The organism is Streptomyces solitudinis, assembly GCF_036323765.1.
Taxonomy (GTDB): domain Bacteria; phylum Actinomycetota; class Actinomycetes; order Streptomycetales; family Streptomycetaceae; genus Streptomyces.
In genome coordinates, this window is sequence record NZ_JAZDCW010000003.1 from 513,440 (window position 1) to 568,551 (window position 55,112).

Consider the following 55,112-nt stretch of genomic DNA (forward strand, 5'->3'; position numbering starts at 1 on the left):
GTTCACGGGGAACGCGGTGCGCTCGGTCACCTCCACGGCCGCACGGCCGGGGCCGCCGCCGGTGACGCGCAGCCCCATGCCGCACTGGAGCGAGCAGTACGGGCAGTGGGTGTCCACGGGCTGCGGGGCGGCGGGTGCGGGCGTGGCGTTCATGCCGGTCAGTGTGCGTGGGCCGTGTTAAAGGGGGCACCCGCGCGTGTTACGGGGCGGGGAAGCGGCCCTCCGCCGCCGCGCCGCGCGGGCGTGAGGCGCCCGCAACCCGCGGTGACCCGGGCGCAACGGCCCGGCAACCGGCACCGGCCAGACTCGCCCCATGACGGCGCCCCCCGACCTGCTCCCGCCCCACGGCGCCCACGGCGCCCCCGCCACCGGACCCCGGACACGTCCCATGCCCCCACCCGCCGCACCGCCCACCCTGATCGCCGTGGCCCACGGCTCCCGGGACCCGGCGGCCCCGCACACGGTGCGCGCCCTGCTGGAACGGGTACGGGCCCTGCGGCCGCAGCTGCGCGTCGAACTGGCCCACATCGAACTGAACGCCCCGCTGCTGACCGGCACCCTGGCCGCCCACCGTCCGGGCGCCGCCGTCCTCGTGCCGCTGCTGTTCGGGCGCGGCCACCACGTGCGGCACGACCTGCCGGAGGCCGCCCGCGCCGCCGGGCACCTGCGGCTGTCCCAGGCGGCGCCGCTCGGCCCGCACCCACTGCTCGCCGAGGCCCTGTACGACCGGCTCGCCGAGGCCCTGCGCACGTGGCCGGGCCGCACCGGGCCGCACCGGGACGGCCACCCCCGCCCCGACGGCGTCGTGCTGGCGGCGGCCGGTTCGCGCGACCCCCGGTCCGCCACCGACGCCGAGCGCACCGCCGCCCTGCTCTCCCGCAGGCTCGGCGGCGTCCCCGTCCTGCCCGGCTACGCCTCGGCCGCCGCCCCGACCGTGCCGCGGGCCGTCGCCGCCCTGCGCGCGGACGGATGCCGCCGCGTCGCCCTGGCCTCCTACTTCACCGCCCCCGGCCTGTTCGCCGCCCGCTGCGCCCGCGACGCCGGGCCCGGCGTGCCCGCCGCCGCACCGCTGGGCGACCACCCGGCGCTCGCCCGGCTCGTCCTGCACCGCTACGACGAGGCCCTGGCCCGCGCGGCACGCGGGCCGGGCACGGCGTGCGGAAGCACGACGCGGCGCGCCGCCTGACACAGGCGCCGGTTACCGTCGGCGTATGCACGCTGGATGGGACCCCGGCCCGACGTACGCCCCCCGCGACACCGCACGCTGGGAGGCGGAGCCCGACAAACGCCCGGGACGCACCGCCTTCCAGCGGGACCGCGCCCGGGTCCTGCACTCCGCGGCGCTGCGCCGCCTCGCGGGCAAGACGCAGGTCGTCACCCCCGGGTCCAGCCCGCACGCCTGGGACGCCACACCGCGCACCCGCCTCACGCACTCGCTGGAGTGCGCCCAGGTCGGCCGGGAACTGGGCGCCGCGCTCGGCTGCGACCCCGACCTGGTCGAGGTCGCCTGCCTCGCCCACGACCTGGGCCACCCGCCGTTCGGGCACAACGGGGAGCAGATACTCGCGGAGATCGCCGAGCCCTGCGGCGGCTTCGAGGGCAACGCCCAGTCGCTGCGGCTGCTGGCCCGGCTGGAACCCAAGCGGTTCACCGCCGACGGCCGCCCCGTCGGCCTCAACCTCACCCGGGCCGCGCTGGACGCCGCCACCAAGTACCCGTGGCCGCAGGGCGAGCACCCCACCGACCCGGGCTCGCCCAAGTTCGGCGTCTACACCGACGACGCCGACGTCTTCGCCTGGTACCGCGAGGGCGCACCGGCCGACCGGCAGTGCTTCGAGGCGCAGGTCATGGACTGGGCCGACGATGTCGCCTACTCCGTGCACGACGTGGAGGACGGCCTGCACGCCGGCCACCTGGACCCCAACGTCCTGCTCGCCGACCCCGAGCGCACCGCGGTCTTCGCCCTCGCCCGCGACCGCTACGCCCCGCCCGGCACCGACGAGGCCGAACTGGCCGAGGCGCTCGACCGGCTCCTGGACGAGGAGTGGTGGCCGCACGGCTACGACGGCACCGCCGGCGCCCAGGCCCGGCTGAAGGACGCCGCCAGCCAGCTCATCGGCCGGTTCTGCCTCGCCGCCGAGCACGCCACCCGGGCCGCCCACGGCCCCGGACCGCTCACCCGGTACGCCGCCGGCCTCGTCGTCCCCCGCTCCGCGCGGCTGGAGTGCGCCGTGCTCAAGGCCGTCGCCGACCGCTACGTCATGCAGCGCCCCGACCAGGAACGGCTCCGCGCCGACCAGCGCATCGTCCTCGCCGAACTGGCCGAGACGCTGATCCTGCGCGCCCCGGACGGCCTCGACCCGCAGTTCCGCGCCCTGTACGCCCAGGCCGCGGACGACGCGGCGCGGGTGCGCGCCGTCGTCGACCAGATCGCCTGCCTCACCGACCTCTCCGCCCGCTCCCTGCACGCCCGGCTCACCCGTACGGGCGTCCGGAGCCCCGTGTGACGCGGCACGCGGCGTAACACGCCCGGCGGCGCGCGGTTCGCCCGGCCGCGACACCGCAGGTCCGCACAATGTGTCTGCGCCCTTCCCGTGATCCCGGCGATGCGGGACGCTCCCTGGTGGACATCCGGGGGGCGACGGGAACGGCAGCGAGGAGGCACCAACGTGGTGGACGCACACCGAACGTTCGTCATCATCGGCGGCGGACTGGCCGGGGCCAAGGCCGCCGAGACGCTGCGGGCCGAAGGCTTCACCGGCCGCGTGATACTGATCGGTGACGAACGCGAGCACCCCTACGAGCGTCCCCCGCTCTCCAAGGGCTACCTCACCGGGACCGACGACCGCGCGAGCCTGTGCGTCCACGCCCCCGGCTGGTACGCGCAGGCGGAGATCGAGCTGCACCTCGGCCAGCCGGCCGTCCACATCGACCGCGAGGCCCGCGCCGTCCGGCTCGGCGACGGCACCGTCCTGCGGTACGACGCGCTGCTGCTGGCCACCGGCGCCGAGCCGCGCCGCCTGGACGTCCCCGGCACCGGGCTGGCCGGCGTCCACCACCTGCGCCGCCTGGCCCACGCCGACCAGCTCCGGGGCATGCTCACCCGGCTCGGCCGGGAGAACGGGCACCTCGTCATCGCGGGGGCCGGGTGGATCGGCCTGGAGGTGGCGGCGGCGGCCCGCGCCTACGGCACCGAGGTCACCCTCATCGAACGCGACCCCACCCCGCTGCACCGCGTCATCGGCCCCGAACTGGGCGCGCTCTTCGCGGACCTGCACCGCGAACACGGCGTCCGGCTGGCCTTCGGCGCCGCGCTCACCGAGATCACCGGCCAGGACGGGCAGGTGCTCGCCGTCCGCACCGACGACGGCGAGGAGTACCCGGCGCACGGCGTCCTCGCCGCCGTCGGCGCCGCCCCGCGCACCGCGCTCGCCGAGGCCGCGGGCCTGGCCATCGACCCGGTGACCGGAGGCATCGCCGTGGACGCCGCCCTGCGCACCTCCGACCCGGCCATCCACGCTGCCGGAGACGCCGCCTCCGTCCACCACCCCCTGTGGGACACCGGGCTGCGCGTCGAGCACTGGGCGAACGCCCTGCACACCGGTCCGGCCGCCGCCCGCGCGATGCTCGGCCGGGAGGTCGCCTACGACCGCGTCCCCTACTTCTTCTCCGACCAGTACGACGTGGGCCTCGAATACAGTGGCTGGGCGCCGCCGGGCACCTACGACCAGGTGGTGTGCCGCGGCGACGTGGGCAAGCGCGAGTTCGTCGCCTTCTGGCTGCGCGACAACCGGGTGCTGGCCGGGCTGAACGCCAACGTCTGGGACGTCACCGGGCCGATCCAGGCCCTGATCCGCTCCGGGCGGCGCGTGGACCCGCACGCCCTCGCCGACCCGGCCGTGCCCCTCACCGACCTGACGCGGACCTGAGCCGCCCCGCCGGACGGCTGCGGCCCCCGGGCGGACGTCCGTCCCGGGGGCCCGCGGCGGCACCGCTCCGGCTCAGCGGCTGGCGGTGCCCCAGTCGTCCCGCGCCCCGCCGCCGTCGCGGGCGGAGACCTTGCGCATCCGCTCCGTCACCGATTCCGGCAGCCGGTCACCCACCCGGTCGGCCACCACGCCGCACGCCTTGCCCGCCGCGTCGCGCCCGCTGACGGCCGCGGCCTCCACGGTGTTGCGGACGGCCGGGTTCTCGGTGAACCGCTGGGCCTGCTTGCGCAGCTGTTCGTAGCGCTCCCGGCCCGCCCTGGCCCCGGCCACGTAGCCGATCGCCAGACCGGTGAGGAACGTCAGTCGGTACCGCATGCTCGACAACCCTTCCGTCGGAGTCCTTCAGTCACTGACCAGGGTGCCCAGATCCAGCGCGGTTACCGATTTCGAAGCACGGCCTGGCATGCGCTAATGTATTGCTCGCAGCGAGGGGGCGCCCCCGGAGACGGGCGGGGCACCCGAGCAGGGCAGTCCCCTGTAGCTCAATTGGCAGAGCAGCCGGCTGTTAACCGGCAGGTTACTGGTTCGAGTCCAGTCGGGGGAGCACATCATCCGAGGGGCCCCGTACGGGCCCCTTTTTGCTGCCGCAGAGCCTCCGCGCCCATGAGCCCGGCAGGGACGGGAACCGTCCGGGCGTGACCGTTGTCTCCCTCCCCGAGGGCCGCAGCCCCGTACGGGCGGGAGATCGTATGAGGAGCTATGCTGCGGCAGACGGCGCGTACGGCTGTGCACGACGCGCCGAACGGGGCGGTAGCTCAGCCGGTTAGAGCAGCGGACTCATAATCCGTCGGCCGTGGGTTCGAGTCCCACCCGCCCCACTCTCCCGCCCTGGCCCAGGCCAGGGACAACGGGTGACAGGCCCAACGAGACGACGGCCAGAGGGTTACGCATCCCCTCCGAATCCCCCCAGTCCTGTCGCTCTGCGTCAACAGACAGCCCCCGGAACTCGCGCGGAGTCCGAGGGCTGTCCACTGCCACAAGCGGCTACGTCACACGTCGAAGCGGCCGCCCTGGGCGGAGGCCACGAACGCGGCCCATGCCTCACGGGAGCAGACGACAGGGTTCCCCTCCGGCCGCTTGGAGTCGCGCACGGGGACGACGGGAAAGCCGTCAGAGGTACTCGGCCAGGACCTGTCGAGCTTGCAACCCGGCTTCCTCGTCCGCTTGTTCGGGCATATCTACTCCCACTTGTCGTCCCGTGAACCGACAACAGCTCACCCCTTTCGGGGCTACCCGCACGCACACAAGTCTGTGAGCAGACAGGTACGCAGAGCGAACAAGGAGGTTCATGGGGATGGAAGACAGGGAGCCGGTCAGCGTGGCGTGCGCTGAGTGTGTGCGCCTGGTGGGGGCGATGGACCAGGCCAGGGAGGTCTACGACTGGTCGGAGGTGAGCGACTGCGTCGTGCTTCTTCGCCGCCACGCGGCGAACTGCACCGGAAAGGTGGCTGCGTCGTGATCCCGCACGGTGACGGCCAGGACCCCGGCGAGGCGGACGGGTCCGGCGGCTTGGCCGGGGAGCCGCAGGCTGCTGCGGAGGATGATTTGACCCGTCGGTTCGACGAGCTGGGCAAGGTCAACCGCGACCACCTCGAAGGGCTCGGCCGGTGAGCCGGGGCACCGCTCCGTCCAGGCGGTCCCGTCCTGGGGAGGGGACGGGCCCACTAGCACGCGAGGGCGGGGACGGACGGCGGGGCGCTGCTTCGCGTCTGCCCGATGCGCTGCGTGCGGGCCGCGGCGATCCGTTGACGGCATCGGGTCCGCTGTCGGCGAACTCGCCCGGGTTCCCGGCGTCGCGGTGCTTGGGTGTCAGGATGGAGATCCTGGTTCTGGGCGGAACGGCATGGGTGGGCCGGGAGCTGTCGCGGCAGGCTATGGAGCGCGGTCACCGGGTGACGTGCCTCGCCCGCGGCGAAAGCGGGGAAGTCGCGGAGGGAGCGGTGCTGGTGGCCGCCGACCGACGTGATCCTTCGGCGTACGCACCACTGCTCGACCGCGAATGGGATGCGGTCATCGAGGTGTCATGGCAGCCGGGCTTCGTTCGTGAGGCGCTCGACGCACTGGGCGGCCGGTCCGGGCACTGGGTCTACGTCTCCTCCGGCAACGCATACGCCTCCCATGCCACGCCGGATGCGGACGAGTCCACGGCCCTCCTGGCTCCCACCGACCGGAGCGAGGCCGACCGCACGCTGTACGGCGAGGCGAAGGTCGCCTGCGAGCAGGCGTCCACGGCCGCCGTGGGCGACCGTCTCCTCATCGCGCGCGCCGGTCTCATAGGCGGCCCGGGCGATCACAGTGGACGCTCCGGCTACTGGGTGGCCCGGGCCGCACGCGATCCGCGAGGGCCGCTGCTGGTTCCCGACACACCGGCCATGCCGACCCAGGTAGTCGACGTGCGGGATCTCACCGCCTGGCTGCTCGACGCCGCGGAGGGGGGAAGCACCGGCACCTACAACGCTGTCGGCCCGGTCGTTCCCTTCGGAGAATGGATCGGTTTGTGCCGCACCGTTGGCGGCCACACCGGTCCGGTGATCGCCGCTGACTCGGCATGGCTGCTCGCGAGCGGTGTGGCCCAGTACATGGGGCCCGAGTCGCTGCCGATGTGGCTGGTCGAGCCGGGCTGGGAAGGATGGTCGGCCCGTGACGGCTCCGCGGCGCGCGCCGCGGGACTGCGTCACCGGCCCCGGGCGGACATGCTGGCCGACACCCTGCGCTGGGAACGCGCACAAGGTCTGGACCGGACACGGCGGGCCGGCCTCAGCGTTCCGCGCGAGCGCGAGTTGCTCGACGCTCTCGGCTGACGACGACAGACGTCACCTCGGCATCGCGGTCTGTACGAGATGCTCCGCCCCGAGTTCTGACAGCCAGGCGCACGCTCCGGTCCGCCGCGCTGCCGGTCGTACGCGGCGTTGACCGCCGGCGCCTACGGGGAGGAGACGCCGGCGGGCCTGATGAACTCAACGCAGGGCCCGGTCGCCGAGCATGAGGGGGTCTCCCGGGCCGCATGGGGCGCTTCGCTGTGACGTGGGTCCGAAGTTCCTCCCTGGTGGGCGATGAAAGTGGTTATGCGGTCCGGCGCGTGTTGCTAGCCTCGCCGCATCGTCACAGAGCCGCATTCGAGGAGAAACGACCCATGAGAAGGACCACCACCCGCGGCGGCTTACCGGTGCGCTCGTTCGTCACCGCCGCAGCCGCCCTCACCGCCCTCACCACCCTCGCCCTGCCCACGGCGGCCGGTGCCGCTGAGTCCGCCGTCCCGCAGGCGGAACCCAGCGCGTCACTGACCCTGACCATCACCGCATCCGGCCCCGGACCCGGACCCGGACCCGGACCCGACAGCGTCACCCTGGAGTGCGGCCCGGCGGGCGGTACCCACCCCACCGCCATGGACGCCTGCGCCGTACTCGCCGAGGCCAGGGGTGACTTCGGGAGGATCAAGCCGGACGCAGGATGTGATCCCGTGTGGGCTCCGGTGGTCATCACCGCCACCGGGAACTGGTACGGCGAGCCGGTCTCCTTCGAGGCCGAGCACCCCAGCCGCGGCTGCGCGGAGGTCGCCACCGGTTACGTCTTCCTCTTCTGACGGCAGGCCAGGCAGTGGGTGCCCGGAGCGGGTCTTCCCGCCCGGGCCGTCAGGCACGTCTCTGTTCGTCATCCCTGCCTCCAGTCGCGCCTGGCAGTGGCCCGGCCACGTCGCGGTGCCCGTTGTCGACGCCCCGGACATCACGACGGTGCTCGCATGTCCAGCAGGCCACCACTCACCGGCCCTCGCCGCGCTGGCCCGAGCCGCAGCCGGGCTACGCGGCACCCCACCGGCTGCCCCCGCGCGTTGAACGCCGGCCCGCTCGTCTGACGCGACCGCTCGCCATGCCACCGGACTCCGCGATGTCAACGGGAGAGCAACCAGAGCCGCATCGTCACCGGCCTCTGAACCGGACACCTAGACCGCCGGGTTGGCGGGCTGCGGGACGGCGGCGAGGACGAGGTCCCCCGCCCGGGCCGGGTCCAGGACGACGGTGAGGGCGTTCGTGCCGCTGAAGTACTGGTTCTCCCAGTAGCCGTGGAAGGACGCGTCCGCGCTGCCGATCGTGTAGGCCCTCGCGAACGCGGTGCTGGTCCCCGGGCTGGACCAGACTTCGAGCGTCACGCAGTCGTTGCCGTCCCGGCCGATCACCGCAGCGGCGTGGAAGGGGCTCATCTCCTCCTCGCCGGTGTCGCTGGCCAGGATCACGAACGCCTGCCCGGGCTGCGGGGCCGCCGCGTGGTTCGAGGGGCCGGGGTAGCGGCGGGCCTGCTGGACGTTGCGCTGCTCCGACTGCCCGAACTTCTCCGACCGGGTGCCCTGTCCGTACGTCGTGGTGATGCGGCTGTACTCCCCCTCCCCGTAGGCCAGTTGACCCACCCGGTTGTTGATCAGCTCCTCGGCGGCGTGCAGGCAGTCGTTGAGCACGTAGCGGGAGAGCTGGTACGGCACGTAGGTCTGCCCGCGCATCGGCCGGGGCGGTTCGTCCCGGACCTGGCGCAGGGCGGGATCGACGAACGCACCCTCCCTGATCCACACCGTGGGTCCGTCCACCGTGAACGCGTACATGCCGGTGGCCGAGAAACGCATTCCGGTGGCCGCGTCGTCCGTGTACCGCTGCACGTGCACGTCGCGCTGCACCACGGGGCCTGCGGCCGTCCGGGCCGCCTCCCGGCCGGTGTGTGCGGGGACCGGGCCGGACATCACGCGGTGGGCGTTGGCCTCGGCGGCTCGCTCGAAGGCGTCCGTGGGATCCGACACGCGCAGCCCGGACCCGTTGTCGGTGCCCGCGACGGGGCCGGAACGCTGCTGGATGACGTGGGTGAGTTCGTGCGCGACGGTGTGCTTGTTCACGCCGTCCGCGCCCAGGACGACGTGGTTGCCCGCCGTGTAGGCGTGGGCCCCGAGCTCGGCGGTCGAGCGCTGCGCGGCGGCCCCGGAGTGCACGCGGACGTCCTGGAAGTCGGCGCCGCCGAAGCGGGACTCCATCTCGGTGCGGAGGCCGTCCTCCATCGGACGGCCGGGGGAGCGCAGGACGTCCTGAACGCTGGACCGCTGCACGGACTGCCCGCGGCCGCCGTCCGCGGGGTCCTCCTGGCGGTGCGCCGCCAGGACACGGCCCACTGCCGCGTTGCCCGCCGCGCGTTGCAGGGCCAGCACGGCCGGCGGGGACAGTGGCCCGGCCATGTCCGGTGCCGCGGCGGAATCCGCTCGCGCCGCCGTCGCCGGAGCCGGCGCACGGCTGACCGCCTCCGCCTCGTCTCGCTGCTCCCGTGCGCGCATGGCGCCCCTCCGCGATGGCCGACCTGCCTGGACAAGGAACGGCTCACCATGGCCCGCGCCGCGCCCGGGCGGAAGGACCGGGAAGGCATCTCCCGGGGCACAGCCACCTGCCCGACGGACAGGCGTCCGCTCCCGGAGCCGCACGGACGGAACCGGAGGCACAGGCCGCCCGGTGATGGAGTGTGGCCGTGGTCCGGCCCCGGCCCCGGGTGCCGGGCATGGGGGAGGCACGGAGGGAGTGTGGGGGCGCACGGCGCCGGGCGGTGTGCTTCGGCGCGACACGGTGGCGGACCGCCGGACGCCGACGGGACGGCCGGGCCGTGCCACCGTGGGACGGTCACGACCGTGCCGTGCGGCACGGCCCGGCCGGAGGTGTCCACACGATGTCGATCCAGAAGATGAGCGGGCAGGTCAGGCGGCTGTCCGTGGACGACCCGGCTTACCGGGAGGCGTTCGAGGTCTTCCTCGCCGGTACGGACGAGAAGGAGGTCACCCACGCCTGCCTGGCCTCGGTGGCGCGGCGGCTCCCACAGCGCCGGACGTACCTGGACGTGGGTCCCGCGGACGGGACGACGACCCGGCACCTGAGCCGCCTCTTCGAGCGGACCCTGTGCATCGAGCCCGGCGACCACATGCAGGAGCCGCTGCGCCGCAACTGCCCCGACGCGCTCGTGCTGCGCGAGCCCGTTCAGGAGGCCCGGGTGCGGACCCCCGTCGATCTGGCGCTGCTGTCCCACGTCCTGTACTACCTGCCCCGGCCGCAGTGGCTGCCGACGCTGCTGCGCGTCCTCGGCTGGGTGCGGCCCGCCGGGCAGGCGGTGGTGCTGCTCCAGAACCCGGACAACGCCTGCATGCGGATGGTGCGGCGGTTCACCGGCACCCGCTTCGACCTCGCGGAGCTGGCCGGCGAGCTGAGGGAGGCGGGCTCGCCGCTGGTCGGGGAGACCCGGATCGAGACCCTGCCGGTGCGGTACCGCACCACGAGCCTGGACGAGGCCGTCACCGTCGCCGAGTTCCACCTCAGCGTGCCGGAGCTGGGCCCGGGGGCTTCCCTGCCCTCCCGGAGTGAGCTGGCCGACTACGTGCGCCGGCACTTCGCCGGCCCCCAGGGCGGTTTCACCATGCCGCACGCCCAGGACCTGCTCCACGTCACCAGGCCCGCGACGGCGCCGGGCTAGGGACGGCGGCCGGTGCGGCGGGCGGCGTCCCCCGCGCCGGACGTCACGCGCCCGGGGGCGTGGCGACGGCCCGCACCCAGCTCCGGTCCTCCGTCAGGTACGCGTCGGCCGCGAGGCCAGCCTCCGCGAGAGCGGCCTCGAACTGCTCCGCCGTGAGCGGCCGGGTCAGGAACGTCTGCGTCCAGGCCGCGTCCGGGAACGCGTACTCCGCGTGGACGGAGTTCACCCCGTCACCGGCCGGCTCCGCCGACACGAACCGCACGGTGTACCCGGCCGGGTCGACGCGTTCGCGCGGCAGGTCCGTGTGCCAGTTCTCGCCCTCGCGCTGGATCAGCACGCAGCCGCCGGGTGCGACGTGCCGCGCGCAGGCGCGCAGCATCGCCTGCCGTACCGCGGTGTCGGCGGTGTGGACGAGGAACGACGCGAGGAGCACCACGTCGAACGTCTCGTCCAGGCGCAGTTCCTCGATCGGGCTGCACACCGTGCGCGCTCCGCGGACGCGGTCGAGCATCTGCGGGGACTCGTCCACCGCCGTCACCGTGAAGCCGCGTTCGAGGAGCGCGTGCGTCACCCGGCCCGCGCCGCTTCCCAGCTCCAGGACGCGCGCGCCCGGGGGTGAGGCCGCCGCGATGACGGCCGGTTCGGTGCCGGGCGGCAGCCGGGCGTACAGCTCGACCGCGCAGCCGTCCGGGGTGATGACCCCGGGCCCCGTTCCCCGGTGCCCTGCTCGCGTCCTCGGCTCCATGCCCGTCCAACGGCCCGCGGGGGGCCGCCGTTCCCGCGCGGGCCGGCCGTGCCGCGCGGACCGGGGGGCGGGAGGACGCGGCGTCCCCCCGCCCCGGTGTTCGGGCGCCGGGGTCAGGAGGCGCGCTGGTGGCGCTCCAGGGTCTTCGCCTCCTTGCGGCGGCTGCCCTCCAGGACGTCGACGGGGGCGCCCGCGCCCTTGCCCGGGGTGGCCCGCCACCGCCGGAGCCGGGCCGCGACCCGGGCCAGCCCGCCGTCATCCGGCGGCACGTCGAGGTAGAACAGCGCCTCGTGCGGCACCTCGTCGTCCCCGCCCCAGCGGACGACGCCGTCGAGCTCGGCGAGGATGTCGCGGATCACGAGCCTCTGGTCGGGGAAGAGGCCGCCCGAGGCGCCGTCCGGGTAGTGCCCGGGCCGGATCTGCACGGCCGTACCGGAAGCCTGGTTGCCCTCCGGCATCCCCTTGCGGACGGTGCCGGGCCTGCGCCAGCCGATGACGTCGCCCTCGCGCAGGGTGTCGGCCTCGTAGTGGAAGCGCCGGATCACGTGGACGAGGACGGTCTCCACGTCGCCGAGGCGGACGGCCACGCCGTGGAGCGGGGTGCCGGCCACCGGGCGCGTCCAGACGGAGCCGCCCGCGTCGGCGACCTTCTCCATCTCCCAGCCGTTCGGGCTCCTCACCCCGGTGAGGACGCGCTTCCTGTCCTTCTCGTACTGGGCGAGTCTCTTCTTCCGCTCCTTCTCGAACGCCGCGTAGTCGAACGCGGCGGCCTTCTTCCCGGCGTCGGGTCCGACGGGGTCCCGGCCGGCCGCCAGGGCGGCCGGCCCCCAGGCGGAGGCGGCGGTGACCACGGCTGCGGTGCTCGTGGCGACGGTCAGCACCTTGCGGCGCGACACACCGGAGTTCTTCATCTTCTCCACTCGTTCCTCGCGGTTCAGGTCTGCGGCTTGTTCTTCAGGTGGTGCGCGGCGGCGAAGACGGCGGCTGCCGCGGCGACGCACGCCAGGACGGTGACGGCGGGGTTCACGTAGCCCGGTACGCCCACGGCGGGCCCCTGGCCGCCGGGCAGCACGCAGGTGAGGCCGAGCGGGAACCACTCCGCCCCGTAGCCGCTCACGTGCTGCATCCGGTCCCGTCCCACCACGGGCAGGCAGGCGTCGAAGGGGGCGTCGCCGGTGGCGTACGCGAGGCGGAGGACGCCCCACGCGTAGCAGGCGGCGGCTCCCGCGGCGCACGCGACGGCGAGGTCCCGTGACCTGGCCGCGACGCCGCCCGGGGGCCCGCCGCGCTGGGCCCAGGACGAGCACAGGAACACCACACCGACGGCGGCCGCGGTCGCCGCCGCCGCGAGGGCGCCGAGCAGCGCGGCCGGGCCGTGCGGGCCGGACGCCTCCGCCGCCGCGGCGATCACTGGCGCCGCACGATGCGGTTGTACGTCTCGAAGATCTGGTAGAGCGGCATCCGCTGCTTGGCGTGCTTCTCCGCGGTGTCGCCCCAGCCCTGGTAGCGGCGCAGGAGTTCGTAGATCTCGTGCTCGGTGTAGTCCAGCCGCGGCGTGCGCAGCGTCGTCTCGCCCTTCGGCGGGTTGCTGCCGCCGGGCTTGCCCGCGGCGCCCCAGATGTGGGCGAGCGCGACGCTGGTGACGCTGAACGAGTTCTCCTGGTTGAGCTGCTGCCACATGACCCACAGGTCGTCGTCCACGGTGTGGTCCAGGACCGGCCCCTCGGCGAGGCCCCTGTTGACGCAGTGGTTCCACGCGAGGATGCCGACGGTGCCGCTCATCTGGGCGATGCCGGTGCTGGAGTCGCGCTTGGGGACGATGTCCTTGCCGCCCGCGCCGGTGTGGTAATAGACGACGGCCGCGTCCGCGACGGTGAGGTCCACGTAGTCGTAGTGGCGCATCTCCCAGTACGTGGACGTCTGGATGAGGGACTTGCGCATGGAGTAGCGGTGGGACAGGTCGGTGATCAGGGCGTCGTGCGCCATGACCGTCTCCAGGCACTGCTGGTGCGAGTAGATGCGGGACACGCTCTCGTCGGGGTGCCCGATCGACCTCATGTACTCGCCGACGTCGGAGAACAGCGCGTTGAGGAACGCCGCGTCGAAGCGGGTGTCCGGCAGCAGGGTGACGCGGGGCGGGTCGAAGCTGCCCTGGCCCCGGTCGCGGCCGGAGGCGATGTTGTTGTCGATGTTGAGGTGGCCGGCGCCCGAACCGATGTCGATCGTGACGATCTGGTCGTAGGCCCAGTCCGAGGGCAGCGCGTAGCCGTAGTTGCCGGAGAAGCCGCTGGACATGTCGGAGACGAAGCTCGCCGTGCTCAGCCCCGCCTCGCCCACCCGGGTGCACACGTTGCGCGGGCCGTAGACGCCGATCTCGTACTGGAAGCCGAACTGGGCCAGGCCGTCGCGGATGCCCCGGAAGTGGGGGATGACGTTGTCGGTCACCTGGTAGTCGTAGACGTCGTAGTCGACGGCGAAGAAGATGCGGGTCCCGTTCTTGAACCCGTGGTCCTTGGCGGCGTTGCCCGCGGCGACGCCGGCGGCCTTGCCCTGCGGGTAGCTGAAGGAGTCGGCGTCCCGGCCGTACGTCTGGTAGATGGGGTAGCAGCGCAGCCCGTTCCGGGCGATCGTCGCCAGCTCGCCCGGCTGGATCGCCTTCTCCGGCAGGTCGGTCGGGTGCGGGTTGGTGAGGTAGCGGCCGACGTAGACGTACCCCTGCGCCTTGAGGGTGTCGGCGCGGGCCTGCGTGATCATGGTGACGCCGTCGCAGGCGGTTCCCTTGCGGGTCTGGTCGCCGTAGGAGACCAGGAGCGAGGCCCAGGTGGCGAAGTCGCCGATGCCGGTGACGGGCAGCTCGCAGAAGCCCTGGAACGAGGAGACCGCGCTGGACAGGGCTCCGTTGAAGGTGCCGCCGAAGGTCACCTCGGTGCGCTGGTTGAGGATCATCGCCGCGCTGAACAGCAGCGTCCAGGTGCCACTGGAGCCGACGTAGAGCGTGTGCTGCTTCAGGCCCGCCCTCGTGCCGGGGCCGAACACGCCGTTGGCCACGCCGTCGGCCATGCCCAGCTCGTACTGGACGGCCAGCAGCATGGAGTTGGCGACGGTGCGCGAGTGGTGGCCGTCGCAGGGGACGATGAAGAAGTCCTTGCGGTCGACGTAGCGCCAGTTGAGCCACTGCTGGATGGAGCGGACCGACTGGCTGCCCCCGTTCACGACGACGTACGGATCCATGGTGAGGAGACCCTTGAAGACCTTGGGCACCAGATCGTCGCCGGGGTAGGTGCGCTCGACGCCCATGTCCGTCTTCAGGGCCGTCACGGACGCGGACACCCGGGCGTTGTAGATGCCGTCGATGTCGCCGCCGTCGTACCCCTTGCAGTACAGGGCGGACTGGATGAGGCGGCAGAAGTCCGCGGACGGGACGGTGCCGCGGTTGATGCGGGGGTACTTGGCGGTGAGGGCCGACAGCGTCCCGGGCCCGAAGTTGTCGGACAGGGACGAGATGCCCAGCTCGTACTGGAGGCAGCGGGTGAGGGCGTGCATGACCTCCCAGCTCGTCCGCCCGTTCTCCGCGACCGTGGGTATTCCGTCTCTGGGCGCGTATACCTGGTTGATGAATTTCTGCGCGCGCAGGACCATCTCGTCCATGCAGGAACCCTCCTTTTGCGGGGCGTGTGACGCTCTGTCGGGAGGGAACCCTAGCCGCGGAACGATCGCTGGTGCAGATCATTTCACACGCGGGTCCGCGCCGGGGATTTCCTGCTGCGTGGAAATGCGGAGCAGGTGCGGAATGTCCCCTCATGTCATCGCTTCCTCCCTCCTGGTAGCAGGCAATTGTCTCTGCGGTGCGGCGTTGCGCCGCGGGGCGGAACGGGCCGTGCCGAAGTGATGCCTCGTTTTCGGCGGTTCGTCCCTCGGTGTGGCTGCGAGCTGGGCGTATGCCGCTCCGGGTGCCGAATGCCGGGGAGGGACGCGGCACAATCCACCCGAAAAGGCGACTGAATCCGCGGCCGTTTCTGCCGCCTCCCCCCTTGAATGCGGATGACCCGGTGGCGAGTTGTTCATCCGAAGAGTGCGGGTGGTATTACGGCCGCTGGCGGGGCGGGAGTCCGCATTTCCGGCGGCGGCGCGTTCCGGTACCGGCCGGGAATTGGCGTCATTGCGCCAGATTCTTGTCCGGGCGTCCGGCGGCGGAGTGGCAGTCGGCTGGCGGAATGCGCGGGGCGGCGACGGACGAACCACCACGCACCGCCCCGCGTCACCGGGCGGTGCACGCACCCGGCCGTGCGCGGCGGGCCGTGACGCGGGGCGGAAGGGCATGCGGCCCGGGAACGCGTTGTGGGAGCGCTCTTGCCGGTGGCAGGATCGGACGGATGAACGAACGAGCCATCGTGCGGCCGTACCGGCCGTCGGACCGGGACGACCTCTACGACGTCTGCGTGCGCACCGGCCACCAGGGCGGTGACGCGCGGGAGCTCTACGCGGACCACGACCTGCTGCCCGACGTCTTCGCCGGTCCCTACGCCGAGCTGGAGCCGGATCTCGCCTTCGTGCTGGACGACGGCGAGCGCGTCGTCGGCTACGTCGTGGGAGCGGCGGACACCGCCGTCTTCGCCGAGCGGTTCCGCACCGAGTGGCTGCCCCGTGTGGCCGGGCGCCACCCCGCGCCCAGCGGGCCGCCGACGACGCCGGACGAGCTGGTGCGCGGGCTGCTGCACCGGCCCGGGCGCATGGTCGTGCCCGAGCTGGCGGACCACCCCGCGCACCTGCACATCGACCTCCTCCCGGCGGTCCAGCGCAAGGGGTACGGGCGGGAGCTGATGGACGCCCTGTTCGCGGCCCTGCGCGAACGCGGCGTGGCGGCCGTGCACCTGGGCATGGCCCCGCAGAACACGGCCGCCGGACTCTTCTACGAGCGGCTGGGCTTCCGGCGGATCGACGTCCCCGGCGCCGGGGACGTCACGTACCTGGGGCGGACGACGGCTCCGCTGGAGCGGCGGTGACCGAGGCCCCGCGCCGGCGGCGGCTGGGCCGCGGCGCGGTGGAGGTCACGGAGCTGGGGTTCGGGGCGGCCGGGATCGCCGGGCTCTACGCGCCCGTCGGCGAGGAGCGGGCCCGGCAGGCGGTGGACGCGGCCTGGGAGGCGGGCGTCCGGTACTTCGACACCGCGCCGCACTACGGCCTCGGCCTCTCGGAGCGGCGGCTCGGCGCCGCGCTGCGCGGCAGGCCGCGCGGGGAGTACACCGTGTCGACGAAGGCCGGGCGGCTGCTGGTGCCGCACGCCGGCGGCGGGGACGACCTGGCCGACGGGTTCGCCGTGCCCGCCACCCACCGCCGGGTGTGGGACTTCAGCGCCGACGGGGTCCGCCGCAGCCTGGAGGAGAGCCTCACGCGGCTCGGTCTGGACCGTGTGGACGTGGTGTATCTGCACGATCCGGACGACCACGGCGAGCAGGCTTTCGGCGAGGCGTACCCGGCGCTGGAGCGGCTGCGGGCGGAGGGCGTCGTCGGGGCGATCGGCGCGGGCATGAACCAGGCGGAGATGCTGACCCGCTTCGTGCGCGACACGGACGTGGACGTCGTGCTGTGCGCGGGCCGGTACACCCTGCTCGACCACCGGGCGCTCGACGCGCTGCTGCCCGAGGCGGCGGCGCGCGGTGTCTCCGTGGTGGCCGGCGGCGTCTTCAACTCCGGTCTGCTCGCCGATCCGCGTCCCGGCGCCCGGTACGACTACGCGCGGGCGCCCGGCGCCGTCCTGGAGCGGGCGCTGCGCCTCCAGGAGGTCACCGAGCGGCACGGCGTGCCGCTGCGGGCCGCCGCCCTGCGCTTCCCGCTGGGCCATCCGGCGGTGGCGGGCGTGCTGCTCGGGGCGCGGTCCGCGGCGGAGGTCCGCGACGCGGTGGGGCTGCTGCGGTGCCCGGTGCCCGACGCGCTGTGGGCGGAGCTGCGGGCCGTGGGGCTGCTGCCCGACCACGCGCCCGTTCCGTGACGGGCCGCCGGTGAACCCCGCGGGCGGGCGGGCGACCGGCTGTCCGGCCGCCCGCCCGCCCGCGCGGGGTGTGGATCAGTGCGTCATGCAGTGTGCGGTCGGGAGCCCGCTGCCGGTGCCGCCGTTCGCCACGTAGCCGAACGTCGTCGAGGCACCGGGTGCCAGACTGCCGTTCCACTGCGCGTTCTGGACGTACACGTCGGAGCCGTCGGCGTTCACCGTGCCGTTCCAGGCGTTCTGCACGGTCTGGCCGGACGGCAGGGCGAAGTGCACGGTCCAGCCGGTGACCGGCGTGTCGCTGGTGTTGGTGACGGTCACCTCGCCCTGGTGGCCGCCGGACCACGAACCGGCGGCGCGGACGGAGGCGGTGCAGGCACCCGGGTCGACGGGGTCACCCGGGTCGCCGGGGTCACCGGGGTCGCCGGGGTCACCCGGGTCACCCGGGTCGCCCGGGTCCGTGTCCGCGCCGGGGTAGGTGACCTCGCCGTTACCGCCGTCGAAGGCGACGTCGGAGCAGCTGTAGAAGGTCTCCCGGCTGTCGGAACGCTCCCACACCATGTAGATGAGGTGACGGCCGCTCTTGCCCTCCGGCAGCTTGCCGGTCCACTTGTAGGCGCCCTCCACGGTGCCGACCGAGCCGGACAGCGGCGGGTTGGTCACCTGCGCGAACGGCTGGTCCTCCAGGTCGTCCCAGCCGAGCGGCTGGTTCGGGTCGTAGCCGTCCTTGGTGACGTAGAGGTGGAACGTGCCCGGGTGCGCGGCCCAGGCGTTGTAGGAGAACTCCGTCTGCGCGCCCGAGGTCAGGTGCGTGTAGGGCCAGTCGCTGCGGGCCTGGTTGAACGCGGTGAAGTCGTACGGGCCGCCGCTGCCGCCGCTGCACAGCTGGCCGTCGGGGATGAACCCCTCGGTCCGTCCGGCTCCGTCCGAGCGGAGCACGGCGAACCAGTTGTAGAAGGGCGTGGAACCGCCCTGGTCCAGCGCGGCCCGGCAGGCCGGGTTGGACGGGTCCATGGCACCGCTTGCGGTGCGGGCGTTCTCCCAGCACAGGTAGGTGCGGCTGCCGGGCTTGAGCGGCGCGCCGTGGGCGGACGCCTTGTCGGCGTTGAGGAAGAACAGGAAGCACAGGCCCGGCAGGGCGGCCATCAGGACCAGCAGTGCGCGCACGCGTGGCTGGACCCGGCCTGACAGGTCCATGCCACTCCAGGAAAGTGAGCGGGTCGTCATCGCGCGTATGTCCCTTCGTCGCGATGGGCGTGGGGTGGTGGGGTCGTCACGAAACGGGAGCGGCACGGAACAACGCGAATGGGAGCGCTCCCATTGCTGAACGTAGCGCGCACCGCGCCGCGTGTAAATCCCTTGTGCCGCGCGAGTGTGCACCACGTTACGGAGCGGGGAGGAACGCCTGGCGCCGGTCAGGTGCCGGTCACGCGGCGTCGGGCGGGAGCGGCACGTCCTGCTCCGCCCACACCACCTTGCCGGCGGCCGTGCGGCACGAACCCCAGCGGCGGCACAGCAGGTTGACGAGCTGGAGCCCGCGCCCGCCCTCGTCGCTGAGCGAGACGTGCTGGATCTGGGGCAGGTCCGGCCCGGTGTCCGAGACCTCCACCAGCAGCCTGCTGTGCCGCAGCATCCGCAGGGTGCCCGGCCCGCCGCCGTAGCGCAGGGCGTTGCCGACCAGCTCGCTGACGACGAGTTCCGTGGTGTCCGCGAGGTCCTCCAGCCGCCAGTGGCCGAGCTGCTCGCGCACCAGGCGGCGGGCCGCGCCGGCGGCGGAGCCGTCGCCCGGCAGCGTCCACTCCGTCAGCAAAATCTCGCCCTGGTCCGGGTGCGAGGCGGCGACGACGGCCACCGCCTCGTCGAACCGCCGCCCGCCCGCGGGCGCGGCCTCCACCAGCGCCTCGGCCCGCAGCCAGCCGCCGGCCATCACCTCCGTCGTCTCCCGCAGCCGGTCCGACTGGACGTCCGGATCGGCCCCGCGGTCCTTCAGGAGCCCGTCGGTGTACAGCACCAGCCGGGTGCCCTCGGGGGCGTCCAGCCGTGCCGCGTCGTAGGGGATCACCCCGCTGCCCAGCGGGGCGCCGACCGGCAGCCCGACGTAGCGGGCGCGGCCCGCGGCGTCCACCACGAGCGGCTGCGGGTGTCCCGCGGCGGCCAGGGTGTAGGTGCGCGAGAGCGGGTCATGGACGGCGACCAGGCAGGTGGCCACCTGGTCCTCCTCCAGGTCGCGGGCGGCCAGGTCCATGCGCGCCAGCACCCGCTCGGGGGCGATGTCCAGCGCCATCAGGGTGCGCGCCACCGTCCGCAGCCGGCCCATGGTGGCCGCCGCCGCGAGGCCGTGGCTCATCACGTCCCCCACCACCAGGGCGGTACGGCCCCCGGGCAGCCCGACGACGTCGAACCAGTCGCCGCCGACGCCGCCCGGGTCGGTGGTGGGCGCGTAGCAGGTGTCCACGGTGAGCCCCGGCGTCACCGGCGTGCCCCGCGGGAGCAGGCTGCGCTGGAGCGTGACCACGGCCTGCCGCTCCCGTCCGTACAGCCGGGCGTTGTCGATGTACACGGCCGCCTTGGACGCCAGCTCGACGGCCAGCGCGACGTCCGTGCGGGTGAACGCCGGACGGCTTCCGGCCCGGACGAAGTCCGCCATGCCCAGCAGCACGCCGCGCGCCACCAGCGGCACCGCCATGTAGCTGTGCACCCCGGCCTCCCGCAGGGCGCGGGCGGAGTTGCGGGTCGGCGCGATGAGTTCGTACTGGCCCGGGGCGATGCGGCTCACCAGTACCGGCTTGCGGCTGGTCAGGCAGCCGCTGGGGATCGTCGCGGAGGGGTGGAACGAGATGTCGCCGACCGGGTCCGGTTCCAGGTCGAGCCCGCGCACCTCCGCGACGGCGATGGCCCGGGTGACGGGCGGGCCCGCCGTGAGCCGCCGGTCGCCTTCCTCGCCGCGCAGGACGCCGTCCAGCAGGTCCACGGCCGCGCCGTCGGCCAGTTCGGGCACGGTGTAGTCCGCCAGCTCCTGGGAGGTCGTCTCCAGGTCCAGCGTGGTCCCGATGCGGGTCCCGGCCTCGTTGAGCCAGTTCAGGCGGTCCCGGTCGGGCAGGAAACCGGCCAGCGCCTCCCTGGTGCGGCGCACCACGAGCGAGGCCCGCCCCGCGCCGGGGGACGGCCACCGCCGGCCCGGTCGCCTGTGCTCCACGGCCACGGCCTCACCTCCTGCGCCGGTCCGCCGGCCCCCCGCTGGGCCGAGCGCGTCGCGGCGTCGTGGCCCGTCCCATTCTGCCCCGGGCGCCCCCGGCCGTCCTTCCGGGGGCGCCCACCGGGCGCAGGGGAGGGACCGGGCGGGGCCGGCGACGGCCTCTCAGGGCCGCCAGCGGCGGCGCCGGGTGCCGTCCTCGTACGGCTGTGCGTCCGGGTAGGCCAGCAGTTCGAGCGTGCTGCCCCACGGCGTGCGGGTGTAGACGAACCGGTTCCCCGGCCCCGACTCGGGACCGGGCAGCGGACGCGGTTCGCCCAGCACGGTGCCGCCCGCCTCGGCGACCCGCGCGGCGGCGGCCCCGACGTCGTCGGCGTAGAGCGCCAGGTGCTGCCAGCCCAGGTCGCAGGGGAGCGCGGGCCCCCGCCCCCGCGGCCCGGCGAACTCGAACAGTTCCAGCCCGGGGCCGTGCGGCAGCGCGAGCATGCGGATCGCGCGCTGCTCGGTGCCGGGCGGCACGCCCAGCCGGTCTTCGAGCCCGGTCCCGCCCTTCGGGCCGTCCTCGCGCCGCAGGGTGTCGTACAGCACCTCGGCGCCGAGGGCGTGGCGGAAGAACGCGGTAGCGGCCTCCAGGTCGGGCACGGTGACGCCGACGTGGTCGATGCCGCGGACGGCGGGGCGGGGCTGCTCGGTCATGGCGTGCTCCGGAGGCGTGGCGGTGTGGGGATGCGCGGGACGGGGGACGTGCGGGTCAGCGGGCGCGGCGCAGCAGCAGGACGGCGATGTCGTCGTGCTGCGCACGGGCGGCGGCGGGGGCGACGAGCCGGTCGGCGAGCGTGCCCAGCTCCAGGTCCCGGTCGGCGTCGAGCCGTTCCAGGAGGGCGGCCACCCCGCTCGCGTAGTCGCTGCCGGGCCGCTCCACCAGGCCGTCGGTGTAGAGCAGCAGGGCGGCGCCGGGGGTGAGCTGCACCTCCGTCACCGGATGGGTGTCGTCGGGGAAGCAGCCGAGCGGCATGCCGCCGGGCGTCGCCAGCTCCAGCGGAGGTCGGCCCGGCTCCAGGAGCACCGGAAGCGGGTGGCCCGCCCGTGCGACGCGCAGCCGCCCGGCCGCCGGATCGGCCTCGACGACGCAGCAGGTGGCGAACAGGTCGGTGTCCAGGTCGCACAGGAACCGGTTCGCGCGGCCCAGCAGCCCTCCCGGCCCCCGCGCCCCCGCCGCCTGGGTTCCCATCGCCGTGCGGAGCTGGCCCATCACCGCCGCGGCGGGGGCGCTGTGCCCCTGGACGTCACCGATGACGAACACCACCCGGCCGTCCGGCAGCGGCAGCACGTCGTACCAGTCGCCGCCGACGTCCAGCCCCTCGGCGCCGGGCCGGTAGCGCACGGCCAGCTCGGCGCCGGACAACTCGGGCAGCCGCCGGGGCAGCATGAGCTGCTGGAGCTCGGTCAGGTACGCCCGCCGCGCGTCGTACAGCCGGGCGCGGGCCAGTGACTGGCCCAGGATGCCCGCCGCCGCGGCGAAGACGGTGCGGTCGTCGGGGGAGAAGGTGCGCGGCCTGTCGTAAGTGATCACGCAGGTACCGACCAGCCCCTCGGCCGACACCAGGGGCAGGATCGCCCACGCCTGCTGCCCGGGGCGCGGTCCCAGCCGCTCGTCGGCGATCCGCTCGCGGTAGGCGTCGGCGGACTCCACGAACATCGGCACGCCCGCCCGCAGGTCCGCGAAGACCGGGTGCTGGTGGGCCACCTCGCTGATCCGGCGCAGGTGCCCGGTGCCCTCGGCGTCGTAGCCGCGGGCCCCGGCCAGGCGCAGCCTCCCGCCGTCCTCCCGCAGGAAGACGGCCATCGTGGTGCCGCCGAGCGCCGGCACGGCCGTCTCGGCGACGGTGGCGATGATGTCCTCGGTGGTGAGCGCCGCGACCAGGCTGCGGGTGAGGGAGAGGATGAACTCCCTGCGGGCCTCCCGCCGCTCCCCCCGGTCGTGCTCCTCGGTGCGGTCCTGGACGACCCCGATCATGCCCTGGGGCTGCCCGTGCCCGTCGTACACCACGCTGCTCTCCGCGTCGACCCACCGCACCCCGCCGTCCGGCCGGACCACCCGGTAGGTGACCTGGTAGCTGCCGGTGCGGTGGCTCTCCGCGACGGCCGCGTCCACCGTGGCCCGGTCATCGGGGTGGAGGAGGCCGAAGAACGTCTCGATGCGGCCGTCGAAGGCCTCGGGGCTGATGCCGAACAGCTCGCACAGCCGTTCGTCCCACACCAGGCGCCCGCTGGGGAAGTCCCAGTCGAAGGTGCCGATGTGCGCGTTGGACATGGCCAGCTCCAGCATGGTCGCCCGGCCCCTGCCCTCCGCCACCGCCGGCGGCCCGGCCGGACCCGCGCCCGGCTCCGTCACCGCCCCCGTGGCCGGGGGCTGCGCGGCGGTCGCCTGCCCGCTGCCGGGAGCGCCCGCCAGCAGCAGGCGTTCCCAGCGGTTGGCGCAGACGGCGGCCACGGTCGTCAGCCGGTGCTCCCGGGCCGCGTCCAGCGAGCTGCCCGCCGGCAGCGGGAGGCTCAGCGCGCCCAGGCACCCCCCGTCCACCAGGAGTGGCAGAGAGACGAACTCATCCGCCACCCGCAGCCGCTTGAGCCCCTCTTCGAGCGCGTCGGACGTCGCGCGCGGGAAGTCCCCGGCGGTCGAGTAGACCGGGCGCCGCTGCCGCACCGCGCGGGCGGCCGGGAGCGGGGAGTCCACCGGCAGCAGGCGGTAGGGGGCGAGGAAGTCGTCGGTGAACTCGCGCTGGGCCGCGATGCGCAGCACCCCGTCCCGGCCGAGCCGGTGCAGCACCCCGGCGCCCCGCGCGGAGCCGGGCTCCGCGGCTTCCACGGCGCGGGCCAGCAGGGCCTCCTCGTCCGGGGCGCCCAGCAGGGCGACGAGCGCGTCGCCGAGCGTCCGATCTCCAGCCGCGCTGCCCATGCCATCCCTCGACGGTCCTCGGCTTCGGTGCACGGCCCATCGTCCCCCAGGCGGGGCGGTGGCGCACGACCGGCGCGCGTGGCGGCGCGTCGCGGGTCAGCCGGGACGGTCAGCCGGGGACGGGGTCGGCCTGGAGGCGGGCCAGGAGGGGCGCGCGGTGCAGCTCGGCGACCGGGCCGACGAGATCGGGGTGGCGCAGCAGCGGTGCGGCCTGCCGGTCGTGTTCGTCGGGAGCGGTCAGCCGGCGGAACTCGCGCGGCGTGACGCCGGCGTGCTCGGACCCGGCCAGCGCCTCGACGGCGGCCCGTGCCAGCTCGGGCGAGGCCAGCAGGCAGGCCGCCCAGCTCGCGACGACCTCGTCGACCCACGTGCGCCAGGCGTACTCGGCGGCGTCCCGCGCTCCGGCGCCGACGACCCGGTCCAGCCGGGCGGAGCCGCCGCAACCGGCCATCGCGGCCAGCGCCGCGTCCACCTCGGTCGGGTAGCGCAGCCAGGCGGCGACCGTGGCGGCCTGCCGGGCCTGGGCCTCGGCCAGGGCGGCGCTCATGGCCCCGCCGGGCGGCGGGTAGGCGCGGGTCAGCCAGCGGGCGGTCGCCGCTATGACGGAGGAGAAGTCCACGGACACGGCAGCGAACCTCCCGGTGGTCCGACGTCCGGCATCCCCGGGGCCGTCCGAACCGGCGCCGGGAACCGGCACGGTACCGCGCCGGGCCGGGTGCTTCCCATGACCTGGCTCACGGAAAGCGCGGAAGGAGGCATGAAAAGCGCGCAACGGGGAACAGCGGTCCGGCCGAGCCTGGCCGGAGCCGGGGCCGGACGGTACGTTGGCCCAGTGAGCAGGTGTGACGCACCCGACAGGAGAAGAACGTGACAGACGGCGGCTCCATAGCCGGGAACCAGTCGGTGCCGGTGATCGACAGCAGCGTCCCGCACTCGGCGCGGATCTGGAACTACTGGCTCGGCGGCAAGGACAACTACGAGGTCGACCGGATCGCGGGCGACCAGTTCCGGGAGGCGTTCCCCGGCATCGCCGCCAACGCGCGCGCCTTCCGCGGCTTCCTGTCCCGGGCCATCCACTACCTGGCCGCCGACGCGGGCATGCGGCAGTTCCTGGACATCGGCACCGGGCTGCCCACCTTCGACAACACCCACGAGATCGCGCAGCGGGCCGCACCGGCGTCGCGCATCGTCTACGTCGACAACGACCCGCTGGTGCTGACGCACGCCCGCGCGCTGCTCAGCAGCGCGCCGGAGGGCGCCACGGCCTACCTGGACGCCGACCTGCACCAGCCCGACGCCATCCTGGAGCAGGCCGCGCGGACGCTGGACTTCGACCGGCCCGTCGCGCTGATCCTCAGCGGCATCCTCGGCCACGTCATGGACGACGGCGAGGCCCGCGGGATCGTGGCGCGCCTGATGGCGGCCCTGCCCTCCGGCAGCCACCTGCTCGTCTGCGACGGCACGGACACCGACGCGACGCTCAACGAGGCACAGGAACGGCACAACGACGGCGGCGCCGTCCAGTACCGGCTGCGCAGTCCCGAGGGGATCGCCGCGTTCTTCACCGGCCTCGACCTCGTCGAACCGGGCGTCGTCTCGTGCCCGCTGTGGCGCCCGGCGGCGTCCGAGATGGGCGTCCCGGTCGCCGTCGACTCCTACGGTGGAGTGGGCCGCAAACCCTGATGGTGGCGTGTAGATACGACTACTGAGCTGGTCGGGTGAAGCAAGAGAACTTCTGCCCGGACCACGAGTTGTCCAGTTTGCTCCGGCAGCGGGGCATCCCAGATTCGGAAGGAAAACTCGTGATCAAGAAGGTGCTCGCCACGGCAGCTGTGGCAGCTTCCGTCGTCGGTGCGACCGGTGCCGCCGCCACCCCCGCCCTGGCCGCCGTGGGAAACGACAACGCCGCTCAGGAAGCCGCTCACGGCAACGGCGCGAAGAACGCCTACGGCAACACGACCACGGGCGGCTACATGAGCCCGAACATGAGCCTGGTCAACGGGTCGCTGAACAAGCCGTGCATCGCGGTGTTCGGCAAGGTGCCGATCCTCATCAACGACATCATCACGGACCAGAACAACGTGTCCTGTTCCGAGAACGTCAGCACGGTCGACGGTGACGACCCGCTGTCGCACATCCTGTCGGACATCCCGATCCTCTCGGAGAACGGCTCCCAGAACGGCGCCGTCAACCGGGGCTGAGCGGTCCGTTCCCGTCGGCCGCAGGGGTCGCCCTGCGGACCCGGCCACTCCGCGGACTTTCGGGATCTGGCTCCTTCTGACCGGTGGCCCGCACGCAGCCCCCGCCGCGCGTTCCGCGCGCGGCGGGGGCTGCGCCGTGCCCGCACCGGTGGACGGCGACGCCGCCGGGATACGGCATCATCGTCCGCATGGGGATAGTCGCCGGTCTGGACAGCTCGTCCGAGTACACCCGCATCGTCGTCTGCGACACCGACACGGGTGCCGTCATCCGCCAGGGCTACGCGCCCCATCCGGGGCCGGAGGCCGAGGGCGGGGGCCGGCGCACCGAGATCGATCCGCAGGCGTGGCTGCTGTCGCTCGGGGAGGCGGCCACCGGCGGGCTCCTGGAGGGCGTGCAGGCCATCGGCGTCTCCGCGCAGCAGCAGGGCGTCGTCCTGCTGGACCACGCGGGCAACGCCGTCAGTCCGGCGCTCGTCGGCAACGACCCGCGCGCCCAGACCGCCGCCGCCGACCTGGTGGACGGGCTCGGCGGCCGGGCCGCCTGGGCGCAGGCCGTGGGCCTCGTGCCGCAGCCCGGCAGCCCCGTCACCAAGCTGCGCCGCCTGGCCCTGGACAACCCGGAGGCCGCACGCCGCACCGCCGCCGTCCTCCAGCCGCACGACTGGCTGACCTGGCAGCTGCTGGGCCGCCCCGTCCGCCGCGTCACCGACCGGGGCGACGCGTCCGGCACCGGCTACTGGTCCGCCGGGACGGGCGCCTGGCGACCCGACCTCGCGGAGCTGGCGCTGGGCCACCAGGTGGCGCTGCCCGAGGTGGTCGGACCCGCCGACGCCGCCGGGCAGACCCCGGAGGGGCTGCTCATCTCCGCCGGGACCGGCGAGACGATGGCGGCTGCCTTCGGGCTCGGCGTCGGCCTCGGTGACGCCGTGGTCTCCCTCGGCGCCTCCGGCTCCGTCTCCGCCGTCCACCACGAGGCGCTGGCCGACCCCACGGGCACGATCAGCTCCTACGCCGACGCCACCGGCATGCACCTGCCCGTCGTCCGCACGGTCAACGCCGTCCGGGTGCTGCGCGGCGCCGCCGACCTGCTGAGCTGCGACCTGGAAGGGCTGTCCGCGCTCGCGCTGAAGTCCACGTCCGGCGCCCACGGGCTCGTCCTGCTGCCCTACCTGGAGGGCGAGCGCACGCCCGAACTGCCGCACACCGCCGGAACGCTCGCCGGGCTGCGCCGGGAGGCGATGAAGCCGGAGCACCTGGCCCGCGCCGCCTTCGAGGGCATGCTCTGCGGGCTCGCCGACGCGCTGGACGTGCTGCGCGGGCGCGGCGTGCAGGTGCGGCGGGTGTTCCTGCTCGGCCCGGCCGCCGACCTGCCCGCCGTCCAGGCCATCGCCCCCGCGCTGTTCGGCGCGCAGGTGCTCGTGCCCGCGCCCGCCGACTACACCACGCTCGGCGCCGCCCGGCAGGCGGCCTGGGCCCTGGGCGTCGCGCACGGGCGGCTCCCGTCCGGCGAACCGCCGCAGTGGCCCGCCGCCGAGGCCCGGCTGTTCGACCCGGGTGACGACCTGCCGCTCGGCCAGGCCGTCCGCCAGCAGTTCACCGCCGTGCGCGACGAGACGCACCCGCACGCGTTCGGCTGAGCCGCCCCGGCGCGCGGGTGCGGACGGCGGGGTGCCGGTGCGGCGGGCTCAGTCGAGGTAGCCGCGGAGCTGGTCGGCGAACGCGTGGTGGCGCAGCTTGCTCAGCGTCTTGGACTCGATCTGCCGGATCCGTTCGCGGGTGACCCCGAACACCCCGCCGATCTCCTCCAGCGTGCGCGGACGCCCGTCCACCAGCCCGTACCGGAGCTGCACCACCTCGCGCTCGCGGTCGCCGAGCGTGGAGAGCACCGCCTCCAGGTGCTGGCGCAGCAGCAGAAACGCCGCCGTCTCCACCGGGGAGGGCGCGTCGCCGTCCTCGATGAGGTCCCCGAGGTGGACGTCGTCCTCCTCGCCGACCGGCGCGTGCAGCGAGATCGGCTCCTGGGCGAGCCGCAGCACCTCGCACACCCGCTCCTCGGTCAGCCCCAGCAGCACGGCGACCTCCTGCGGGGCGGGCTCGTAGCCGCGCTCCTGCAGGACGCGGCGCTGCACCCGCACCACCCGGTTGATCAGCTCCACGACGTGCACGGGGACGCGGATGGTGCGCGCCTGGTCGGCCAGCGCCCGGGACATGGCCTGGCGTATCCACCACGTCGCGTAGGTGGAGAACTTGAAGCCCCGCGCGTAGTCGAACTTCTCCACCGCCCTGATCAGCCCGAGGTTGCCCTCCTGCACCAGGTCCAGCATGGTCAGCCCGCGCCCCACGTACCGCTTGGCGACGGAGACGACCAGCCGCAGGTTCGCCTCGATGAGGTGGCGCTTGGCGAGGCGGCCCCGCACCACGAGCCGGTCCAGGTCCAGCGCGAGGCCGCCGGTGACGCCGGCCTCGCGCGCCAGCCGCTCCTCGGCGAACAGCCCGGCCTCCACACGGCGGGCCAGCTCCACCTCCTCGGCGGCGCTGAGCAGGGGGATGCGTCCGATCTCGCGCAGGTACTGGCGGAACAGGTCGGCGGAGGGGCCGCCGGTGTCCGGGCGCAGCGGACCGCCCGGCCGCCGGGCGGGCGTGGCTCTCGGGGCGGGCGCCGGCGCGGAGCGGCCGGGTGACGGCGCCGGGCTCTTTGGCCGGACGGGCACCACGGCGGTCCCGCCCAGCGGCGCGGTCAGGGGGGCGCCGGTCAGGGCGCCGGCCGGGGCCGCAGAGGTGGGGGCGGCGCTGGTCGGGGTGGTGCCGGTCAGGGTCTGGGTCTGCACGGGGGCGACCTCCAGGTGATCGCTGCCAGGTCCGTAACGGCGTGCGGGACGGAGGCGGCCGCGGCGGGTGTGACCGACGCCGTCCGCCCCCGGGCGAGCGAGCGCAACCGGTGTGCGCGGAGGGACCGCGCTCGGAACGCTGAGTTACTTGCGAGACACCGCCCCCAGTGTGCGGTACGGCACACTCCGCTCAGTAGGGGTCTGCGCACAGTTTTTCCCACATCCGGCTACCGGACGCGCCCGTAGCGCTACGGACGGACGCCTGCTCCGCGCGACTCGTCGGCGAATGCCCCGGTCCGTCCCCCGCTACGGCGTCACAGCGCGGACGCGCCCCGGGCGCGCAGCGCCGTCGCGTACTGCTCCAGCACCCACAGCTCCTGCCACACCGCCGCGGAGCGCTCCTGCGCGCCCTGCGCGTCCATCCGGCGCGCGGTGCCCTCCAGCTCCGCGACGCGCGCCCGGACCGCCGCCAGCCGCACGCCCACGAGCTGCTCGCCCGCGTAACTCTCGTCGGGCTCCCCGCCGCCGGGGCAGCGTGGCGGCTCGACGGTCAGCTCGGTGACCAGCCTGCGCGCCGTGTCGTCCGGCACGGCCTCCCGGACGCGGTCGAGGTAGCCGTCGTCGGCGGCCTCCGTGCCGCCCGCCGCCTCGATGGCCCGGCGCACCAGGGCGTACGGCTCGGCGGTGAACTCGTCCGTCCCGTAGGCGTCGAACGCGGGCGCGACCAGCTTCGGGTACTGGAGGGCGAGCTTCAGCAGCTCCCGCTCCCGCAGGTGCGCGGGGCTGCGCAGGTGCAGGGCCGGTCCGTGCACCCCGGGCGCGGGCCTGGCGGCGTGCGGCTGCGGCGGAACCTCCGGGCGGCGGACGGCGTCCCGCCGGGAGCCGCGGCCGCCCTCGCGCTTCCAGCGGGCGAGCTGCCCGACCCGGCGCACGACGAACTGGGTGTCCGTGATGCCGAGCAGCCCGGCCAGCCGGACCGCGTACTGGTGCTGGAGCGAGCCGTCCTTGATCTGCGCCACGATGGGCGCCGCCGCCTCCAGCGCCGCCGAGCGGCCCTCGGCGGCGTCCAGGTCGTGTTCGGACACCACCGAGCGCAGGGCGAACTCGAAGAGCCGCGAGCGGCTGTCGATCAGCTCGCGCACCGCCGCGTCGCCCTGGGCCAGCCGCAGGTCGCACGGGTCCATCCCGCCGGGGCTGACGGCGATCGAGGTACGGGCGGCGAACTTCTGGTCGTCCTCGAAGGCGCGCAGCGCGGCCTTCTGCCCGGCCGCGTCCCCGTCGAAGGTGAAGACGACCTCGGAGCGCGAGTTGTCCATCAGCAGGCGGCGCAGGATCTTGATGTGCCCCTCGCCGAAGGCGGTGCCCGAGGTGGCGATCGCGGTCGTCACCCCGGCCAGGTGGCAGGCCATGACGTCCGTGTAGCCCTCGACGACGACGGCCCGGCCCTCCTTGGCGATGTCCCGCTTGGCCAGGTCGATGCCGTAGAGCACCTGCGACTTGTGGTAGACCGGCGTCTCGGGGGTGTTGAGGTACTTCGGGCCGTTGTCGTCCTCCCGCAGCCGGCGGGCGCCGAAGCCGACGACCTCCCCGGCGATGTCGCGGATGGGCCACATCAGCCGCCCCCGGAAGCGGTCGATCGGCCCGCGCCGCCCGTCCTGGGAGAGGCCGGAGAGCACCAGTTCCCGGTCGGTGAACCCCCGGCCGCGCAGGAAGCGGGTGAGGTGGTCCCACCCGGCGGGGGCGTAGCCGACGCCGAAGTGCCCGGCGGCGTCCCTGTCGAATCCGCGCTCGCCCAGGAAGCGCCGGGCGACCTCCGCCTCGGCGGAGTCGAGCTGCTCGGTGTAGAACTGGGCGGCCACCTTGTGGGCCTCCACCAGCCGGGTGCGCTCGCCCTGCTGGCTGGCGCGCCCGTAGCCGCCCTCCTCGTAGCGCAGGGTGATGCCCGTCTGCGCGGCCAGGCGCTCGACGGCCTCGGAGAAGGAGAGGTGGTCGACCTTCATGAGGAAGGCGATGGTGTCCCCGCCCTCCTGGCAGCCGAAGCAGTGGAAGAGGCCCTTGGCCGCGCTCACGTGGAAGGAGGGCGACTTCTCGTCGTGGAAGGGGCACAGCCCCTTCTGGTTCCCCCCGCCGGCGGGGCGGAGCTGGAGGTACTCCGAGATGACGGCGTCGATCGAGACCGCGTCCCGTACCGCCTTCACGTCGTCGTCGTTGATCCTGCCCGCCACGTCGGCCAGTCTACGGCCCGCCCCGGGACGGCTCCCCGCCCGCCGGGCCGGGGCTGCGCCCGGGGGCGCGGACGACGGGCTCGGCCTGGTGATCCCCGCACCCGTATCGTGAACCTCCCGTGGGAGGCCACGGGCGCGGACGGGCGGACGAGTGAGGAGAGCGGCGGGCGATGGCGGAGGGGCACATGCAGATCGGTGAGGTGGCCGACCGGACCGGTCTGTCGTTGCGCACGATCCGCCACTACGAGGACGTGGGGCTCGTCACGCCGTCCGCGCGCAGCAAGGGCGGTTTCCGGCTCTACACCGAGGCCGACGTCGAACGGCTGATGGTGGTGCGGCGGATGAAGCCGCTCGACTTCTCGCTGGAGGAGATGCGCGACCTCCTCGCGGCCACCGACGCCCTCACCTCCGCCGGCACCCCGCCGGGGCCGGAGCGCGAACGGCTGCGGGAGCGGCTGGCCGCCTACCGGGAGGCGGCCGAGTCCCGCTGCGAGACCCTGCGCGCCCAGCTCCACGCCGCCGAGGACTTCGCCCAGACCCTCCGCCGCCACCTCGACGCGGACACCTGACGACGGAACTCCGGCGCCCGGCAGCGGGCGCCGGACGCCTGCCCGGGGAGGCCGGTGCCCGCCGGAGGCCGCTCAGGGCGCTCCGAGCATGCCGCGCAGCAGGTCCCGCAGGACGGCGCGGTCGGCGTCGGAGAGCCGGGCGAGCGGTTCGCGGGCGAAGTCGCCGAGCGAGTCCCGCAGGGCGGCCGCCGTGCGCAGCCCCTCGTCCGTCGCGGCTGCCAGCTTCACCCGGCGGTCGCCCGGGTCGGGGCGCCGCTCGGCGAGCCCGCGCGCCTCCAGCCGGTCGACGATGCCGGTGACGTTGGACGGCTCGCACTTGAGCCGCTGCGCGACCTGGCGCATCGGCGTCGGCCCGTAGGCGAGCAGGGCGAGCACCCGTGCCTGGGCTCCGGTCAGCGCGTGGCCGGCCGCGGCCCGGTCGTACTCCTCGTGGTACCGGCCCACGACCTCGCCGAGCAGCTCGACCACCTCGCAGGTGAGGGCATCGGCACGGGTCGTTCGGGACGTCATGCGACACAGCATAGCGATTTACTTGACAATATGAAACATCGAGGTGCAGGGTCGTTTCAGCTACTGAAGTAAACGCCGTCCCGCTACGAGGAGCTGAGATGACCCTGCCCACGACCGGTCGCGCCTGGCACCTGACCGCACGCCCGGACGGCTGGCCGACGCCCGACGACTTCGCCCTGCGCGAGGAGCCCGTCCAGGCCCCGGCCGCCGGGCAGGTCCTGGTGCGGAACCTGTGGATGTCCGTGGACCCGTACATGCGCGGCCGGATGAACGACGTGAAGTCCTACATCCCGCCGTTCCAGCTCGACCGGCCGATGGACGGCGCCGCCGTCGGCGTCGTGGTGGCCTCCGAGGCGGACGGCTTCGCCCCCGGCGACCACGTCTCGCACGCGCTGGGCTGGCGCGAGTACGCGACGCTGGAGGCCCGGCACGCCCAGAAGGTCTCCGCGGACCTGGCACCGCTCAGCGCCTACCTCGGCGTGCTCGGCATGCCCGGCCTCACCGCCTACGCCGGGCTGCTGGACGTCGCCTCCTTCAAGGAGGGGGACGCCGTCTTCGTCTCCGGCGCGGCCGGGGCCGTCGGCAGCCAGGTCGGCCAGATCGCCCGCATCAAGGGTGCCTCGCGCGTCATCGGCAGCGCCGGCTCGGCGGAGAAGGTCAAGCTGCTCACCGAGGAGTACGGCTTCGACGCCGCCTTCAACTACAAGGACGGCCCGGTCGCCGAGCAGCTCCGCGCCGCCGCACCCGACGGCATCGACGTCTACTTCGACAACGTCGGCGGCGACCACCTCGAAGCCGCCATCGGCGCGCTCAACGTGCACGGCCGCGCCACCCTCTGCGGCATGATCGCCGGGTACAACGACACCGAGCCGGCGCCCGGACCGAAGAACCTCATGCTCGCCATCGGCAAGCGGCTCCGGCTGACGGGCATGCTCGTCAACGACCACCAGGCCCTCCAGCCCCGGTTCGTCGAGGAGACGGCCGGCTGGCTGCGCTCCGGCGAGCTGAAGTTCCACGAGACGACCGCCGAGGGCATCGAGAGCGCCGTGGACGCCTTCCTCGGCATGCTGCGCGGCCGCAACACCGGGAAGATGGTCGTCCGTCTCGGCGAGTGAGGCCCGTCCCCACCCGACTACACTCGGGCGCGCCGGAGGGGTCGTGGGCGCGAGCCCCCCGGCGCGCTTCCCCACCAGGAGGATTCACATGACCATCCAGACCGTAGACGTCCTGTACACCGCGGTGGCCACCGCCGAGAACGGCCGGGACGGCAGGGTCGCCAGCGACGACGGCAATCTCGACGTCGTCGTCAACCCGCCCAAGGAGATGGGCGGCAGCGGGGCGGGCACCAACCCCGAACAGCTCTTCGCCGCCGGGTACAGCGCCTGCTTCCAGGGCGCGCTCGGCGTCGTCGCGCGCAAGGAGGGGGCCGACGTCTCGGGCGCGACGGTCACCGCCGAGGTCGGCATCGGCAAGACGCCGGAAGGCGGCTTCGGCCTGAAGGTCGCCATCGTGGCGAAGATCCCGAACGTGGACGAGGCCACCGCCCGTGACCTCGTGGAGAAGGCCCACCAGGTGTGCCCCTACTCCAACGCCACGCGCGGCAACATCGAGGTCACGCTCTCCGTCTGACGCGACGACCCTCCGCGAAGGCCGCCCGGCACCCCGCCGCGGCGGCCTTCGCCACGTCGTACGTTCCGCCCGGGGCCGCCCCGGCTCACGGCCGCAGCAGCACCTTGCCCGACTCGGGGGCGTCGTCCGCCACCAGGGCGACGGCCGCGTCGAACTCCTCCAGCGCGAACTCGTGGCTGACCAGGGGCGCCAGGTCCAGCAGCCCGGCCCGGTAGACCCGGACCACGTGCGCCCAGGCCGCCGGCGGGGCGCCGGACACCGAGCGCACGGTGAGCTGGCCGCGCGTCAGGACGGCCGGGTCGATGCCCCGTGCGCCGGTGCCGAACATGCCGGTCAGCACCACGCGGGCACCGCGCCTGGCCAGCAGGCAGGCGTCCTGCGCGGTGCCGGGGGCCCCCGCCGTCTCCACGACCACGTCCCACCGCCCCCGCTCCCGTTCCGCGTCCTGCGGGTGCAGCGCGACGTGGGCGCCCAGGCGCAGCGCGTGCTCCGCGCGGCGCACCCGCGGCTCGACCACCAGCAGGGCGGCGGGGGAGTAGGCCGCCAGGAGCTGTACGGCCAGCAGCCCGGACGTCCCGGCCCCGACCACCGCGACGCGTTCCCCGGTCACCGGGCGGGCGGCGAGGACGGCGGCGGTGACGATGGCCGCCGGTTCGAGCAGGGCGGCGGCCCGCAGGTCGGCGTCGTCGTCCAGGAGGTGCAGCAGCCGGGCGGGCAGCGTCAGGACGTCGGCGAACGCCCCGGGCCGGGTGAAACCCGTCTCGTCGTAGCCGCGTTCGCACAGGCTCGTGGCGCCCTCCCGGCAGCGGGGGCAGACCAGGCAGCCCCGGAAGCCCTCGCCGACGACCTTCCGACCGACCAGATGACGCGCGACGCCCTCACCGACCTCCTCCACCGTGCCCGACCACTCGTGGCCCGGGGTGACGGGGTAGCGCACGAACCCCCCGGGGCGGCTGCCGTCGTACACCGCGCAGTCGCTCGCGCACACCCCGGCGGCGTGCACCGCCACCCGGGCCTCCCCGGGCCCCGGTAAGGCGGCCGGCCCGCTCACCAGCCGGTGCGCCCCCGGCTTGTCGACGACGACGGCACGGACGGTTCTGGTCACGGCGGGCTTCCTCGCTGTCGGCCACGGGCTGTCCGGCGCATTCTGCCCGCGCCGCCCGGCGGGCACGAACGGGGCGGAAACGTTCCAGCCGCCCGGGAGCCGTCCCCGTCAGGGCGCCTGGGGCGCGGTCACGTGCCGGAAGGCCAGCTCGGCGAGGACCCGCTGACCGCTCCGGCTCGGGTGGAACCAGTCCCAGGGGCTCAGCTCCTCGGCGGAGAACCGGTAGTCGTGCACCGCCCCGCCGTCGTGGCGGCAGTGCTCGTCGGCCGCGCAGACCTCCCGCAGCACCGTGTTGTACTCGTCCACCCGCTCCGCGACCCGCTCGCGCCGCTCGGCCGCGGTGGGGTCCACGGCGGCGGGGTCGCGCAGCATCGACGGGCAGATGCCGAGCTGCCAGACCCGGGCGGCCACGACGCTCTCCCGGCCCACCGACCACAGCCGCATGAGGTCGGGGACGCTGGCCACGTAGACCTGGGTGTCCGGCGCCTCGCGCCGCAGCGTCTCCATCGCCTCGGTGAAGTCCGCCCGGAACTGCTCCGTCGGGGTCATCCGCGCCACGCTGGCACCGCAGGCGTCGTTGGCCCCGATGAGCACGGTGACGAGCGCCGGGTCGTGCGCGGCGGCCCGGGCCGCCTGTTCCGGCAGGTCGGCCATCTTCGCTCCGGCCGCGGCGTGGTTCCAGACGCGTCCGGACGGGTCGCCCAGCAGGCGGTCGGCGAGGCTGTCCACCTCCGGGGCCGTACCGGTGGCCCAGGACGCCTCGGGGCAGTCCGCGAGCAGGGAGCAGGTGTCGAAGCCGGTGGTGATGGAGTCGCCGATCGCGGCGACGGAGTCGGGGCTGGTGTCCCAGTCGGACGCGGGGGACGGCGCGGGCCGGGCGGACGCCGCGGCGTCCCCCGCGCCGGGCGCGTCCCCGTCCCCGCCGCCGGAGCACGCCGCGGCGGTGGCGAGTGCCAGGGCCGCGGCGACGCCGGCTGCGGTACGCCGTCCGCGTGACCGTCCCTTGACGCCCATGCCGTCTCCTTCGCTCCGCCGCGGGGCCGTCCGCCGTCCCCGCCCCGACGGTACGTGATGCGCCGGGGCCGTGGTGGGGCCGTGGGAGCCCGTCCGCGCGCCCCCGCGTTCCGGGGCCGCGCCGCGACACTTACGGCACGTCATGTGACGCCCCTTTTGAGGAGAATGACCGCGAATGGTGTTTACTGTTCGTAACTCAGAAGCTGGTGGACAAGGTGCTGATGGGGAACAATGTCCAGGACCGGCCAGGCACCGACCGGCGCTTGACCGGAAGCGACGCGAGGCCGTCGGCAGCGGCCGGCCTCGATCCGCACGGGAGGTCCCGGTGACGACACGTGGCGTTCTGTTCGTGCACTCCGCGCCGCGCGCGCTGTGCCCGCACGTCGAATGGGCGGTGGCGGGTGTGCTGGGCACCCGCGTCAGCCTCGACTGGATCAAACAGCCCGCCTCGCCCGGTACCTGGCGCGCGGAGCTGTCCTGGCAGGGCGATCCGAGCATGGCCTCCAAACTGGCCTCGGCCCTGCGCGGCTGGCGCCTGCTGCGCTTCGAGGTGACGGCCGAGCCCTGCCCCACCGCCGAGGGCGAACGCTACAGCTCCACCCCCCGGCTGGGCGTCTTCCACGCGGTCACCGGCATGCACGGCGACATCCTGATCCCCGAGGACCGGCTGCGCGCCGCCATGGAACGCGCCGCGCACGGCGAGACGGACCTGGCCGCCGAGGTCGCCCGGCTGCTCGGCAAGCCCTGGGACGACGAGCTGGAGCCCTTCCGCTACGCGGGTGAGGGCGCCCCCGTCCGCTGGCTGCACCAGGTCGTCTGACCCCCGTACGAGTGAGGCTGCCCCAGGGAGGACCCGGGGCAGCCTTTACTCCTGTCGTGCGCGTGGGCGGACGCCTGTCGTGCGCGCGCCCGTCACGCCCGCGTCTCAGACGCTGCGGAAGGCCAGCACCACGTTGTGGCCGCCGAAGCCGAACGAGTTGTTGATCGCCGCGATCGTGCCCTCGGGCAGGGCGCGGGCCTCGCCGCGCACGACGTCCGCGTCCACCTCCGGGTCCAGCTCGTCCACGTTGACCGTCGGCGGGGCGAGGCGGTGGTGCAGCGCGAGGACGGTGGCCACCGTCTCGACGCCGCCCGCGCCGCCCAGCAGGTGCCCGGTCATGGACTTGGTGGCGGAGACCGCCACGTGGTCCAGGTCGTCGCCCAGGACCTGGCGCAGCGCCTTGACCTCGGCGACGTCGCCCAGCGGGGTCGAGGTGGCGTGCGCGTTGAGGTGCGTCACCTGCTCGGCCTTGAGGTCGGTGGTCTCCAGCACGTTCCGCAGGGCGGCGGCGATGCCGCGCCCGGTGGGCTCGGGCTGGGCGATGTGGTGGCTGTCGGCCGACAGCCCCTGGCCCAGCACCTCGCAGTACGTCCGCGCGCCCCGGCGCGCGGCGTGCTCCGCCGACTCCAGGATCACCACGCCGGAGCCCTCGCCGAGCACGAACCCGTCCCGGGCGGTGTCGTAGGGGCGGGACGCGCTCGTGGGCGCGTCGTTGTTCTTGGACATGGCCATCATCGACGCGAACGCCGCGATGGGCAGCGGGTGGACGGCCGCCTCGGTACCACCGGCCACCACCACGTCGGCACGGCCGGAGCGGATCATCTCCACGGCGTAGCCGATGGCCTCGGCGCCCGAGGCGCACGCGCTCACCGGCGAGTGCACGCCCGCCTGCGCGTTGACCTCCAGGCCGACGTTGGCCGACGGGCTGTTGGGCATGAGCATCGGCACGGTGTGCGGGGAGACGCGGCGGGCGCCCTTCTCCTTCAGCACGTCGTACTGGTCGAGCAGCGTGATGACGCCGCCGATGCCGGAGGCGATGACGGCGCCGAGCCGGACGGGGTCGACGTCCGCCTCCGGCTCGCCGGCCCGGCCGGTGAAACCGGCGTCGGCCCACGCCTCACGGGCCGCGATCAGCGCGAACTGCGCCGAACGGTCCAGCTTGCGGGCCAGCGGGCGGGGCAGAACCTCGGACGGGTCCACCGCCGCGCGGGCGGCGATGCGGACGGGCAGCTCGGCCGCCCAGTCCGCGTCCAGGGCGGAGATGCCCGACCGTCCGGCGGTCAGGCCCTCCCACGTCGATGCGCTGTCGCCACCCAGCGGTGTGGTTGCGCCGATACCGGTGACGACCACGGTGCGGTTGGTCGCGTTCACGGAATTCCTGTCTCCACGGGTAGAGGGTGTCGGCCTGGCCACCTGGTGTGCCGGGTGGCGACAACGGCTCTCGGGGAGCTGGGGTCAGCTCTGGTGCTGCACGATGTAGTTGACGGCGTCACCGACGGTCTTCAGCGACTTGACGTCGTCGTCCGGGATCTTCACGTCGAAGCGCTCCTCGGCGGCGACCACGACCTCGACCATGGACAGCGAGTCGACGTCCAGGTCGTCGGTGAAGGACTTGTCGAGCTGGACGTCCTCCTCGGGGATGCCGGCGATCTCGTTGACGATCTCGGCGAGACCCTTCAGGATCTCTTCCTGCGTGGCGGCCATGTGGCGCTCCTTAATAACGGTGGTGCGTTGTGAGTGGACGGCCGGCCGGCCGGTCGGGCCGGTCCGGTAACCGACTAGGGGAGAGTAACGACCGTCGCCGCGTACACGAGACCCGCCCCGAAGCCGATGACGAGCGCCGTGTCGCCGCTCCTGGCCTGGCCGGTCGCCAGCAGCCGCTCCATGGCCAGCGGGATGGAGGCGGCCGAGGTGTTGCCGGTGGTCTCCACGTCGCGGGCGACGGTGACGTGCTCCGGCAGCTTGAGGGTCTTGGCCAGCGAGTCGATGATCCGCATGTTGGCCTGGTGCGGGATGAAGACGTCCAGGTCCGCGGGGCTGACCCCGGCGGCGGCCAGGGCCTCCCCGGCGACCTTGGCCATCTCGTAGACCGCCCAGCGGAACACCGTCTGGCCGTCCTGGCGCAGGGCCGGGAACTTCTCCGGACGCCCGTCCCGGTACTCCTCCCACCCGGCGGTCTGGCCGATCGCGTCGGCCTTGTCGCCCTCCGAGCCCCAGACCGTGGGGCCGATCGCGGGCTCCTCGGACGGCCCGACGATCACCGCGCCGGCGCCGTCGCCGAACAGGAAGGCGGTGGACCGGTCGGTCAGGTCGGTCAGGTCGGACAGCCGCTCCACGCCCACGACGAGGACGTGGCGCGCGCTGCCCTCGCTGATCAGGCCCTTGGCGATCGTCAGTCCGTAGCCGAAGCCGGCGCAGGCGGCGGAGATGTCGAACGCGGCGGCCTTGCCCGCACCGAGCCGGTGGGCGATCTCGGTGGCGATCGACGGCGTCTGCCGGAAGTGCGAGACGGTGGAGATGATCACCGCGTCGATCTGGTCCGGGGTGAGGCCCGCGTCCGCGACGGCCTTGCCCGCGGCGGACAGCGTCATCTCGGCGACCGTCTCGTCCGGGCCCGCCCAGTGCCGGGCGGTGATGCCCGAACGGGAGCGAATCCACTCGTCCGAGGAGTCGATGTGCTTGAGGATCTCCTCGTTGGGGACGACCCGGGTCGGGCGGTAACCGCCGACGCCGAGGACACGCGCGTACGGTGAGCCCTTGGCGGGCTGGATCTTCGCGGGCATGGACTCGGGGCTCCTATTCGGCAGTGCCGTGCTCGGCGATCAGCTCACGGGCCGCGTCGAGGTCGGCGGGGGTCTTGAGCGCGAGGGTCTTCACTCCCGGCATGCCGCGCTTGGCCAGCCCGGTGAGCGTCCCGCCGGGGCAGACCTCGATCAGCGCGGTGACGCCGAGGCGCCGGAAGGTCTCCATGCACAGGTCCCAGCGGACGGGGCTGGCGACCTGGCCCACGAGCCGGCGCACGAACGCGCGCCCGTCCCCGACCACGTCCCCGTCCTTGTTGGAGACCAGCCGGACGTCCGGCTCACCCACCGGCACGTCCGCGACGGCCGTCTCCAGGGCGCTCACCGCGGGGGCCATGTGGTGCGTGTGGAAGGCGCCCGCCACCTTCAGCGGGATGACGCGGGCCTTCTCGGGTTTGTCCGCCGTGAGGGCCGCCAGTTCCTCCGCGGTGCCCGCGGCGACGACCTGGCCCGCGCCGTTGATGTTCGCGGCGGTCAGGCCGAGCTTCTCCAGGTGGGCGAGGACCTGCTCGGGATCGCCGCCGAGCACCGCGGACATGCCGGTCCTGGTGACGGCGGCCGCCTCGGCCATGGCCCGGCCCCGGCGCGCCACGATCGCCATCGCGTCCGCGTCCGAGAGCACACCGGCGGTGGCGGCGGCGGTCAGTTCGCCCACGCTGTGTCCCGCGACGGCACCGACCGGCCCGGTCCCGGAGTCCGCCAGCAGGGCCCGGGTGGAGATCAGACCGGCGGCGACCAGCAGCGGCTGGGCGACGGCCGTGTCGCGGATCTCCTCCGCGTCCGACTCGGTGCCGTGGCGCACGAGGTCGAGTCCGGCGGCCTCGGACCACTGCGTGAGGCGGTCCGTGACACCGGGGAGTTCCAGCCAGGGGTTCAGGAAGCCGGGCGACTGGGCGCCTTGGCCGGGAGCGACGAGTACGAGCACCCTCCCACTCTCTCCTGCCGGCCGACGTCCACGCCGGTGGGGACGGGCACGAAGAACGTTCGGCTGAATTGTGGGAACTGCACAAAGCCGGAGGTCAGGGACGGCCGTGCGGACCGCCATCGGTGAGACGTCCCAGGATGAGCGCGATCCGCAGCGTGAACGCCGAGCGGACGTCCGAGGGCGACCAGCCGGTGACGTCCGTCACACGTCGCAGCCGGTAGCGGACGGTGTTGGGATGCACGAAAAGCATGCGTGCGGCCCCTTCCAGGCTGCTCGCCTGCTCCAGGTAGACGCTCAGCGTCTCCAGCAGCGCGGAGCCCGCCTGACCCAGCGGTCTGTAGATCTCCTCCACCAGCAGCTCGCGGGCAGCGGGATCACCGGCCATCGCCCGCTCGGGCAGCAGATCGTCCGCGAGCACCGGCCGCGGGGCGTCCGGCCAGGCGGCGGACGCGCGCAGCCCGGCCGCCGCGGCCTGGGCCGAGCCGGTCGCGGCCAGCAGGTCGTCCACCACGGGACCCGCCACGACGGGACCGGCCGCGAAGGGGCCGATCAGCGACTTGGCGGCCTTCAGCGGATCGGCCGCGCCGCCCGCGACGACGACCAGCCGGCTGCCCAGCACCCCGGTCAGCACCTGGAGCTTGGCGTAGCGCGAGGCCCGCCGTATCGCCTCCACGGTCAGCTCGCTGTCCCCGTCCGGGGCGTTGCCCAGCACCACGCAGACGTGGTCCGGCGCGTCCCAGCCGAGCGCGGCGGCCCGGGACAGGGTGCCCTCGTCGGCCTCCCCCGACAGGACCGCGTTGACGACCAGCGACTCCAGACGGGCGTCCCAGGCGCCGCGCGCCTCGGCGGCCTGCGCGTACACCTGCGCCGTGGCGAAGGCGATCTCCCGGGCGTAGACGAGCAGCGCCTCGCGCAGCACCGCCTCGTCGCCGGGCGCCGCCACGTCGTCGATGGCGGCCTCCACGACCTCGATGGTCGTGCGGACCATCTCCACCGTCTGCCGCAGCGTGATCGCCCGGGTCAGCTCCCGCGGCGCGGTGCCGAAGACGTCCGTGCTGATGGCCTGCGGCGCCTCCGGGTGCCGGAACCACTCGGTGAAGGCCGCGATGCCCGCCTGTGCCACCAGGCCGATCCACGACCTGTTCTCCGGCGGCATCGCCCGGTACCAGGAGAGCTGCTCGTCCATCCGCGCGATCGCGGCGGCGGCGAGCTTGCCCGAGGACTGCTGGAGCCGGCGCAGCGTGGCCAGGTGCGGGTGGGCGGTGGGGTGGTCGTCGGGCGAGGGATTCGACGGGGACTCGGCTGGTTCGGGCACGGTACAAGCCTGCCTCATCGCCGTACCGGCCCAGGGCCGGGGGCGCCCGCTGTCACCCCGCGGTGGCGCCGCCCGCACGGGAGCGGGCGGCGTCCGGCCGAAGCGGCGTTCGGACCCCGGTAGGTTGGGCGCATGCTTCAGGTGCGACGGGCCGCGCAGCGGTACCGGGGCGGCGACCCGGCAGCGGGTGTCGACACCCGGCACTCCTTCTCCTTCTCCGGCTTCTACGACCCGCGGAACACCGGCTTCGGCCTCCTCGTGGCCTGCAACGAGGAGACGCTCGCCCCCGGCGCCGGTTTCGCCGAACACCCGCACCGGGACCTGCACATCGTCACCTGGGTCGTGGACGGCGAGCTGACCCACACCGACACCGCCGGGCACGCCACCGTCGTCCGCCCCGGCGACCTCCAGCGGCTCAGCGCGGGCGGCGGGGTGCGGCACACCGAGCGCAACGCCGGGCGCGAGCCGCTGCGGTTCTGGCAGATGTGGCTGGTGCCCGGCACCTTCGGCGGCGTGCCGCGCTACGAGGTGGTGCGCGGCATCCCCGACACCGCCCCCTACGCGCTCGACGGCACGCGGGCCGTGCTGCACGTGCGGCGGCTCGCGCCCGGCGGACGCACGGCGCTGCCGGACGCGCCGTGGAGCCACGTGCAGGTCGTGCGCGGCGGCGTCCGCCTGACGGGGGAGACCCCGGCGGGGCCGGACGGGGTGCGGCCGGGCAGGGCGTGGCTGGAGGCCGGGGACGCCGCCCGGGCCAGCGGGGCCCGGGGTCTCACGGCCACGGCGGGCCCGCAGGGCGCCGAGTGCCTGGTGTGGGAGATGCACGCCGAACCGTCGTACGGCTGACGGCCGCGGCCGTCAGCCCCCGGTGCCGGGCGGCGGGGATGACGGCACGCGGTGCCGGGGCCTAGCCGCGCAGCTCGGCCAGGACCGCGTCGGTGAAGGGCGGCCAGGCGTCGACCGCCCACGGCCCGAAGGACCGGTCCGCCAGGGCCACGCAGGCCGCACCCGCCTCCGGGTCCACCCACAGGAACGTGCCCGCCTGCCCGAAGTGCCCGAAGGTGCGCGCCGAACTGGTGGCGCCCGTCCAGTGCGGGGACTTGCCGCCCCTGATCTCCACGCCCAGCCCCCAGTCGTTGGGCGACTGGTTGCCGTAGCCGGGGAGCACGCCGCGCAGCCCGGGGAACGCCACCTCCGTGGCCCGCGCCAGCGTCTGCGGGGCCAGCAGCCGGGGCGCCAGCAGCTCGGCCGCGAACCGGGTGAGGTCGGCCAGGGTGGAGACGGCGTCCTTGGCCGGGGAGCCGTCCAGCTCGGTGTCCGCCATGCCCAGCGGCTCCAGGACGGCCTGGCGCAGGTAGGAGGGGAACGGGATGTCGGTGACCTTGGCGATGTGGTCGCCCAGCACCTCGAAACCGGTGTTGGAGTACAGCCGCCGGTCCCCGGGCCGGGCCATCGCACGGTGCTCGTCGAACGCCAGCCCCGAGGCGTGGGCCAGCAGGTGGCGCACCGTCGAGCCCTCGGGACCGGCGGGCTCGTCCAGCTCGATCGCGCCCTCCTCGACCGCGAGCAGGGCGGCGTACGCGGCGAGCGGCTTCGTCACCGAGGCCAGCGCGAACCGGTGCCGCGCCGGACCGTGGGTGCCGGCCACCGAGCCGTCGGCGCGCACCACGACCGCCGCCGCCGTCGTGACCGGCCATTCTTCGATCATCCGCAGGCTCTCCATGGCCCCGAGCGTACGGGACGGGCTCTGGTGCCCCTGCCTGAAGTGCGCTCCGGCGCTCCAGCGTTCAGGGCACGACCGTGCCGGCGACCGCACCGGCGGTGGCGCCGCCGCCGGTGCCACCCGGCCGTCCCGGAGTGGGGGCGGGGCGGCCGGGGGGCGGCTCCCGCGTCCGGCCGCAGGGTCCTACAGCTCGGCCAGCAGGTCGGCCTTCTTGACCGAGAACTCCTCGTCCGTGAGCAGCCCGGCGTCGTGCAGGCGGCCCAGGTGGTGGATGCGCTCGGCGATGTCGGCCGGGTCGGCGCGCACCGCGCCCGGTGCGACGCGGGACAGCGCGGCCGTGCCCACCCCGGCGGGCCCGGTGCTGTCCCTGGCCCGCCGTACCGCCCCCAGCACCGCGGCGGCCAGTGGCAGCGACTCGTGCACGATCCCGTAGCCGAGCCCGAAGACCACGGCCGCCGGGTCCTGGTCGGCCTCGCCCGGGGCGGCGTCCCGGCTGTCCGCCCCACGCCGCAGGAGCCGCAGGTAACCGTCGAACACATCGGGGGAGCGCCACTCGACGCCCTCCAGGTCGGTGACGTCGAAGTGCTGGTCGCCGGCCTTCCACTTCGCCGAGGAGGCACCCGTGCGGAACCAGCGGAAGCTCACCGTCGATCCGTCGAAGGCGGCCTTGCCGTCGTACGCCTTGAACTGGAGGGGTGCCTCGGGGGCGGCCACCAGATGCCGTTCGGCCGGGTGCCCGGCGTCCGGGCCGAGCACGGCGCGCAGCTCGCCGGCGTAGTAGTCGGCGAGCGTCTCCCGCTCGGCGGGCAGCACGAGCCGGTAGGGGTCGCTGGCCTCCTTGAGCTGCCCGGCGGCCGCCTCCAGCAGCGGGTCGGCGCCCGGTCTCAGTACCGCGCGCAGCACCAGGGTGCCGCGCCGGGCTCCGGGAGTCAGCTCGACCCCGGCCAGCGCCTCGTAGGGGACACGCCGCTCGCGGAGCACATGGAAGAGCTTCGGTGTGCGCATACCCCGTTCGAAGCGGATGATCACGGAGTCCGTGTCGAACTCCCAGGCGGAGTGCATCCCGGCCAGTACATCACCCATGCGGCCCATCGTATGCGGCTGCTGCCCGCCCGTCCCCCCGTGGCGCACACCGGGCATCATCGCAGTTCAACGGAACCGTAGGAGCCGGTTCCGGATCGTCGGCCGGTCACTCCTCCGCCCCCGGCGCCTGCGGTCGTCACCGCTCCCCGGCGGCCCGGCCCCCGCCGTCCGCACGCCACCCGGTCAGGAGGGCGGGCCCCAGCTCGTCGAGGTAGCACCGCACGCAGTCGCGGGCGCTCTCGACGGTGACCTCCCCGTCCACGCCCCAGCGGTGCATGGCCGTCCGCATCACCGCGGCGAACGCCGCCACCAGGACGCGGGGCCGCGGGTCGGTGTCCGGGTCCAGGCCCTCGCGGGCGGCGATGGTCAGGGTGAGCCGCTCCTCCATCTCCATGGCACGACGCAGGTGCACCTCCACCAGGGAGGGCGTGGTCTCGATGACCCGCCACATGCGCAGGTGCAGCTCCAGCGAGACGACCTCGGCGACGGCCTCACCGATCGAGGCCCAGCCGTCGTCCAGCGCGCCGCGCAGCGCCGCCATCGGCTCCTCGTGCTCCGGGCGTCCCGCCAGCCCGGTCACGAAGCGCTCCTGGATCATCTCCTGAACCGCGAAGACCGTCTCCTCCTTCCCGGCGAAGTAGCGGAAGAAGGTCCGCTGGGAGACGTCCACCGCGGTGGCGATCTGGTCCACGGTCGTCTGCTCGTACCCCTGGTCCACGAACAGTTCGTGTGCGGCACGGATGAGCGCGTCCCGGGTGCGCTGTTTCTTGCGTTCGCGCAGGCCGGTCAACGGCCACCTCCTGTAAGTCCGAGCTGTTCAGCCTACCTGTGAGCAAGGTGACACCCACGGCCCCCGATATTGCTTCGCAAAGTGTCATCGGCTGACAATATGCTCGCCGTCATGAGTGCCGAGACCACTTCCGTAGCCGCCGCCGCCCCCGAACCGCCACCTGCCGAGACGCGCAGAGGGCTGCGCGGCCATCCCTGGCTGACGCTGTTCGCGGTGGCCATCGGCGTCATGATGGTGGCCCTCGACGGCACGATCGTGGCCGTCGCCAACCCGGCCATCCAGCGGGACCTCCAGGCGTCACTCGCCGACGTCCAGTGGATCACCAACGGCTACCTCCTCGCCCTGGCCGTCGCCCTCATCACGGCCGGCAAGGTCGGCGACCGCTTCGGCCACCGGCAGACGTTCCTCGTGGGCGTCGTCGGGTTCGCCGCCGCCTCCGCGGCCATCGGACTGTCCGGCAGCGTCCCGCTCGTCATCGGCTTCCGCGTGCTCCAGGGCCTGTTCGGTGCCTTCCTCATGCCCGCGGCACTCGGCCTCCTGCGCGCCACCTTCCCCGCCAGCAAGCTGAACATGGCCATCGGTATCTGGGGCGCGGTCATCGGCGCCTCCACCGCCGGCGGACCGATCGTCGGCGGCCTGCTCGTGGAGCACGTCAGCTGGCAGTCCGTCTTCTTCATCAACGTGCCCGTGGGGCTCGTCGCCCTGGTGCTGGGCCTGGTCATCCTGGTGGACCACCGCCCCGCGACCGCGCCGAAGTCCTTCGACGTCCCCGGCGTCCTGCTCCTGTCCAGCGCCATGTTCTGCCTGATCTGGGCCCTCATCAAGGCCCCCGAGTGGGGCTGGGGCGACCTCCAGACCCTGGCCTTCCTGGCTGTCTCCCTGCTCTGCTTCGGACTCTTCGTCGCCTGGGAGACCAAGGCCCGCGAGCCGCTGCTGCCCCTGACCATGTTCCGGTCGGTACCGCTGTCGGCCGGTACCGTCCTCATGGTCCTGATGGCCTTCGGGTTCATGGGCGGCATCTTCTTCGTCACCTTCTACCTCCAGAACGTGCACGGCATGAGCCCGGTGGACAGCGGACTCCACCTGCTGCCGCTGACGGCCATGATGATCGTCTCCTCCCCGCTGGCCGGCGCGGTGATCACCCGCATCGGCCCCCGCGTCCCGCTCGTCACGGCGATGCTCCTCGCCGCGATCGCCATGTTCGGCATGGCCTCCCTCGAACCCGGCACGGGCACTCTGGAGATGTCCGTGTGGTTCGCCCTCCTCGGCCTCGGGCTCGCCCCGGTGATGGTGGGTGCCACCGAGGTGATCGTCGGCAACGCCCCCTTGCAGCACGCCGGGGTCGCCGGTGGTCTGCAGCAGGCCGCCATGCAGGTGGGCGGCAGTCTCGGCACCGCGGTGCTCGGCGCCGTCATGGCCTCACGCGTGAACAGCGTCCTGCCCGAGAAGTGGAACGGGGCCCAGCTCCCGCCCCTCGACGGCGAGCAGGCCGAGGCGCTGAGCAACGCCGCCGAGGTCGGCATCGCCCCGCCCGCGCCCCAGGGCACGCCCGACGAGGTGGCCCAGGCGATGACGGACGCGGTGCACAGCTCGTTCGTCTCCGGCATGGGACTCGCCTTCACGATCGCCGGCGTCGTCGCCCTGCTGGCCGCGGGGGTCGCCCTGTTCACCAAGCCGGGGCAGAACGACGCCGGTCCTGCCGTGCACGTGTGACGCTACGCCGGTGACCGGGCCGACCCCTGCGGCCTGTGGACGACCAGGCGGTTGTGGACAACTCGGCCACCCCATGCGGTGAAACGGCCGGTCTGCCCTTGGCAGGCCGGCCGTTCGGCGTCGAGTGTGGTGCCGCGCGGCGATCCGCGCAGCATCCGATCTTCGACGCCCGAATGCGCGCTGCCCGCGCGCCGACACGAACGGGGAACGCCATGTCCACGCACCGCACGAGCACCGGCTCCGCCGACAGCCCGTCCACCAGCCGTTCCGTCAGTCCCGCCCACGCTGCCGGCTTCGCCCGCCGCACCCGCCGCACCCGCCGCGCGCTCACGGCCAGGGGCACCCGCCGCCGGGCGGCGGTCCTGGCGGCCGCCGTGACGGCGACGGCGGCCCTGGCGGGCCCGGCATCGACGGCCGCGCACGCCGAACCGGCGGCCCCACGGCTCGGGCAGTGCGCGAGCGGACAGCTCTGCCTGTGGCAGCAGCGCGGATGGGGCGGCGAGCGGCACGTGTACGAACTGCCGGACACCGGCACCGAGAGCTGCGTGCGGGTGCCCGGCGGTGCGGGGGCCGGTGCGCTGGCCAACCGCACCGGCCGTCCCGTGACGGCCTACCAGAGCGACGTCTGCGACGAGACGGGCGAGTTCCAGACCTATCCGTCCGGCTCCTGGGCGCCCGAGACGCCGTACGTGGTCCGCGCCTTCAAGGTGTGGGAGCGGTGAGCGCCGTGCCGCCCCCGCGACGGCGCGGCCCCCGCCCGTGCGCCCAGGGGGCGCCGGGCGGGGGCCGGGGGAACGTGTCGCTCCGGGCGGTCCCGCGGTGGCTACGCCTCGCCGCCCGCCGAGCCCGGGTCGGCGGCGCTCACGTCGAGAAGCTGGTAGCGGTCGATCGCCTGCTTCAGCACCGAACGGTCCACCTTCCCCTCCTTCGCCAGCTCGGTCAGCACACCGAGCACGACCGACTGGGCGTCGATGTGGAAGAAGCGCCGCGCCGCGCCGCGGGTGTCGGCGAAGCCGAAGCCGTCCGCACCCAGCGACTGGTAGGGGCCCGGCACCCAGCGGGCGATCTGGTCCGGCACTGCGCGCATCCAGTCCGAGACGGCCACCACCGGGCCCTCCTCGTCCTGGAGCGTGCGCGTCACGTAGGGAACGACCTGCTCCTCCTCGGGGTGCAGCAGGTTGTACTCCTCCGCCGTGACGGCGTCCCGGCGCAGCTCGTTCCACGACGTCGCCGACCACACGTCCGCCCGCACGTCCCACTCGTCGGCGAGGATCTGCTGCGCCTCCAGGGCCCAGCCCATCCCGACCCCCGAGGCCAGGATCTGCGCCCGGTGCTGCCCGCGCTCTCCGGCCCGGTACCGGTACAGGCCCCGGACGATGCCCTCGACGTCCACGCCCTCCGGCTCGGCGGGCTGCTGGATCGGCTCGTTGTAGACGGTCAGGTAGTAGAAGACGTCCTCGGCGTCTTCGCCGTACATGCGGCGCAGGCCGTCCTTGACGATGTGGGCGATCTCGAAGCCGAACGCCGGGTCGTAGGCGACGCACGCCGGGTTCGTCGAGGCCAGCAGCTGCGAGTGGCCGTCCGCGTGCTGGAGGCCCTCACCGGTGAGCGTCGTGCGGCCCGCCGTGGCACCGAGGACGAAGCCGCGGGAGAGCTGGTCGGCCATCTGCCAGAACTGGTCGCCGGTGCGCTGGAAGCCGAACATCGAGTAGAAGACGTACACCGGGATGAGCGGCTCGCCGTGCGTGGCGTAGGCGGAACCGGCCGCGATGAGCGAGGCCGCGCAGCCCGCCTCGGAGATGCCGTCGTGGAGCATCTGCCCCGTGGGGGACTCCTTGTACGCCAGCAGCAGCTCGCGGTCCACCGACTCGTAACTCTGGCCCAGCGGGTTGTAGATCTTGGCCGTCGGGAAGAGCGAGTCCATGCCGAAGGTGCGGTATTCGTCGGGGGCGATCGGCACGAACCGCTTGCCGATCTCCTTGTCCCGCATCAGGTCCTTCAGCAGCCGCACGAAGGCCATCGTCGTGGCGACCTGCTGGTTCCCCGAGCCCTTCTTCAGCGCCGCGTACGCCTTGTCCTCCGGCATCGGCAGCGGCTTCGCCCGCACGACACGGGTCGGCACGTAGCCGCCCAGGCCCTGGCGGCGGTCGTGCATGTACTGGATCTCCTCGGAGTCCCGGCCCGGGTGGTAGTACGGGGGCGGCCCCGCCTCGATCTGCCGGTCCGAGATGGGGATGTGCAGCCGGTCGCGGAAGCGCTTGAGGTCGTCGACCGTCAGCTTCTTCATCTGGTGGGTGGCGTTGCGGCCCTCGAAGTTCGGCCCGAGCGTCCAGCCCTTGATCGTCTGGGCGAGGATCACCGTCGGCTGGCCCTTGTGCTCCCTGGCCGCCTTGTATGCCGCGTAGACCTTGCGGTGGTCGTGGCCGCCGCGGCCCAGGTGCAGCAGCTGGTCGTCGGTCATGTCCTCGACCATGGCGCGCAGCCGGTGATCGTCGCCGAAGAAGTGCTCCCGGATATAGGCACCGGTCTCCGTGGCGTACGTCTGGAACTGGCCGTCGGGCGTGGTGTTCATCCGGTTCACCAGCACACCGTCGCGGTCCTGGGCCAGCAGCGGGTCCCAGGAGCGGTCCCAGACGAGCTTGATGACGTTCCAGCCGGCCCCGCGGAACTGCGACTCCAGCTCCTGGATGATCTTGCCGTTGCCGCGCACCGGCCCGTCGAGGCGCTGGAGGTTGCAGTTGACGACGAAGGTCAGGTTGTCCAGGCCCTCCCGGGCCGCGAGGGAGAGCTGGCCGAGCGACTCGGGCTCGTCCATCTCGCCGTCGCCGAGGAAGGCGTACACGTGGGAGCGGGAGGTGTCGGCGATGCCGCGCGCCTCCATGTAGCGGTTCATCCGCGCCTGGTAGATCGCGCCGATCGGGCCGAGGCCCATCGACACCGTCGGGAACTCCCAGAAGTCCGGCATGGACCGCGGGTGCGGGTAGCTGGACAGGCCGTTGGGGCGGGCCGACTTCTCCTGGCGGAAGCCGTCGAGCTGCGCTTCGGTGAGGCGGTCCAGCAGGAAGGCGCGGGCGTAGATGCCGGGGGAGGCGTGCCCCTGGAAGAAGATCTGGTCGCCCCCGTCGCCCGCATCCTTACCCCGGAAGAAGTGGTTGAAGCCGACGTCGTACAGCGACGCGGAGGACGCGAAGGTGGCGATGTGGCCGCCCACTCCGATGCCCGGCCGCTGGGCGCGGGACACCATGACGGCGGCGTTCCACCGGGTCGCGTTGAGGACTTTGCGCTCGATCTCCTCGTTGCCGGGGAAAAACGGTTCGTCCTTGGTGGCGATGGTGTTCACGTAATCCGTGCTGCGCATCTCCGGGACGGCCACCCGCTTCGCGCGGGCGCGTTCGATGAGGCGGAGCATTAGATAGCGCGCACGTTCCCTGCCCCGCTCGTCGACGGCCGCGTCGAGCGAGTCGAGCCATTCCTGGGTCTCCTCGGGATCGAAGTCCGGGACCTGGCTGGGAAGGCCGCCAATGATGATCGGGTTGCGATCGGATGCGGAAGCCACGCTGTTCCTTCGCTGCTCGGGGATGCTCTGCTGGTATCGCGCCGACTCCATGGTCCACCGCCGGGCCGTCCGCGTCACCTTTACCAGGGGGTAACTGTGGCGGCCCGATGGCGGCGAAGAGGGGTCGGCGGGCGCGGGCCGGCCGCACCGGTCGACCAAATCGCAACCATACGCCCACCCCGCCCATGCTTCGCTGAGGGCGGGGTAGGGGGAAGATGGAGGCCGTACCGAGGTCTCACGGCCGTTTGCGGCGCCACCAGCGCTTTCCGTGGTGTGGATCACGGGGAGCCGTGCGGTGCGCGGCGACACGTCAACGTTTGGGCGGTCCGGAGGGCCGGGTACTTGCGCGATCCGCCCCGCACGTGTGGACTACGGCCAAGTACCTCGCGTATGCGAGGGTGCCGCACTACTTTCGAACCATGACAGGAGGCAATCCGTGAGCGCGACCGCGGACCACGCGGAGGAGCGGACCAACCCCGCCGCAAGGCTGGGTTTCCAGCCCGGACAGGTGGTCCAGGAGCTCGGCAACGACGAGGACACCGAGCAGGCCCTTCGCGAGGGCATCGAAGCCATCACGGGCACCGAGCTGGTCGACGAGGAGTACGACGACCTGGCCGACGCCGTGGTGCTGTGGTTCCGCGAGGACGACGGCGATCTGACGGACGCGCTGGTGGACGCCATCTCGTTGGTCGACGACGGGGCACCGATCTGGCTGATGACGCCCAAGACGGGCCGGGACGGCTACGTCGAGGCGAGCGACATCGGGGAGGCCGCCCAGACGGCCGGGCTCCAGCAGACCAAGCCGATGAACATCGGCAAGGACTGGACCGGCAGCCGCCTGGTCACCCCCAAGACGAGCGCTCGGGCCGGCAAGGGCTGACGGCGAGGGCCCAGGAGGTCCGCGCGTGCAGGTGGCGCACCGGTCCCGGGCGGTCGCGTGCCGCCGGGGTCCGGGCCGCGTGCGGCGTGCGATGAGGAGCAGGGCTAGGGTGGGGCGCGGCAGCCAGCCCCCACCAGCGGAGGGATCTCACCCCATGGCCATCGCGGTCGGCACCAAGGCCCCGGACTTCGAGCTGAGGAACCAGCACGGCGAGACCGTCAGCCTCGCCGGCTTCCGAGGCCGCAAGAACGTCGTGCTGCTCTTCTACCCCTTCGCGTTCACCGGGGTGTGCACCGGGGAGCTGTGTGCCCTGCGTGACGAGCTGCCGCGTTTCGTCAACGAGGACGTGCAGCTGCTGGCCGTCTCCAACGACTCCCCCTTCGCGCTCCGCGTCTTCTCCGAGCAGGAGCGGCTCGGCTACCCCCTGCTCTCCGACTTCTGGCCGCACGGCGAGGTCTCGCGCGCCTACGGCGTCTTCGACGAGGAGAAGGGCTGCGCCGTGCGCGGCACCTTCGTCATCGACAAGGAGGGCGTCGTCCGCTGGACGGTCGTCAACGGCCTCCCCGACGCCCGCGACCTGGAGGAGTACGCCAGGGCGCTGGAGAACCTGTGACCCCGTAGGCCGTCGGCCGGGGCCGCGCCCCGGGCACGGGGACCGGCTGCGGGCCGCAGTCCGCAGCCGACGGCAGGCCATCGACCGAGGGGCACCCGGGGTGCCCCCTGGAACGACATCTGGAGGACCCATGGGAGTCAGCCTCAGCAAGGGCGGCAACGTCTCGCTGACCAAGGAAGCTCCGAACCTGACCGCTGTCCTGGTGGGCCTGGGCTGGGACGCCCGCACCACCACCGGAGCGGACTTCGACCTCGACGCGAGCGCGCTGCTGACCAACACGCAGGGCAAGGTCCTCAGCGATCAGCACTTCGTGTTCTTCAACAACCTCACGAGCCCCGACGGCTCGGTCGAGCACACGGGGGACAACCTCACCGGTGAGGGCGACGGCGACGACGAGGCCATCAAGGTCAACCTGGCCGGTGTCCCCGCCGACGTGGACCGGATCGTCTTCCCCGTGTCGATCTACGAGGCCGAGGCCCGTCTGCAGAGCTTCGGCCAGGTGCGCAACGCCTACATCCGGGTCGTGAACCAGGCCGACGGCCGGGAGCTGGCCCGTTACGATCTGACCGAGGACGCCTCCACCGAGACGGCCATGGTCTTCGGTGAGCTGTACCGCCACGGCGGCGAGTGGAAGTTCCGCGCCATCGGCCAGGGGTACGCGTCCGGTCTGCGCGGCATCGCCCAGGACTTCGGCGTCAACGTCTGAGACCGGTCCCGCGTCCTACGTACGCGGGACCAGCCGGCCACGGGGCCGCGGAGAGGGGAAGGCATGGGGGTGACGCTCGCCAAGGGCGGCAACGTCTCGCTCAGCAAGGCGGCGCCGGACCTGAGGCAGGTGGAGGTCGGCCTGGGGTGGACCGCCCGCGCCACCACCGGAGCGGACTTCGACCTCGACGCCAGCGCGCTGCTGTGCGCGGGCGGCCGGGTCCTGGGCGACGCGTACTTCGTCTTCTACAACAACCTCACCAGCCCCGAGGGCTCCGTCGAACACACCGGGGACGAGCTCACGGGCGGCCCGGCGGCCGGCCGCGGCGGCGACCGCCCCGACGACGAGACGCTGCGGGTGGACCTCGCCCTGGTGCCCCCGGGGGTGGAGAACGTCGTCTTCGCGGTCTCCATCCACGACGCCGACGCCAGGCGCCAGACCTTCGGCCAGGTCACCGGCGCCTACATCCGGGTCGTGAACCAGGCCGACGGCCGGGAGCTGGCCCGTTACGACCTGACCGAGGACGCCTCCACCGAGACGGCGATGATCTTCGGTGAGCTGTACCGCCACGGCGGCGAGTGGAAGTTCCGGGCCGTCGGCCAGGGATATGCCTCCGGCCTGCGCGGCATTGCCCTCGACTACGGGGTAGACGTCACCTGATCCGGACCCGCCGGGCCGTCCGGCCCGCCGTGCCGGTGACTTCCGCGCGAGAGATGGGATAACGAGTGGTTCTTCGGACGTTTGGGTGGTCCTTCGGCGTCACCGCCCTGGGATTGGCCTGCGCGGCGTACTTCTGGGGGTGGGAGGGCTTCGCCGTAGTGGCGATCCTCTCGATTCTGGAGATCTCGCTCTCCTTCGACAACGCCGTCGTCAACGCCGGTGTGCTGAAGAAGATGAACGCCTTTTGGCAGAAGATCTTCCTCACCATCGGCATTCTGATCGCGGTCTTCGGTATGCGGCTGATCTTCCCCGTCGCCATCGTCGCCATCACGGCGGGGATCGGTCCGGTGGAGGCCGTGGACCTGGCGACGCGCGAGCCGGAGACCTACGAGCGGCTGGTCACCAACGCCCACCCCTCGATCGCGGCCTTCGGTGGCATGTTCCTGCTCATGATCTTCCTGGAGTTCATCTTCCAGGTGCGCGAGCACAAGTGGCTCCCGTGGCTGGAGAAGCCCCTGGGCAAGCTGAGTGCCGTCAGTGGCCTGTCGGTCACCGTCGCCCTGATCATCCTGCTCGCCACCGCGTCGTTCCTGGCGCCGGAGGCCCACCAGTACGGCGGGCACGCGGACGAGACGACCACGGTGCTGCTGTCGGGCATCGCAGGCCTGGTGACGTACCTCGTCGTGGGCGGTCTCTCCGGCTTCTTCGAGAACAAGCTGGAGGAGGACGACGAGCGGGCCCAGGAGATGGAGGAGGCGGCCCGGCGGTCGGGCAAGCAGGTCTCCGCGGTCGGCCTGGCCGGCAAGGCGGCCTTCTTCCTGTTCCTCTACCTTGAGGTCCTGGACGCCTCGTTCTCCTTCGACGGCGTGATCGGCGCCTTCGCCATCACCAACCACATCTTCTGGATGGCGCTCGGCCTGGGCATCGGCGCGATGTACGTCCGTTCACTGACGGTCTATCTCGTCCGCGAGGGCACGCTCGACGAGTACGTGTTCCTGGAGCACGGCGCCCACTACGCGATCGGGGCGCTGGCCGGAATCCTGCTCATCACGATCCGCTGGGAGATCAACGAGGTCATCACCGGGCTGCTCGGGGTCACCCTGATCGGTCTGGCCTTCTGGTCCTCGATCCGGCACAACCGGCGCCACCGTGACGCGGGGGACAGGGGAGACGGGGGAAGTTCCGCCGAAGCGGAGTCCGTCCCCTCGGGAGTGTGAACAGCGGGTAAACCGGGGTGTCACCGCCCCGCAGATGCGGAAGCCTTTGAGCGGGGCGGCCGTCCGTCACCGGACGGCCGCCCCGCGGCCGTTGTGGGTCCGGGACCGGGATTTGGGGGCAGTGGATGGTCTCCCTGTGGGAGCACTGGAGGAGCAGCGGGAACCGCAGCCGGGGGCCCCGGTTCGACACCGTGGGCGGCCCGTCGACCTACGCCGTCGAGCTGACCCGCCGCCAGCCGCGCGTCTCGCTGACGCAGCAGGGCGCCGACAGCGGCACCATGCGCGTGAACCTCTCCTGGCGGATGCGCACCTCTGACCTGCACGACCGCCCGCGCCGCCAGGGATCGCTGCGGCGTCCGCTGCAGATGCTCAAGCCGCAGCCGGTGAACGGCCACACGCAGGGCATGGTCAACGTGGACCTGGACCTGGCGTGCATGTACGAGCTACAGGACGGCAGCAAGGGGGTCGTCCAGCCGCTCGGCGGGTTCCTCGGCGACATGCAGGAGCCGCCCTACGTCAAGCTGAGCGGCGACGACCGGTTCGGTTCGGGCTCCGGCGAGACGATCTACGTCAACATGGACCACGCCGACGAGATCAAGCGCCTGCTGTTCTTCGTCTACATCTACGACGGGACACCGGCCTTCGACAGGACGCACGCCGTGGTCACGCTCGTGCCGAGCAACGGGCCGCACGTCGAGGTCGGGCTCAACGAGCGGGCGCCGGAGGCCCGGTCCTGCGCCGTGCTGCTGATAGAGCACGACAAGAGCGGCGACCTCGTCGTGCAGCGCGAGGTGCGGTACGTGTACGGCTTCCAGGCGGACCTGGACCGCCTCTACGGCTGGGGCATGACGTGGGGCAGGGGCTACAAGTCGGCGTC

The 55,112-nt window shown here is 73.5% G+C and carries 52 protein-coding genes, 2 tRNA genes and 1 pseudogene (2 of these 55 running past the window's edge); 28 read left to right on the forward strand and 27 right to left on the reverse strand.

Going from position 1 to position 55,112, the window contains the following annotated elements:
• Positions 1-153, reverse strand: the start of a protein-coding gene (locus tag V1J52_RS09760; protein ID WP_330139255.1) for a molybdopterin oxidoreductase family protein. The gene continues 2,094 nt to the left of window position 1, outside the view; only the first 153 of its 2,247 coding nucleotides appear in the window; the start codon lies at positions 151-153; its stop codon lies beyond the left edge, outside the window.
• A gap of 235 nt (positions 154-388) precedes the next feature.
• On the opposite strand from V1J52_RS09760, the gene V1J52_RS09765 reads away from it, so the two are divergent.
• From V1J52_RS09765 to V1J52_RS09775, 3 genes are all read left to right on the forward strand, one after another.
• Positions 389-1,186 (forward strand): sirohydrochlorin chelatase, encoded by a 798-nt coding sequence (locus V1J52_RS09765; protein ID WP_330139566.1) that lies wholly within the window; start codon positions 389-391, stop codon positions 1,184-1,186.
• Between the two features lie 25 nt (positions 1,187-1,211).
• On the forward strand, positions 1,212-2,507 hold the full coding sequence (locus tag V1J52_RS09770; RefSeq protein ID WP_330139256.1) for a deoxyguanosinetriphosphate triphosphohydrolase: 1,296 nt from the start codon (positions 1,212-1,214) through the stop codon (positions 2,505-2,507).
• A 162-nt stretch (positions 2,508-2,669) separates the two neighbouring features.
• The gene (locus V1J52_RS09775; protein WP_330139257.1) at positions 2,670-3,929 is read left to right on the forward strand and encodes an NAD(P)/FAD-dependent oxidoreductase; all 1,260 of its coding nucleotides are present in this window, start codon (positions 2,670-2,672) and stop codon (positions 3,927-3,929) included.
• A gap of 72 nt (positions 3,930-4,001) precedes the next feature.
• Here the strand turns inward: V1J52_RS09775 and V1J52_RS09780 are convergent, their stop codons facing one another.
• The gene (locus V1J52_RS09780) at positions 4,002-4,304 is read right to left on the reverse strand and encodes a YtxH domain-containing protein (RefSeq protein WP_330139258.1); all 303 of its coding nucleotides are present in this window, start codon (positions 4,302-4,304) and stop codon (positions 4,002-4,004) included.
• A gap of 156 nt (positions 4,305-4,460) precedes the next feature.
• On the opposite strand from V1J52_RS09780, the gene V1J52_RS09785 reads away from it, so the two are divergent.
• Positions 4,461-4,533, forward strand: a tRNA-Asn gene (locus tag V1J52_RS09785).
• Between the two features lie 200 nt (positions 4,534-4,733).
• Positions 4,734-4,807 (forward strand) — tRNA-Ile (locus tag V1J52_RS09790).
• Positions 4,808-4,978: 171 nt separating this feature from the next.
• On the opposite strand, the gene V1J52_RS09795 is transcribed toward V1J52_RS09790, so the two are convergent.
• Complete coding sequence (locus tag V1J52_RS09795) at positions 4,979-5,167, reverse strand: DUF397 domain-containing protein (RefSeq protein ID WP_330139567.1); 189 nt, start codon at positions 5,165-5,167, stop codon at positions 4,979-4,981.
• Between the two features lie 110 nt (positions 5,168-5,277).
• Here V1J52_RS09795 and V1J52_RS09800 point away from each other — a divergent pair, with 110 nt between their 5' ends.
• From V1J52_RS09800 to V1J52_RS09815, 4 genes are all read left to right on the forward strand, one after another.
• Positions 5,278-5,448: a hypothetical protein gene (locus V1J52_RS09800; protein WP_330139259.1), complete on the forward strand. Its 171-nt coding sequence runs from the start codon at positions 5,278-5,280 to the stop codon at positions 5,446-5,448.
• On the forward strand, positions 5,445-5,600 hold the full coding sequence (locus V1J52_RS09805) for a hypothetical protein (protein ID WP_330139260.1): 156 nt from the start codon (positions 5,445-5,447) through the stop codon (positions 5,598-5,600). Before V1J52_RS09800 ends, V1J52_RS09805 begins: the two co-directional genes overlap by 4 nt.
• A 203-nt stretch (positions 5,601-5,803) precedes the next feature.
• A complete protein-coding gene (locus tag V1J52_RS09810; protein ID WP_330139261.1) occupies positions 5,804-6,790 on the forward strand; it encodes an NAD-dependent epimerase/dehydratase family protein in 987 nt (328 codons plus the stop codon).
• Between the two features lie 332 nt (positions 6,791-7,122).
• On the forward strand, positions 7,123-7,572 hold the full coding sequence (locus tag V1J52_RS09815) for an SSI family serine proteinase inhibitor (protein WP_330139262.1): 450 nt from the start codon (positions 7,123-7,125) through the stop codon (positions 7,570-7,572).
• A 357-nt stretch (positions 7,573-7,929) separates the two neighbouring features.
• On the opposite strand, the gene V1J52_RS09820 is transcribed toward V1J52_RS09815, so the two are convergent.
• Positions 7,930-9,294: an eCIS core domain-containing protein gene (locus V1J52_RS09820; RefSeq protein ID WP_330139263.1), complete on the reverse strand. Its 1,365-nt coding sequence runs from the start codon at positions 9,292-9,294 to the stop codon at positions 7,930-7,932.
• Positions 9,295-9,677: 383 nt separating this feature from the next.
• Between V1J52_RS09820 and V1J52_RS09825 the strand changes: the two genes are divergently transcribed.
• Positions 9,678-10,472 carry a class I SAM-dependent methyltransferase gene (locus V1J52_RS09825; protein ID WP_330139264.1) on the forward strand — a complete coding sequence of 265 codons (795 nt, stop codon included), beginning with the start codon at positions 9,678-9,680 and terminating at the stop codon, positions 10,470-10,472.
• A gap of 43 nt (positions 10,473-10,515) precedes the next feature.
• On the opposite strand, the gene V1J52_RS09830 is transcribed toward V1J52_RS09825, so the two are convergent.
• The 4 genes from V1J52_RS09830 to V1J52_RS09845 form a co-directional block, all read right to left on the reverse strand.
• Positions 10,516-11,217, reverse strand: coding sequence for a class I SAM-dependent methyltransferase (locus tag V1J52_RS09830; RefSeq protein ID WP_330139265.1), 702 nt, complete (start codon positions 11,215-11,217; stop codon positions 10,516-10,518).
• Positions 11,218-11,330: 113 nt separating this feature from the next.
• Positions 11,331-12,128, reverse strand: coding sequence for a hypothetical protein (locus V1J52_RS09835; RefSeq protein ID WP_330139568.1), 798 nt, complete (start codon positions 12,126-12,128; stop codon positions 11,331-11,333).
• A gap of 23 nt (positions 12,129-12,151) precedes the next feature.
• Positions 12,152-12,628, reverse strand: coding sequence for a hypothetical protein (locus V1J52_RS09840; protein WP_330139266.1), 477 nt, complete (start codon positions 12,626-12,628; stop codon positions 12,152-12,154).
• Positions 12,625-14,856: a glycoside hydrolase domain-containing protein gene (locus V1J52_RS09845; RefSeq protein WP_330139569.1), complete on the reverse strand. Its 2,232-nt coding sequence runs from the start codon at positions 14,854-14,856 to the stop codon at positions 12,625-12,627. Before V1J52_RS09845 ends, V1J52_RS09840 begins: the two co-directional genes overlap by 4 nt.
• A 734-nt stretch (positions 14,857-15,590) precedes the next feature.
• On the opposite strand from V1J52_RS09845, the gene V1J52_RS09850 reads away from it, so the two are divergent.
• On the forward strand, positions 15,591-16,220 hold the full coding sequence (locus V1J52_RS09850; protein WP_330139267.1) for a GNAT family N-acetyltransferase: 630 nt from the start codon (positions 15,591-15,593) through the stop codon (positions 16,218-16,220).
• Positions 16,217-17,206 carry an aldo/keto reductase gene (locus V1J52_RS09855; protein ID WP_330139268.1) on the forward strand — a complete coding sequence of 330 codons (990 nt, stop codon included), beginning with the start codon at positions 16,217-16,219 and terminating at the stop codon, positions 17,204-17,206. Before V1J52_RS09850 ends, V1J52_RS09855 begins: the two co-directional genes overlap by 4 nt.
• A 75-nt stretch (positions 17,207-17,281) precedes the next feature.
• On the opposite strand, the gene V1J52_RS09860 is transcribed toward V1J52_RS09855, so the two are convergent.
• The 5 genes from V1J52_RS09860 to V1J52_RS09880 form a co-directional block, all read right to left on the reverse strand.
• Positions 17,282-18,400, reverse strand: coding sequence for a lytic polysaccharide monooxygenase auxiliary activity family 9 protein (locus V1J52_RS09860; RefSeq protein WP_443075772.1), 1,119 nt, complete (start codon positions 18,398-18,400; stop codon positions 17,282-17,284).
• Positions 18,401-18,629: 229 nt separating this feature from the next.
• A complete protein-coding gene (locus V1J52_RS09865) occupies positions 18,630-20,399 on the reverse strand; it encodes an ATP-binding SpoIIE family protein phosphatase (protein WP_443075773.1) in 1,770 nt (589 codons plus the stop codon).
• Positions 20,400-20,561: 162 nt separating this feature from the next.
• Positions 20,562-21,092: a VOC family protein gene (locus V1J52_RS09870; protein ID WP_330139269.1), complete on the reverse strand. Its 531-nt coding sequence runs from the start codon at positions 21,090-21,092 to the stop codon at positions 20,562-20,564.
• Positions 21,093-21,147: 55 nt separating this feature from the next.
• On the reverse strand, positions 21,148-23,352 hold the full coding sequence (locus V1J52_RS09875) for a SpoIIE family protein phosphatase (protein WP_330139270.1): 2,205 nt from the start codon (positions 23,350-23,352) through the stop codon (positions 21,148-21,150).
• Between the two features lie 109 nt (positions 23,353-23,461).
• Positions 23,462-23,977 carry a hypothetical protein gene (locus V1J52_RS09880; RefSeq protein WP_330139271.1) on the reverse strand — a complete coding sequence of 172 codons (516 nt, stop codon included), beginning with the start codon at positions 23,975-23,977 and terminating at the stop codon, positions 23,462-23,464.
• Positions 23,978-24,219: 242 nt separating this feature from the next.
• Here V1J52_RS09880 and V1J52_RS09885 point away from each other — a divergent pair, with 242 nt between their 5' ends.
• From V1J52_RS09885 to V1J52_RS09895, 3 genes are all read left to right on the forward strand, one after another.
• On the forward strand, positions 24,220-25,035 hold the full coding sequence (locus V1J52_RS09885) for an SAM-dependent methyltransferase (RefSeq protein WP_330139272.1): 816 nt from the start codon (positions 24,220-24,222) through the stop codon (positions 25,033-25,035).
• 119 nt (positions 25,036-25,154) lie between these two features.
• Complete coding sequence (locus V1J52_RS09890) at positions 25,155-25,553, forward strand: rodlin (RefSeq protein ID WP_330139572.1); 399 nt, start codon at positions 25,155-25,157, stop codon at positions 25,551-25,553.
• 188 nt (positions 25,554-25,741) lie between these two features.
• Positions 25,742-27,190 (forward strand): FGGY family carbohydrate kinase, encoded by a 1,449-nt coding sequence (locus tag V1J52_RS09895; RefSeq protein WP_330139273.1) that lies wholly within the window; start codon positions 25,742-25,744, stop codon positions 27,188-27,190.
• Between the two features lie 48 nt (positions 27,191-27,238).
• Here the strand turns inward: V1J52_RS09895 and V1J52_RS09900 are convergent.
• Positions 27,239-28,165: pseudogene (locus tag V1J52_RS09900) on the reverse strand (RNA polymerase sigma factor); the annotation flags it as partial.
• 530 nt (positions 28,166-28,695) lie between these two features.
• Entirely contained in the window at positions 28,696-30,606 is a 1,911-nt protein-coding gene (gene dnaG / locus V1J52_RS09905; protein WP_330139274.1) for a DNA primase, read from the reverse strand.
• Between the two features lie 170 nt (positions 30,607-30,776).
• Between dnaG and V1J52_RS09910 the strand changes: the two genes are divergently transcribed.
• Positions 30,777-31,175: a MerR family transcriptional regulator gene (locus V1J52_RS09910; RefSeq protein ID WP_330139275.1), complete on the forward strand. Its 399-nt coding sequence runs from the start codon at positions 30,777-30,779 to the stop codon at positions 31,173-31,175.
• 72 nt (positions 31,176-31,247) lie between these two features.
• On the opposite strand, the gene V1J52_RS09915 is transcribed toward V1J52_RS09910, so the two are convergent.
• A complete protein-coding gene (locus V1J52_RS09915; RefSeq protein ID WP_330139276.1) occupies positions 31,248-31,685 on the reverse strand; it encodes a MarR family winged helix-turn-helix transcriptional regulator in 438 nt (145 codons plus the stop codon).
• Positions 31,686-31,783: 98 nt separating this feature from the next.
• Between V1J52_RS09915 and V1J52_RS09920 the strand changes: the two genes are divergently transcribed.
• Both V1J52_RS09920 and V1J52_RS09925 read left to right on the forward strand, forming a co-directional pair.
• The gene (locus V1J52_RS09920; RefSeq protein WP_330139277.1) at positions 31,784-32,800 is read left to right on the forward strand and encodes an NADP-dependent oxidoreductase; all 1,017 of its coding nucleotides are present in this window, start codon (positions 31,784-31,786) and stop codon (positions 32,798-32,800) included.
• 88 nt (positions 32,801-32,888) lie between these two features.
• Complete coding sequence (locus tag V1J52_RS09925) at positions 32,889-33,314, forward strand: organic hydroperoxide resistance protein (protein WP_330139278.1); 426 nt, start codon at positions 32,889-32,891, stop codon at positions 33,312-33,314.
• A gap of 85 nt (positions 33,315-33,399) precedes the next feature.
• On the opposite strand, the gene V1J52_RS09930 is transcribed toward V1J52_RS09925, so the two are convergent.
• Together V1J52_RS09930 and V1J52_RS09935 are read right to left on the reverse strand one after the other, a co-directional pair.
• Positions 33,400-34,419, reverse strand: coding sequence for a zinc-dependent alcohol dehydrogenase (locus V1J52_RS09930; protein WP_330139279.1), 1,020 nt, complete (start codon positions 34,417-34,419; stop codon positions 33,400-33,402).
• Positions 34,420-34,527: 108 nt separating this feature from the next.
• Positions 34,528-35,433, reverse strand: a complete 906-nt coding sequence (locus V1J52_RS09935) for an SGNH/GDSL hydrolase family protein (RefSeq protein WP_330139280.1) — start codon at positions 35,431-35,433, stop codon at positions 34,528-34,530.
• A gap of 325 nt (positions 35,434-35,758) precedes the next feature.
• Here V1J52_RS09935 and V1J52_RS09940 point away from each other — a divergent pair, with 325 nt between their 5' ends.
• Positions 35,759-36,253, forward strand: a complete 495-nt coding sequence (locus tag V1J52_RS09940; protein ID WP_330139281.1) for a DUF3145 domain-containing protein — start codon at positions 35,759-35,761, stop codon at positions 36,251-36,253.
• Between the two features lie 105 nt (positions 36,254-36,358).
• Here V1J52_RS09940 and fabF read toward each other — a convergent pair whose 3' ends face one another.
• The 5 genes from fabF to V1J52_RS09965 form a co-directional block, all read right to left on the reverse strand.
• Positions 36,359-37,624 carry a beta-ketoacyl-ACP synthase II gene (gene fabF, locus V1J52_RS09945; protein ID WP_330139282.1) on the reverse strand — a complete coding sequence of 422 codons (1,266 nt, stop codon included), beginning with the start codon at positions 37,622-37,624 and terminating at the stop codon, positions 36,359-36,361.
• Between the two features lie 84 nt (positions 37,625-37,708).
• Complete coding sequence (locus V1J52_RS09950) at positions 37,709-37,957, reverse strand: acyl carrier protein (RefSeq protein WP_330139283.1); 249 nt, start codon at positions 37,955-37,957, stop codon at positions 37,709-37,711.
• A gap of 74 nt (positions 37,958-38,031) precedes the next feature.
• Positions 38,032-39,036: a ketoacyl-ACP synthase III gene (locus V1J52_RS09955; RefSeq protein WP_330139284.1), complete on the reverse strand. Its 1,005-nt coding sequence runs from the start codon at positions 39,034-39,036 to the stop codon at positions 38,032-38,034.
• A gap of 13 nt (positions 39,037-39,049) precedes the next feature.
• On the reverse strand, positions 39,050-39,979 hold the full coding sequence (locus tag V1J52_RS09960; RefSeq protein ID WP_330139285.1) for an ACP S-malonyltransferase: 930 nt from the start codon (positions 39,977-39,979) through the stop codon (positions 39,050-39,052).
• 94 nt (positions 39,980-40,073) lie between these two features.
• Positions 40,074-41,312, reverse strand: a complete 1,239-nt coding sequence (locus V1J52_RS09965; protein WP_330139286.1) for a PucR family transcriptional regulator — start codon at positions 41,310-41,312, stop codon at positions 40,074-40,076.
• Between the two features lie 114 nt (positions 41,313-41,426).
• On the opposite strand from V1J52_RS09965, the gene V1J52_RS09970 reads away from it, so the two are divergent.
• Positions 41,427-42,140 (forward strand): pirin family protein, encoded by a 714-nt coding sequence (locus tag V1J52_RS09970; RefSeq protein WP_330139287.1) that lies wholly within the window; start codon positions 41,427-41,429, stop codon positions 42,138-42,140.
• 61 nt (positions 42,141-42,201) lie between these two features.
• On the opposite strand, the gene V1J52_RS09975 is transcribed toward V1J52_RS09970, so the two are convergent.
• The 3 genes from V1J52_RS09975 to V1J52_RS09985 form a co-directional block, all read right to left on the reverse strand.
• Complete coding sequence (locus V1J52_RS09975) at positions 42,202-43,017, reverse strand: serine hydrolase domain-containing protein (RefSeq protein WP_330139288.1); 816 nt, start codon at positions 43,015-43,017, stop codon at positions 42,202-42,204.
• A 183-nt stretch (positions 43,018-43,200) separates the two neighbouring features.
• Entirely contained in the window at positions 43,201-44,100 is a 900-nt protein-coding gene (locus V1J52_RS09980) for a DUF4429 domain-containing protein (protein WP_330139289.1), read from the reverse strand.
• A 136-nt stretch (positions 44,101-44,236) separates the two neighbouring features.
• Positions 44,237-44,890, reverse strand: a complete 654-nt coding sequence (locus V1J52_RS09985; RefSeq protein ID WP_330139290.1) for a TetR/AcrR family transcriptional regulator — start codon at positions 44,888-44,890, stop codon at positions 44,237-44,239.
• Positions 44,891-45,001: 111 nt separating this feature from the next.
• Between V1J52_RS09985 and V1J52_RS09990 the strand changes: the two genes are divergently transcribed.
• The gene (locus V1J52_RS09990) at positions 45,002-46,603 is read left to right on the forward strand and encodes an MFS transporter (RefSeq protein WP_330139291.1); all 1,602 of its coding nucleotides are present in this window, start codon (positions 45,002-45,004) and stop codon (positions 46,601-46,603) included.
• 212 nt (positions 46,604-46,815) lie between these two features.
• Positions 46,816-47,325 carry a peptidase inhibitor family I36 protein gene (locus V1J52_RS09995; RefSeq protein WP_330139292.1) on the forward strand — a complete coding sequence of 170 codons (510 nt, stop codon included), beginning with the start codon at positions 46,816-46,818 and terminating at the stop codon, positions 47,323-47,325.
• Positions 47,326-47,426: 101 nt separating this feature from the next.
• Here the strand turns inward: V1J52_RS09995 and aceE are convergent, their stop codons facing one another.
• Complete coding sequence (aceE, locus tag V1J52_RS10000) at positions 47,427-50,159, reverse strand: pyruvate dehydrogenase (acetyl-transferring), homodimeric type (RefSeq protein WP_330139293.1); 2,733 nt, start codon at positions 50,157-50,159, stop codon at positions 47,427-47,429.
• Positions 50,160-50,595: 436 nt separating this feature from the next.
• Here aceE and V1J52_RS10005 point away from each other — a divergent pair, with 436 nt between their 5' ends.
• The 6 genes from V1J52_RS10005 to V1J52_RS10030 all read left to right on the forward strand — a co-directional run.
• On the forward strand, positions 50,596-51,039 hold the full coding sequence (locus tag V1J52_RS10005; RefSeq protein ID WP_330139294.1) for a DUF3052 domain-containing protein: 444 nt from the start codon (positions 50,596-50,598) through the stop codon (positions 51,037-51,039).
• Positions 51,040-51,193: 154 nt separating this feature from the next.
• Positions 51,194-51,652, forward strand: a complete 459-nt coding sequence (locus V1J52_RS10010; protein ID WP_330139295.1) for a peroxiredoxin — start codon at positions 51,194-51,196, stop codon at positions 51,650-51,652.
• Between the two features lie 130 nt (positions 51,653-51,782).
• Positions 51,783-52,358, forward strand: coding sequence for a TerD family protein (locus tag V1J52_RS10015; RefSeq protein ID WP_330139296.1), 576 nt, complete (start codon positions 51,783-51,785; stop codon positions 52,356-52,358).
• Positions 52,359-52,421: 63 nt separating this feature from the next.
• A complete protein-coding gene (locus tag V1J52_RS10020; protein WP_330139297.1) occupies positions 52,422-53,018 on the forward strand; it encodes a TerD family protein in 597 nt (198 codons plus the stop codon).
• Positions 53,019-53,083: 65 nt separating this feature from the next.
• The gene (locus V1J52_RS10025) at positions 53,084-54,235 is read left to right on the forward strand and encodes a DUF475 domain-containing protein (protein ID WP_330139298.1); all 1,152 of its coding nucleotides are present in this window, start codon (positions 53,084-53,086) and stop codon (positions 54,233-54,235) included.
• 125 nt (positions 54,236-54,360) lie between these two features.
• A protein-coding gene (locus V1J52_RS10030; protein ID WP_330139299.1) for a Tellurium resistance crosses the window boundary here: on the forward strand, positions 54,361-55,112 show its 5' portion. It continues 10 nt past the right edge of the window; only the first 752 of its 762 coding nucleotides appear in the window; the start codon lies at positions 54,361-54,363; the stop codon falls past the right edge of the window.

What these genes read in the sequence shown, in the direction of transcription:
- V1J52_RS09765 (WP_330139566.1), top strand. Translation starts at nt 389, where the DNA reads ATGCCCCCACCCGCCGCACCGCCCACCCTGATCGCCGTGGCCCACGGC.
- V1J52_RS09770 (WP_330139256.1), top strand. Translation starts at nt 1,212, where the DNA reads ATGCACGCTGGATGGGACCCCGGCCCGACGTACGCCCCCCGCGACACC.
- V1J52_RS09780 (WP_330139258.1), bottom strand. Translation starts at nt 4,304, where the DNA reads ATGCGGTACCGACTGACGTTCCTCACCGGTCTGGCGATCGGCTACGTG.
- V1J52_RS09800 (WP_330139259.1), top strand. Translation starts at nt 5,278, where the DNA reads ATGGGGATGGAAGACAGGGAGCCGGTCAGCGTGGCGTGCGCTGAGTGT.
- V1J52_RS09810 (WP_330139261.1), top strand. Translation starts at nt 5,804, where the DNA reads ATGGAGATCCTGGTTCTGGGCGGAACGGCATGGGTGGGCCGGGAGCTG.
- V1J52_RS09815 (WP_330139262.1), top strand. Translation starts at nt 7,123, where the DNA reads ATGAGAAGGACCACCACCCGCGGCGGCTTACCGGTGCGCTCGTTCGTC.
- V1J52_RS09820 (WP_330139263.1), bottom strand. Translation starts at nt 9,294, where the DNA reads ATGCGCGCACGGGAGCAGCGAGACGAGGCGGAGGCGGTCAGCCGTGCG.
- V1J52_RS09825 (WP_330139264.1), top strand. Translation starts at nt 9,678, where the DNA reads ATGTCGATCCAGAAGATGAGCGGGCAGGTCAGGCGGCTGTCCGTGGAC.
- V1J52_RS09830 (WP_330139265.1), bottom strand. Translation starts at nt 11,217, where the DNA reads ATGGAGCCGAGGACGCGAGCAGGGCACCGGGGAACGGGGCCCGGGGTC.
- V1J52_RS09835 (WP_330139568.1), bottom strand. Translation starts at nt 12,128, where the DNA reads ATGAAGAACTCCGGTGTGTCGCGCCGCAAGGTGCTGACCGTCGCCACG.
- V1J52_RS09845 (WP_330139569.1), bottom strand. Translation starts at nt 14,856, where the DNA reads ATGGTCCTGCGCGCGCAGAAATTCATCAACCAGGTATACGCGCCCAGA.
- V1J52_RS09850 (WP_330139267.1), top strand. Translation starts at nt 15,591, where the DNA reads ATGAACGAACGAGCCATCGTGCGGCCGTACCGGCCGTCGGACCGGGAC.
- V1J52_RS09860 (WP_443075772.1), bottom strand. Translation starts at nt 18,400, where the DNA reads ATGGACCTGTCAGGCCGGGTCCAGCCACGCGTGCGCGCACTGCTGGTC.
- V1J52_RS09870 (WP_330139269.1), bottom strand. Translation starts at nt 21,092, where the DNA reads ATGACCGAGCAGCCCCGCCCCGCCGTCCGCGGCATCGACCACGTCGGC.
- V1J52_RS09875 (WP_330139270.1), bottom strand. Translation starts at nt 23,352, where the DNA reads ATGGGCAGCGCGGCTGGAGATCGGACGCTCGGCGACGCGCTCGTCGCC.
- V1J52_RS09895 (WP_330139273.1), top strand. Translation starts at nt 25,742, where the DNA reads ATGGGGATAGTCGCCGGTCTGGACAGCTCGTCCGAGTACACCCGCATC.
- V1J52_RS09910 (WP_330139275.1), top strand. Translation starts at nt 30,777, where the DNA reads ATGGCGGAGGGGCACATGCAGATCGGTGAGGTGGCCGACCGGACCGGT.
- V1J52_RS09915 (WP_330139276.1), bottom strand. Translation starts at nt 31,685, where the DNA reads ATGACGTCCCGAACGACCCGTGCCGATGCCCTCACCTGCGAGGTGGTC.
- V1J52_RS09920 (WP_330139277.1), top strand. Translation starts at nt 31,784, where the DNA reads ATGACCCTGCCCACGACCGGTCGCGCCTGGCACCTGACCGCACGCCCG.
- V1J52_RS09925 (WP_330139278.1), top strand. Translation starts at nt 32,889, where the DNA reads ATGACCATCCAGACCGTAGACGTCCTGTACACCGCGGTGGCCACCGCC.
- V1J52_RS09935 (WP_330139280.1), bottom strand. Translation starts at nt 35,433, where the DNA reads ATGGGCGTCAAGGGACGGTCACGCGGACGGCGTACCGCAGCCGGCGTC.
- V1J52_RS09950 (WP_330139283.1), bottom strand. Translation starts at nt 37,957, where the DNA reads ATGGCCGCCACGCAGGAAGAGATCCTGAAGGGTCTCGCCGAGATCGTC.
- V1J52_RS09955 (WP_330139284.1), bottom strand. Translation starts at nt 39,036, where the DNA reads ATGCCCGCGAAGATCCAGCCCGCCAAGGGCTCACCGTACGCGCGTGTC.
- V1J52_RS09965 (WP_330139286.1), bottom strand. Translation starts at nt 41,312, where the DNA reads ATGAGGCAGGCTTGTACCGTGCCCGAACCAGCCGAGTCCCCGTCGAAT.
- V1J52_RS09970 (WP_330139287.1), top strand. Translation starts at nt 41,427, where the DNA reads ATGCTTCAGGTGCGACGGGCCGCGCAGCGGTACCGGGGCGGCGACCCG.
- V1J52_RS09975 (WP_330139288.1), bottom strand. Translation starts at nt 43,017, where the DNA reads ATGGAGAGCCTGCGGATGATCGAAGAATGGCCGGTCACGACGGCGGCG.
- V1J52_RS09980 (WP_330139289.1), bottom strand. Translation starts at nt 44,100, where the DNA reads ATGGGTGATGTACTGGCCGGGATGCACTCCGCCTGGGAGTTCGACACG.
- V1J52_RS09990 (WP_330139291.1), top strand. Translation starts at nt 45,002, where the DNA reads ATGAGTGCCGAGACCACTTCCGTAGCCGCCGCCGCCCCCGAACCGCCA.
- V1J52_RS09995 (WP_330139292.1), top strand. Translation starts at nt 46,816, where the DNA reads ATGTCCACGCACCGCACGAGCACCGGCTCCGCCGACAGCCCGTCCACC.
- V1J52_RS10010 (WP_330139295.1), top strand. Translation starts at nt 51,194, where the DNA reads ATGGCCATCGCGGTCGGCACCAAGGCCCCGGACTTCGAGCTGAGGAAC.
- V1J52_RS10015 (WP_330139296.1), top strand. Translation starts at nt 51,783, where the DNA reads ATGGGAGTCAGCCTCAGCAAGGGCGGCAACGTCTCGCTGACCAAGGAA.
- V1J52_RS10020 (WP_330139297.1), top strand. Translation starts at nt 52,422, where the DNA reads ATGGGGGTGACGCTCGCCAAGGGCGGCAACGTCTCGCTCAGCAAGGCG.